The organism is Pseudomonas syringae KCTC 12500 (genome assembly GCF_000507185.2).
Taxonomy (GTDB): domain Bacteria; phylum Pseudomonadota; class Gammaproteobacteria; order Pseudomonadales; family Pseudomonadaceae; genus Aquipseudomonas; species Aquipseudomonas syringae.
The window spans coordinates 3,966,459-4,024,129 of record NZ_AYTM02000002.1 but is presented as its reverse complement, the minus strand read 5'-3'; the positions used below and the strand labels follow the sequence as shown (position 1 = coordinate 4,024,129).

Below are 57,671 nucleotides of genomic sequence, written 5' to 3'. Positions count from 1 at the left end.
GACAGGCGATGACGCACGGTCTCTTCGACGTCGTCCTTGCGCTGCAGCAGCGGCTCACCAGTCACATCATCGATACCTTCAACCTTCGGTGGATTGAAGATGGTGTGGTAAATGCGCCCGGAACCTTCGTGAACCCGGCGGCCGGACATGCGCTTGACGATTTCTTCGTCATCGACGGCGATTTCCAGTACATGGTCGATTTCCAGACCGGCTTTCAACAGGGCTTCGGCCTGTGGAATGGTGCGCGGGAAACCATCGAACAGCACGCCGTTCGCACAGTCCGGTTCAGCCAGACGGTCCTTGATCAGGCCGATGATCAGGTCATCGGAAACCAGACCGCCCGAGTCCATAACGCTTTTGGCCTTAAGGCCCAGCTCGGTTTCAGCCTTGACTGCAGCGCGCAGCATGTCGCCTGTCGAAACCTGCGGGATGCCGAACTTTTCAGTGATGAATTTTGCCTGAGTACCTTTACCGGCCCCGGGAGCTCCCAGCAGAATCACGCGCATCGTCATGCTCCTCAAATTTTTTATAGTGAAATCATCGGATTCGCCTCGGGGGCCAATCTAAAAAATGAATCAGGCCAATAGGCCGAAAGGCTGATCAAGATACACAGCAGACCGAGGCCGCACAAGCCGCCGAAAGTCGCAGTAACCGCAGGTGTACCGCCTTGTCAGCCTTGATTTCAGAGTGATATGACCTGTATCAAGGTTTACCGCAGGCCAGCCTGCAAATCCCGCGCTGGCCATCGCCGGACCAAAAAGGCCCGACGATGGCATCGGCCTGATCCATCAGCCCGTGTTGCGCAGACCGGCAGCAATCCCCGCTACAGACACCAGCAGCGCCAGTTCCAGAGGACTGTCCAGACTGGCTTCACGATTACGCGAACGCGACAACAGCTCTGCCTGGAGCAAATGCAACGGGTCAAGGTAGGTGTTGCGCAGGCTGATGAATTCCAGTGTTTCGGGACTGTGGGCCAGCAGTTGCGTCTGCCCGGTCAGCCCCAGAACCACATTGCACGCCTGCGACAATAGGTCGCGTAAATGTGCGCCCAAATGTTGCAGCTCGGCGCTGACCAGACGTTCGTCATAGAGTCGGGCGATGTCCGCATCGGCTTTGGCGAGGACCATTTCCAGCATGTCGATGCGCGTTCTGAAGAACGGCCACTGCTCACGCATCTGCGCCAGTACCTCGCCTTCGCCGCGCTCCAGTGCCTTGCTCAGTGCAGCCTCCCAGCCCAGCCAGGCGGGCAGCATCAGACGGGTCTGCGTCCAGGCGAAGATCCACGGAATGGCACGAAGACTCTCTACACCGCCCTCGCGGCGCTTGGCCGGACGGCTGCCAAGTGGCAAACGCCCCAGTTCCTGCTCGGGTGTCGCCTGACGGAAATACTCGACGAATTCCGGGTTCTCGCGCACCACCGCGCGATAGGCGCTGACCCCATCGCCGGCCATCTGGTCCATCATCGTCCGCCACGCCGGTTGTGGGGGTGGCGGCGGCAACAGGGTCGCTTCCAGCACGGCGGCCAGATAGAGATTGAGGTTCTGCTCGGCGATGTCCGGCAGACCGAATTTGAAACGAATCATTTCCCCTTGCTCGGTGGTCCGGAAGCGTCCGGCCACAGAACCCGGTGGCTGCGACAGGATCGCCGCGTGCGCCGGACCGCCGCCACGACCGACTGTACCGCCGCGGCCGTGAAACAGCAGCAATTCGACCTGCTGCTCGCGACAGATCTCCACCAGCCTTTCCTGGGCGCGGTACTGAGCCCAGGCTGCCGCCGTCGTGCCGGCATCCTTGGCCGAGTCGGAATAGCCGATCATTACTTCTTGTGGCCCGTGCAGACGCGAGCGATAGCCCGGCAGCCCAAGCAGCGTCTCGATCACCGGTCCGGCGTTATCCAGGTCGGCCAGGGTCTCGAACAGCGGTACCACACGCATGGGCCGCTGCAGCCCGGATTCTTTGAGCAGCAGTTGCACGGCCAGCACATCCGAAGCCGAGCCGGCCATCGAGATCACATAAGACCCCAGCGACGCCGCCGGAGCGGCCGCCACCTCCCGGCAGGTTGCCAGCACCTCTGCGGTATCGGCTGCCGGCTTGAAGTAGCTCGGCAGCAGCGGCCTGCGGTTATTCAATTCACGCAACAGAAAGTCGATACGGGTCTGCTCATCCCACTCTTCGTAGCGACCCAGCCCCAGGTAGTCAGTGATCTCGGTCATCGCTGCGCAGTGACGGCTGGAATCCTGGCGAACATCCAGACGCACCAGGAACAGACCGAATGTGACGGCCCGACGCAGGCAATCCAGAAGCGGCCCGTCGGCGATCACACCCATGCCGCATTCGTGCAGCGACTGGAAGCACAGCATCAACGGGTCGAGCAGTTCACGGTTGTCTTGCAGCACCGCTTCCGGCGCAGGCAGGGTTTCGCTCAGCGAGGCATTGGCCCAGTTGCGCGTCGCACGCAGGCGCTCGCGCAGGCGTTTGAGTTCCGCCCGATAAGGTTCGGCGCTGTCACCCACGCTGGCACGCAGAGCATCGCTGGCCTGCTGCATCGACAGTTCTGCGGCGAGATTGTCCACGTCACGCAAATACAGGTCAGCCGCCATCCAGCGCGCCAGCAACAGCACTTCGCGGGTGACCGCAGCCGTGACATTCGGGTTGCCGTCACGATCACCACCCATCCAGGAAGCAAAACGGATCGGCGCGGCTTCCAGGGGCAGATGCAGGCCGGTGGCTGCATGCAGCGCATGGTCAGCCTTGCGCAGGTAGTTTGGAATGGCGTGCCAGAGCGAGTGTTCAATGACCGCGAAACCCCATTTGGCTTCATCGACCGGGGTGGGTCGGATGCGCCGGATCTCTTCGGTGTGCCAGGCCTCGGCAATCAGCCGCTGCAGGCGCGAAGTAATCTGTGTGCGCTCGATACTGTTGAGATCGCGATGATCCAGTGCGGCGAGCTGCGCAGCGATGGCATCGTATTTCTGAATCAGCGTACGACGTGCTACCTCGGTCGGGTGCGCAGTCAGCACCAGCTCGATTTCCAGCTTGCTCAGCTGGCGTGCCAGAGCGTCCGGTGAATGACCTTCGACTTTGAGACGATCAAGCAGCTCGGGCAGTACTCGCGATTCGAATGGCAGCGGCTGTTTATCGTCGCGGCGGTGCATGAGCTGATACTGCTCGGCAATATTGGCCAGGTTGAGAAACTGGTTGAAGGCACGCGCAACCGGCAGCAGCTCGTCATCACCCAGCCCGTCGACGCTGGAACTGAGCTGTTCAGCCCCTTCCGCCGAACCACGTCTGCCCGCTTTGGCACCTTTGCGAATACGCTCGATCTTGTCGAGAAATTCAGCGCCTCGCTGCTCACGAATCGTATTCCCCAACAGCTCACCCAACAGGTGAACGTCTTCGCGCAGACGCGCATCGATATCGGCCATCGTTCCTCTCCCGTTTTTTATCTGGGCTCAGTTGCGTACCCGCTCGGCAGCACGGGCGTACGTGAATTCAAATCCGCTGTGCCAACAGTGCACCAAAAGCCTGCAATTGGACAAATGCTTCAGCAAAAACCTGAACGCCATCAGGGTCATTAATTGTGGCTCCACACCCTTCATATGATGGCCAACATATTGACATTCATCTGAAGGCTTCTGAAAATTCCTGACCGGCCAGTAGATATTTATCTGAACTATTCAAAAACCGTGAAGGTCGGAACAATTAACCATTACAGGAAAGCCCGAAAGGCAGTAGGCGGCTGTAGAACCTGATGCCCGGACTTGATGCAACGACTGTCATGGATAACCACGTTGGAGTCAGACATTGGAGTTGATCAACATGAACACCTTAACTGCCAAAACCAAATTCAAAGGCCTGCGCGGCCTCAAGTTAGCTGCGCTGGCACTCGGTAGCACCTTTATCCTGGCCGGTTGTGCCGGTAACCCGCCTTCCGAGCAGTACGCGGTTTCGCAATCGGCCGTCAACAGCGCTGTCAGCGCTGGCGGTACCGAGTTCGCGGCGGTGGAAATGAAGTCGGCTCAGGACAAGCTCAAAGCTGCTGATCTGGCCATGCAGGATCATAAATACGAAGAAGCACGCCGACTGTCTGAACAGGCCGAGTGGGACGCTCGTGTAGCAGAACGTAAATCTCAGGCCGCCAAAGCTGCCAAGGCCGTGCAGGACGCTCGTCAAGGCGTCAACGAACTCCGTGAAGAAGGCCTGCGTCAGGTGCAGTGATTGCCCCGCACACCCTTCCGTTTTCATGAATTCGTAACTGATTAAAGGACGACCTTATTATGCGCAAACAATTGATGATCCCTGCTCTGCTGGCCATGAGCGTTGCCCTGGCAGCCTGTGCAACCAAGCCAAACCCTAACCTGGAACAGGCTCGCAGCAACTTCACCGCGCTGCAGACCAACCCTCAGGCCACCCAAGTCGCCGCCCTTGAAACCAAGGACGCCAGCGAATGGCTGACCAAGGCAGAACAAGCCTTCCGCAACGATGACGACGTACAGAAAGTCGACCAACTGTCGTACCTGACCAACCAGCGTATCGAGCTGGCCAAGCAGACCATCGCCCTGCGGACTTCTGAAGCAGCGCTGCAAAACGCTTCTGCCGACCGTGCAAAAGCACGCCTGGAAGCACGTGACGCACAGATCGCCGCATTGAAAAACAGCCTGAACGCCAAGCAGACCGAACGCGGTACGCTGGTAACTTTCGGTGACGTGCTGTTCGACTACAACAAGGCCGAACTGAAGCCAACCGCCCAGGGCGACATTGGCAAGCTGGCTGGTTTCCTGCAGGAAAACCCGGACCGTAAAGTGATTGTCGAAGGCTACACCGACAGCACTGGTTCGGCTTCCTACAACCAGTCGTTGTCCGAGCGTCGCGCCAACTCGGTGCGTATGGCTCTGGTACGCATGGGTGTAGACCCAGCGCGTATTGTGACCATGGGTTATGGCAAGGAATACCCGGTTGCTGACAACTCCAGCAACTCGGGCCGCGCTATGAACCGTCGTGTGGAAGTCACCATCTCCAACGACAACCAGCCTGTTGCACCACGCTCTTCGATGAAATAAGCGACTGAGCTGCTGCACCGAAGCCCCGCCTGCGCATACAGGCGGGGCTTTTTCATGGGCGAGGGTTTTTGCGGCTGTCTTATTGCCGAGGCGTTTGCTGGCCGAGGCAACGCACTGCCTGCCTGCGATCATCGATCAATACGCCCGACAGGCCTTTCCGCGACGTATCGAACAACACCAGTACGCCATCAACGCATTGCGCGACCTCGGCGGCTGGCGTGGCAGCGACCTTGTAATCCTCGCCGGGGACGGTTTTGAGCAGGGTGAATTCACCGAGCAGCAGTGCATCCTCGGGCTTTGCGAAGTGCAGGTAGCCGTAAAACCACAGACAGCCCACCGTGCCGATGACGGCACCCACCGCGCTGAGGATCATGCCGTTGAGGTTACGCTCGCGGCTCATGGCGCTGGCGGTGTTGCAGGGGTCGGGTAGTTGGGCACTTCCGCGAGGCGGCGCAGGCCGTTGAAATGCGTCGGGTCATCCAGATAGCGCAGCATCACCTGACGCCAGAGAGGGTCTGCGAACGTCTTTACGTGTTCGCCGCGGGTCAATTGCAATACGCGCGGTGGCGGCGCAGCCTTATACAGCTCGATGCCGTTGGCGAGCGGCACCAGCGTGTCGTCCATGCTGTGAAAGATCAGCATCGGTGTGCCAGCCAGTTTTGGCAGGCCGTTGACCGCGCTGTCGGCCTCCGGGATCAGCCAGGACAAGGGCGTTTTCAATGGCCAGATCAGCCACGACTTGCTCAGCGAGTTTCGCGCAACACTGCGGTAGCTGGCCGGCACGCTGTCCAGCACCAGCGCCTTGAGCCGCGAGCGCTCCTGCGGGTGTTCGGACAGGTAATGCACCGCCAGCGCCCCACCAATGCTTTGCCCCAGCACCACAAGCGGTTTGCCTTGCACTTGCGGTGCAGTGTTCAGCCAGTCGAAAGCGGCCTGAACGTCCTCGTAGACCGCTGGCAGGCTTGGCTCGCCCTGCGACTCGCCATAGCCCCGATAATCCAGCATCAACACTTGATAACCCTGCTCGGGCAACCACCAGACGCCACCCAGATGCCAGGACAGGTTGCCACCGTTACCGTGCAGATGCAGCACCGTACCCTTCACCGGCACGCCTTCCTTGGCGGGCAGCCACCAGCCATGCAGGCGCGTACCGTCGGCAGCGGTGAGGTTCACGTCCTGATACTGCAGGCGCGCCTTGTCGGGTGTGAACGGAACACCTTGCTCGGGATAGAACAACATCGAACTGCAACCGTTGAGCGCAAGGACCAGCGTGAAGATGCCGAGCAGTTTCAAATGAGGTCTCCTTGTTGTTTTCATCGCCACATCACTGCCGAGCTGGCGCGAGACTCAGATTCTCGTTCCCATGTTCCGCGAGCATTGGCCGATAGGCATAGTCATGAGCTTTCGGAGAATGTACCTCTCCTTCGCGAACAAGTTCGCTCCTACGGCCTTCGGCCAGAGTCAAAAACAGGCTGGCGTACAGCGAAGATCGCTGCCTACAAAATATTCGAGTAATCCGCTTCGATACGGTCCAGGCTCAGGTGGTTGAGGAAGTTGGAGAAGCACATCCAGGCTGACAGGGCGTTCATGTCACGGAACTGCTCGGGCAAGTACTTGGGTGCGACCACCAGCCCTTCGTCCACCAGTTGGCGCAGGGTACGCATATCTTCCAGCGTGGTCTTGCCGCAGAACAGCAGCGGCACCTGTTCGAGCTTGCCCTTGCGCACGGCGAGCTGAATGTAGTTGTAGACCATGATGAAGCCCTTCAGGTAGGACAGGTCCTTGGTGAACGGCAGGCCATTGGGCACCGAACCGCGGAAGACGCGACTGGCATTGCCGTAGCTCTCCGACATGCCAAAGCCCTGCTCCTGGTAAAACTCGAACACCTGCAGAAAATCGGCGCCCTGCTCGGCCATGTGAATGGCGCGTGTGCGATTGGTCAGCTTGCGCAGGCGGCTCGGATAGGATGCAAAGGCGATGACTTCCATGAGAATCGCCAGACCTTCCTGCGTCACCGTCGAGGATGGCGGGCCTTTGGACAGGAACGTACAGATCGGCTGGTTTTGCCCGTTCAGCGTGGTGCCCACGTGCACCAGTCCTTCATGAACTTCCAGCGCGCGTACATCGCGTTCGTTGAACATCGCGTCGGTGCGGATCTTGATGTAGTCGGCACCGGCAGCCGCATCGGCGACGATCCCGTCGGATTCGAAAACCCGGATGGTCTCCTCGGCCTCACCGAACACGCGGTTCAAACGCGATTGCAGCAGCGAAACAGCGTCCTTGGCGGTGAGCGTTTTCGGCTCGTCCTTCAGGTCACCGCGCCCGGCAATGTTGTTCAGGTAATCCGAGAGCATCAAGCCGAGATCGGCCAGCGTCGGATCACCCGCATGAAAAGCGTCGGATGCCGCGCCGTACAATTCCTGAGAAATCAGCCCGAAGTCAGACGTACCGCGTGCCTCAAGCATACGCACCACCATGCGGTACTCACGGCACATGCGGCGCATGATCTGCCCGACCGGGTTGAACTGCCCCAGTTGACGCGTGACGTCCCGCTCGATGTTCTGAAACTCTTGCTTCAAGGCGGAAGAGTCGAAACCCAGCGGACGGTTTTCGTAATAGGCGCGGTCCACGGCAGGCAGCGCCTTGCCCTTGGCGGCCAGAAACTCCTTGCGGACGTTCTCATCCCATTTAACTGCATCCAGAATGCGAATCGGCGTCTGTGCAACGACGATCCGATCCGATAAAGCACGAATAGTCTGTTGATACTCGTCCACCGGTACTCCTTGGCTGGCTGTCACGCTACTGCTTGGCGGCGCGGAACAACACGCCACCGCTGGAAAATATCGAAACTGGCAGGATCGTCAAACCGTCTGAACAGCCGATCCGGGGCACTCGCGCAGCAGTATAGTCACCCTCGAAGCGGCTGCGGGGTCCCCAGGACCAGACGCATCTGCCGGGTCAAGATACAGAGCATTTCTTCGTCGGCCTGACGCTGCGGCCCATGCAGCAGGCCTTGATACTCAATGCGACGGATAAGCCCCGTCAACACCTGAGCATCCTGATAGGGCTGCAGGGAACCGAGCACCTGGAAAAACTGACAACTGCCTTGCAGCAAAATTTCCTGGTGGGCCATGACCAATGGCGTCAGGCGCGGGTTGATCAGTGCTTCGTGGTAGAACGCCTGCTCGGCGATCAGATAGTCACGCCGGGTCAGAAGTTGATGGCGGATGTGCTCCATCACCATACGCGCGATATCGTCCGCCAGACGAAAACGGTCGGTCGGACTACCGGAACTGCGGCTCATCATTTCGCGCAGAATGCCTTCGGTGTTCTGCCACAGCCGCGCCAGATAGTCAGCGCTGCGCTGTACATACTGGGCGAAGGCATCGGTCAGCAGATCATCAATGTCCTTGAAGTAATAGGTGGTTGCCGACAGCGGCACACTGGCTTCAGCGGCCACTGCGCGATGGCGCACGGCGCGTACGCCGTCACGCACCACGATACGCATGGCGGCATCGAGAATGACCTGCCTGCGCTGCTCACTGCCCTCGCGCGCAGCCTTGCGGCCCTGATACTTGACACTTTTGGCCACCGCGCTCGCTACTCCGGCGGCCCCTTCTCTGGCAATCGTCACGACAGCTTCCTTATAAGTCGCTCTGAAATGAGTCGATCTGAAAAACACCTAAAAAAAAGCCGCCCATTGAAGGCGGCTGTTTTAACATTGATTACGCTTGCGGGCGCATATGCGGGAAGAGAATCACGTCGCGGATCGACGGCGAGTCGGTGAGCAGCATCACCAACCGGTCGATACCGATCCCCTCGCCTGCCGTCGGCGGCATGCCGTACTCCAGCGCACGGACGAAGTCGGCGTCGTAGTGCATGGCTTCGTCGTCACCGGCATCCTTGTCGGCCACCTGCGCCTGGAAGCGTTCGGCCTGATCTTCGGCGTCGTTGAGCTCGGAGTAGGCGTTGGCAATTTCGCGACCGCCGATGAACAGCTCGAAACGGTCGGTGACGTTCGGGTTTTCGTCATTGCGACGCGCCAGCGGCGACACTTCGAACGGGTACTGGGTAATGAAGTGCGGCTGTTCCAGCTTGTGCTCGACCAGCTCTTCGAAAATCATCACCTGCAATTTGCCCAGGCCTTCGAAGCCCAGCACCTTGGCACCGGCCTTTTTCGCAATGGCGCGCGCCTTGTCGATGTCCTGCAGGTCGGCAGCGGTCAGCTCGGGGTTGTACTTGAGGATCGAGTCGAACACCGACAGGCGCACGAACGGTTCGCCAAAGTGGAACACCTTGTCGCCATAAGGCACGTCGGTGGTGCCCAGCACCAGTTGCGCCAGTTCGCGGAACAGTTCCTCGGTGAGGTCCATATTGTCTTCGTAATCGGCGTAGGCCTGGTAGAACTCGAGCATGGTGAACTCGGGGTTGTGCCGGGTCGAAACACCTTCGTTACGGAAGTTGCGATTGATCTCGAAGACCTTCTCGAAACCACCGACCACCAGACGCTTGAGGTACAGCTCCGGGGCGATACGCAGGAACATTTCCATGTCCAGCGCGTTGTGGTGGGTTTCGAACGGCTTGGCCGCCGCGCCGCCGGGAATGGTCTGCAGCATCGGCGTTTCGACTTCGAGGAAGTCGCGCTTCATCAGGAAGCTGCGGATGTGGGCGATGACCTGCGAGCGCACGCGGAAGGTCTCGCGCACTTCCTCGTTGACGATCAGGTCGACGTAACGCTGACGGTAGCGCTGTTCGGTGTCGGTCAGGCCGTGGTGCTTGTCGGGCAGCGGACGCAATGACTTGGTCAGCAGACGAACGCTGGTCATCTCGACGTACAGGTCGCCCTTGCCGGAGCGTGCCAGCGTACCTTCGGCAGCGATGATGTCGCCCAGGTCCCAGGTTTTCACCTCGGCCAGGGTTTCTTCAGGCAGGGTCTTGCGGTTGACGTAGACCTGGATGCGCCCGGTCATGTCCTGGATCACCATGAACGAGCCACGGTTCAGCATGATGCGACCGGCAACCTTGACCGGAATCGCTGCCTCTGCCAGTTCTTCCTTGGTCTTGTCGACGTACTGTTTCTGCAGGTCGTTGCAGTAGCTGTCGCGGCGGAAGTCGTTGGGGAAGGCCTGACCCTTGGCACGGCCTGCAGCAAGCTTTTCCTTGCGCAAGGCGATCAGGGTGTTTTCTTCCTGTTGCAGGGCTTGCGGGTCGAGTTGTTGGTCGCTCATGTCTTTAAATATTCCATCACAGGTTCGCCCTCGCCTTGCGACGAGGGACTTGAGGTGTCGGCTGACGGTTTACAGCCCTTGCTTGAGGCTCGCGATCAGGTATTCGTCGATATCGCCATCAAGCACCTTGTCGCAGTCGCTGCGTTCGATGTTGGTCCGCAGGTCCTTGATACGCGAGGCGTCCAGTACGTAGGAACGAATCTGGTGACCCCAGCCGATATCGGACTTGGTGTCTTCGAGCGCCTGGGACGCCGCGTTACGCTTCTGCACTTCCTGCTCATACAAACGGGCCCGCAGCATTTTCATGGCGGTGTCCTTGTTCGCATGCTGGGAACGCTCGTTCTGGCAGCTGACCACGGTATTGGTCGGAACGTGGGTGATACGCACCGCCGAGTCAGTGGTGTTTACGTGCTGACCACCGGCCCCGGAGGAACGGTAAGTGTCGATACGCAGGTCCGCCGGGTTGATGTCGATTTCGATGTTGTCATCGATTTCCGGCGAAACGAATACAGCCGAGAACGAGGTGTGGCGACGGTTGCCGGAGTCGAACGGGCTCTTACGCACCAGACGGTGAACGCCGATCTCGGTACGCAGCCAGCCAAAGGCGTATTCGCCCTTGATGTGCACGGTAGCGCCCTTGATACCGGCGACTTCACCGGCGGACAGTTCCATGATGGTGGCGTCGAAACCGCGCTTGTCAGCCCAGCGCAGGTACATGCGCAACAGGATATTGGCCCAGTCCTGCGCTTCGGTACCGCCGGAGCCGGCCTGGATGTCCAGGTAAGCATTGTTGGGGTCCATGTCGCCGCTGAACATGCGGCGGAACTCGAGCTTTTCCAGCGATTCGCGCAGGCGCTCGACTTCGGCTGCGACGTCATCGACGGCAGCCTGGTCTTCTTCTTCGGCAGACATCAGCAACAGGTCTTTGGCATCGGTCAGCCCCGAGGACATTTCGTCCAGGGTTTCTACGATCTGCGCCAGCAGGGAGCGCTCGCGCCCCAGTTCCTGGGCGTAGGCCGGGTTGTTCCAGACGTTTGGATCTTCGAGCTCGCGGTTGACTTCGGTCAGACGATCATGTTTGTGATCGTAGTCAAAGATACCCCCGAATGGTTTCGGAGCGCTCGGACAAATCCTTGATGCTGTTTAGGATCGGGTTGATTTCCATGGTAGGCAGCACTCGCAGGCGAAATTTTCAAAGCCGACGAGTATACCCCAGGCCGGGCCACGAAAGCAGCCCGTCGGGCAGGCGTTGTGAAGCCTATTTTATCGGCCGCTGCCGGCGTCAGCCAGCCGCGACCTGGTTGCGTCCGTTGTTCTTGGCCTGATAAAGCCCTTTGTCGGCATCCAGAATAAGCTGACGGCTTTGCATCCCGACCTGTGGCGTCATGGTTGCTACACCGATACTCACCGTCAGGCTGGAGCCGGGCACTGGCGCAATGTGCGGGATGTTCATGCCCGCCACGCTTTGGCGCAGCTTCTCTGCCAGCAGACGTGCGCCGCCGGGCGAGGTATTGGGCAGGACCATGGCGAATTCTTCACCGCCGTAGCGTGCTGGCAAATCAGATGGACGACTGCAACTGTTACGGATGGCCTTGGCGACTTGACGCAGGGCCTCGTCGCCCTCCAGGTGGCCGAAGTTATCGTTGTAGGGTTTGAAGTAGTCGACATCGATCATCAGCATCGACAACTGGGATTGCTCGCGAATTGCCCGGCGCCACTCCAGCTCCAGATACTCATCGAAATGACGACGGTTCGACAGCCCTGTGAGGCCATCGGAATTCATCAGGCGCTGCAACACCAGGTTGGTATCGAGCAATTGTTGCTGGCTGACGCGCAGGGCCCGATAGGCCTCGTCGCGCTGCAACAGGGTCATGTACGAGCGCGAGTGATAGCGAATACGCGCAATCAGCTCGATGTTGTCCGGCAGCTTGACCAGATAGTCGTTGGCACCCGCCGTAAACGCCGCGCTCTTGATCAGCGGGTCTTCCTTGGTGGACAGCACGATGATCGGGATATCGCGGGTCAACGGGTTACTGCGGTACTCACGAACCAGCGTCAACCCGTCGAGGCCCGGCATCACCAGGTCCTGCAGAATCACCGTCGGCTTAAGCTGCACGGCCTGGGCAATTGCCTGATGCGGGTCGGCACAAAAATGAAAGTCGATAGACTCATGGCCGGCCAGTCCGCGCCGTACAGCTTCACCAATCATGGCCTGATCATCCACCAGAAGCACCATTGCGCTGTTTTCATCCGGTGTCTTGAGCTCATCCGTTTGCAGGTCATTCATGATCTTTCTCCTGATCGCCGACTGCCGCCAAGTTCAGCACTGCAGTCATTGAGTAAATACCTCGATCAAGCGAGGTGCTATGGCGGGCAACGGACAGATTTCCACGGCAGCATCAATGGCTGCGGCAGCCTTGGGCATGCCATACACAGCAGAACTGGCCTGATCCTGAGCGATGGTCAGAAACCCCCGCTCTCGCATGGCCTTGAGTCCCTGTGCACCGTCGCGCCCCATCCCGGTCAGCAGAACGCCGACCGCCTCGCCATTCCAATAACGGGTAACGCTCTCGAAAAACACATCAATCGAGGGCCTGTAAACTTCATTCACCGGCTCCGCCGTGTACGCCAGCGTGCCGTCCTTGAGCAATCGAATATGATGATTGGTGCCCGCCAGCAACACCACACCCGGCTGTGGCGTTTCACCCTCCCTTGCCAGACGCACCGGCAGGCCGGAGGCGGAGCTCAACCAGTCGGCCATACCGGCGGCGAAGACCTGATCGACATGCTGCACAAGGACGATCGCCGCCGGGAAGCTCACCGGAAGCCCCTTGAGCAGAATCTCCAGCGCCGCAGGCCCGCCCGCCGAGGAGCCGATCGCCACGAGCCGGTCACGTCTGGACGGCGCGGCCCGCGGTGCAGCCGCGCCCCGTTCAAAGCCGACACGCTGGCCGATCAGCCAGTCGATATTGAGGATCTTGCGCAGCAGGGGCGCCGCCGCCTCTTTTGGATTGGGACCGCCAATGGCCGGCGTGTCCACCACATCCAGCGCGCCGTGCCCCATCGCTTCGAACACGCGGCGCATGTTCTGCTCGCGGTCGACGGTCACGATGACGATAGCGCAGGGTGTTTCGGCCATGATCCGGCGCGTGGCTTCCACACCATCCATCACCGGCATGATCAGGTCCATCAGGATCAGATCCGGGGTCTGCTCGACGCAACGCTGCACGGCGTCGGCACCATTGGACGCCACCCAGATGATCTGATGTGCGGGCTCGAAAGCCAGCGCACGGCGCAGGGCTTCGATGGCCATGGGCATATCGTTGACGATGGCAATCTTCATCCTTGCGCGTCTCCTATCAATTCGACGACAGCGTCGAGCAAGGCATCATCGTGAAAACTGGCCTTGGCCAGGTAATAATCGGCGCCGGCGTCCAGACCGCGACGCCGGTCTTCTTCGCGGTCCTTGTAGGACACGACCATGACCGGCAAGGACTGCAAGCGGGTATCGCGGCGCAACAGGGTCACCAGCTCGATACCGTCCATACGCGGCATGTCGATGTCGGTAATCAGCAGGTCGAAGTCCTCGGCGCGCAGGGCGTTCCAGCCGTCCATTCCGTCCACGGCCACCGACACCTGGTAGCCGCGACTGAGCAGCAGCTTGCGTTCCAGCTCGCGCACGGTCAACGAATCATCGACCACCAGCACGCGCTTGCGTGATACCTGGTCTACCTGGCGATTGCGTCGATCAATGCGTTCCAGGCGGCCGGTATTCAGCAGTTTTTCCACCGAGCGCAGCATGTCTTCGACATCGATGATCAGCACCACCGAACCGTCGTCGAGCAAAGCCCCTGCCGACACGTCCTGCACCTTGCCCAGGCGCGTATCGAGCGGCATCACCACCAGCGTACGCTCACCAATGAAGCGTTCGACGGCGACGCCATAAACCGCATCGCGCTCGCGAATCACCACGACCTTGAGCGTCTCTCCGGCCTTCTGCGCAGGCGGCCGGTTCAGCAATTGACTGGCCGAGACCAGGCCTACATGGCGCTCTTCATCCCAGAAATGCTGACGCCCTTCCAACTGCAGAATGTCGTCAGGCTGCAGGTCGCGCATACGTTCGATATGAGCCAGCGGAAAGGCGTAGGCTTCACCACCCACTTCCACGACCAGACTGCGCACCACTGAAAGCGTCAGCGGCATTTCAATTCTGAAGCGACTGCCCTCGCCCGCCCATTGCTGCAGCTCGACGCTGCCGTGCATCTGGCGAACCATATGCTGCACGGCATCGAGGCCGACACCACGGCCGGAAATCTGCGTGACCTTGTCGCGCATGCTGAAGCCCGGCAGGAACAGAAAACTCAGCAGTTCTTCCTCGCTCAACTGCGCAGCGGTCTCGGCAGGCGAAAGCTTGCGGTCGACGATACTCTGGCGCACACGTTCAAGGTCCACGCCGCCACCGTCATCGCTCAACTCAACGACCAGCAAGCCGGCCTGATGCGAGGCCTGCAGACGAATCAGACCTTCAGGGTCCTTGCCGGACGCCACGCGCTGCTCGGGCGATTCGATGCCATGGTCCACGGCGTTGCGCAATAAATGGGTCAGTGGTGCATCGAGCTTTTCCAGCACATCGCGATCGACCTGCGTCTTCTCGCCTTCGATCTGCAAGCGGACCTGTTTGCCCAGCTCACGCCCGAGGTCGCGGACCATGCGCGCCTGGCCGTTCAGCACATCGGCGAAAGGCCGCATGCGGCAGGCCAGTGCCGTGTCGTATAACAGTTGCGCACGTTGTGCCGACTGCCAGCCGAATTCATCCAGCTCGGCAGTGTGCCGGGCCAACACCTGCTGCGCCTGGGACAAGAGATTGCGTGCGTCTTCCAGGGCTTTTTGCACATCGGCCGAAGGACCTTCCTCGCCAAAACTGGCACCCAGCACTTCCAGCGCACGGTCGCTGCTGCTTTGCAGACGCTTGAGCCGCTGCATACCGGCCAGCAGCGGTTTGAGGCGCTGAGTCTCGACCAGCGATTTGCTGGACATGTCCAGCAAACCGTTGAGGCGCTCGGCAGTGACTCGCAACACGCGCTCGCCACCTTCGGCCACACGCCGTTCACGCAATGGCGTGAACGGCGCTTCAGGTTCCGGCATGACGGCTGGATGAGCGGGCGCAGGCGATGCTGCGACCAAGGGCTCGGGCACAGCCGCACCGCTGGAAGTCTCAAGCTGAAGCATCGCGCTGGCGAGCAAAGCGTCCGAGGCCGGGTCTGGCAGCGGCGTGCTCACCGTGCGTGCTGCGCCAGCGCCGGAAGTCAGCAACGTATTGAGCCTTTCGACATAACTGTCGATATCAGGCTGACCAATACTGTCGCTGCCTGGCGTGGCGATACGCATCAACAGATCGGTCCCCGACAGCAGCGCGTCGATGTGCTCGGCCTGAAGCAGCAGACGGCCTTCCTGGGCGCTGACCAGGCAGTCTTCCATGACATGCGCGACGCTCACGCCGAAATCGACGCCGACAATACGCGCTGCGCCCTTGAGCGAATGAGCGGCCCGCATGCAGGCTTCCAGCTGATCCGCCTGGGTCGGGTTACGTTCGAGTGCCAGCAGGCCCGCACTCAGTACCTGGGTCTGCGCGTCGGCTTCCAGCGTGAACAGTTCGAACAGCGAGGCGTCACGCATTTGATCTGGCGTCATGTGAGGCTCCGATACACCGCCGACAACAACTCATCTTCGTCCAGCCAGCGCAGGCTGCGGCTCTTCCATTGCAGAACGCCACGAGTGAAACGGGCATTGGCGTGCGAGCCGGACGCCGAAGCGGCTTCCAGCTCGCGCTCGTCAATGGCGTGAATGCCGTCCACCTCGTCGACCGGCACCACCACGGGGCCGCCTTCGGCGCTTAAGATCAGCATGCGCGGCACAACACGCGTAGACGGGGTGCTCACCGCTGTGCTGTCCAGCCCGAGCAGCTCGACCAGTGAGATGCACGCTACCAGAGCGCCGCGTACATTGGCGACACCCAGCAACGCACGCGAGCGCTGGTGTGGCAGTGAATGGATGGTCTGGCTGGGGGCGACTTCCGAGAGGCAGCGCGACGCCAGCCCCAGCCACTCTTCGCCAAGACGGAATACCAGAATCGAGCGGGTCTCGAGGTCGCGCAGCAACACCGAGCCCTGAAAATGTTCATGCGACTCCTGGGCCAGCGAATAGCGGTCCAGCAGTCGGGTGGCGGCGGCAGAATAAACCGCGCAGTTGCGGCAGTGGATGTGCTCTGCAAGCAGCGGGCAGGAGCGATCGCCATGAATGCCGATGCGGTTCCAGCAATCATCGATATCCTGGGCCTGATCATGGGTCAGACTGGAAAAACCGGACACGCCCGTCATCAGTGGTTTCCTTGTTTATTCGCGCCACGCGCAGCGCGGTCCTGCAAGCGGCGCGCGCCGGCAGTGTCACCCTGGGCCGCCAGCAATGCCGCCAGTTGGGCCAGCGACTCGGAGTGCTGCGGTTGCAGATACAGCGCCTTGCGATAGAAGCCCTGCGCCTGTGGCACACGGCCCTCCACTTCACTGAGCAGACCCAGCCAGTAAAACACCTGCGCGACCGGCTCATGCTGTTGCAGGTAACGCTCGCATGCAGCCCGCGCTTCGGCAGTTTTGCCTTCGTTGGCCAGCCCCGCAATCTTGTCGAGCACTGCCGACACCTCGCTATTGGCCTGCGCAGCGACTGGTTTTGCAATAGGCGCAAATGCAGCTGATGTGCGCGGCGCAGGTCGTGGCGCGACCGCTCTGGCAGGCGCCTCGACGACAGGACGCGGGGCAACGGGTGCAGCGACCTGTTTTGGCGCCGGGGCCGGCACCGCCGCATCGACGGGCGCGTGCCGAAAAGCGAATGACTGGGCGATCCCCGTCGAGCGCATGCCGATAGCGGCCAGCAGATTGCCCTCTGCCGGACCGATAAACAGCAGGCCGTCTTCACGGGTCAGTTGTTTGAGCACCTTGAACACATGTTGCTGGGTCTGTCGATCGAAATAGATCACCAGATTGCGGCAAAAAACGATGTCATAGGCCACGTGCGAGGCGAGTTTTGGGTCCAGCAGGTTGCCCGGCTGAAAACTCACACAGGCGCGCACACTGTCAGCGATTTCAAAGCCGTCAGCGACCGGATTGAAATACCGCTCGCGATAACTGATGTCGCTGCCACGGAAGGAGTTTTTCCCGTAAACGCCGTGCTCGGCCTTGGCAATCGAAACAGGGCTGATATCGATGGCATCGACCTTGAATTGCCTGGCGTCGACCCCGGCGTCGAATAACGCCATGGCGATGGAATATGGCTCCTCACCGGTCGAGCACGGCAGGCTGAGAATGCGCAAGGGGCGCGCACCGGCAAGACTGGCGATACGCTCACGGGCCAGCATGCCCAGGCTGAGAAACGATTCGGGATAACGAAAGAACCAGGTCTCGGGAACGATCACCGCCTCGATCAGCGCCTGCTGCTCCTGCGGCGACGAGACCAGCAGATGCCAGTAGGCATCGCTGTCAGCGCAGTGGGCAGCCGCCGCCCGCTGACGCAGGGCGCGCTCGATGATCGCCTCGCCGACGGACGTCACATCCAGGCCGATACGCTCCTTGAGAAAGCTGAAGAAGCGCGAATCATCCACCTTCATTGCGCGTCCTCAAGCAATTCGAGGTCAATCGGCGGCACCGGGTACAACAACTCGCGGACCGGCTCGCTCAACAGCTCGTGGACATGAATCCACTGCAACAGGCCCTGCTCATCCTCACGCACCGGCCCCAAGTAAGGTGACAGGCGATTGTCCAGCCCGTACGCCTTGAACTGCGCAACAGGGCAGCGCAGCGTCTCGGTGGCCTGTTCCAGAATCAGCCCCAGCAACTGCGCCGGGTGCGCGTCGTCGTAGCGATAATGCACCAGCACCATGCGCGTACTGGTCCGCGAGCGGGCCGGTTGACCGGAATTCAGCGCACTGATGTCGATCACCGGGACGATCTCGCCGCGATGGGCAAAGATTCCCGCCACCCAGTGTGGTGCCTGGGCAATCGCCTTGAGTTTTACCCGCGGCAGAATTTCAGCGATCTCGGTCGCGTCCAGTGCATAGCGGTCTTCGCCGATGCAAAACAGCAGAAATAGCTTGCTGGCGGTCAGTGGCGTGCCATTGCGCCTCGGCGATTGATCGCTCATTGATCCTTCAGACCTTGAAACGCGAAACGCCACTGCGCAGCCCGACCGCGACCTGACTCAACTCGTCGATGGCGAAACTGGCTTGACGCAGTGAGTCGACGGTCTGGCTACTGGCATCCGCCAGTTGCACCAGCGCCTGGTTGATCTGTTCGGCGCCGGTGGCCTGGGCCTGCATGCCTTCGTTGACCATCAGCACACGGGGTGCCAACGCCTGAACCTGATGGATGATCTGCGACAATTGCTCGCCGACCTGAGTGACCTCGAACATGCCGCGGCGCACCTCTTCGGAAAACTTGTCCATACCCATCACGCCAGCAGACACCGCCGACTGGATTTCCCGCACCATCTGCTCGATGTCATACGTGGCAACGGCAGTCTGATCGGCGAGGCGACGCACCTCGGTGGCCACCACTGCGAACCCGCGACCGTATTCACCGGCCTTTTCGGCCTCGATGGCGGCATTGAGCGACAGCAGGTTGGTCTGGTCGGCGACCTTGACGATGGTGACGACGACCTGATTGATGTTACCGGCCTTCTCGTTGAGAATCGCCAGCTTGGCGTTGACCAGATTGGCAGCGCCCATCACCTGATGCATGGTGTCTTCCATGCGTGCCAGGCCCTGCTGGCCGGAACCGGCAAGAACCGACGCCTGGTCTGCCGCCGAAGTGACTTCGGTCATGGTCCGCACCAGGTCCCGCGAAGTGGCGGCGATTTCCCGCGACGTAGCGCCGATCTCGGTGGTGGTTGCAGCGGTTTCGGTGGCGGTGGCCTGCTGCTGACGTGACGTTGCAGCGATCTCGGTGACCGAGGTAGTGACCTGTACCGAGGAGCGCTGCGCCTGCGCAACCAGCGCGGTGAGCTCAGTGACCATGTCGTTGAAACCGGTCTCGACCGCATTGAACTCGTCCTTGCGCGACAGGCTCAGACGGGTGCTCAAATCCCCCTTGCGCATGACGTCCAGGATACTCACGATCAATTGCATTGGAGCCATGATCGAACGCATCAGTAACAGACCGCAGGCCGCAGCCGCCAGCACAGCAACCAACAGCGACAGGATCATGCTGATCTTGGCCGCCAGCACGGCGTTGACAATGTTGGTGGTGGCCTGATCAGCCAGCTGTTTGTTGGCCACGATAAGCTCATTGAGCTGCTTGCGGCCGGCGAGCCAGACCGGGTTGACATCGCCATAGAACTCGGCACGCGCGCCTGCGTAGTCGCCGCGATCGTACTTGGCGTGAACCTCGGCGAGCATGCGCGAATAAGCTTCGCGGCGCTTTTCGAAAAGCGCGAAGCTGTCTCTGTCTGAATCATCGAAAATGGACTTCTTGTAGCCGTCCATCTGGGCCTGCAGGTTTTCGTCAAAGCCCTGAAACTGGTCTCGTTCCTGCTTGGTCAGCGGCCGCCCCTGCCCTTCGGCAATCAGCTCCAGCGTGCGGATGTAACTCTCGCCCCAGGCACTGCGCACCAAGGTGCTGTAGTAGACACCGGGCAACGCATCGAGACGTACATCTTCCTCGCTGGACTCGATGGACAACAACCGTGAATAAGATACAACCACCATCAGTAGCATGATTGCGATGATGACGGCGAAACTCGCCAGAATCCGTTGGCGCAAGGTCCAGTTCTTCACAGTCAGCCCTCAAGAGTTCAACGACGGCGTCGGGCCGTGTTCAAGAAGCGGACCGACGGACGGTCCAAACGGCGTGAGTATAGCCCAGCCGTCAAACGTTACATGGGTAATACAAAATGAAGTCACGGCCGCTATCGAACGCCGCTATTTCACCCTTCTTCATGTCTTGTCGGCCATCGCGACCACTACTTGAGCAATGGCCTTCAGAAACAGCGAGAGTACATAGATAGTTAGCACTTGCACGGCAAGTCGCGGCCGTAAGCTTTGTCGCCTGTTCATTCACGACAAGGCACTTAAATGCTGGATCTATCTCTGACGGGCAAGGCTCCTGAGCCCCCGCATCTGCAACTGATAAAAGACAAATCCCCCGAGTGGCTGCTTCACGCAGCGCCGGCAACCCATGCAACCTTGCGCAAAGCCCTTCGGCGCCCGTTGCGATGGCTGGCAGGCGCACGCAAGTCCAGCCCTGATCAGCTCGCCGAGCTGCAGCGCCTGTATGCCGAGCATCGCAAGTACGAACAACAGGTTCGTCCGACGCTGGACAGTCTGTCGACGCTGGAGAACTTCGCAAGGCCCCTGCTGACAGCTGCCATCAAGGATCGCTTCGGGCTGGAAGTGGACGTCGCCAACACCTGGCTGTTCCACGCCAGCCGTGCACGGGTCGACCAATCATTCAATACGGCATCCAGAGACCCGATAACGCAGGCAAACATTGCCCTGAGGGCGTCGACCCAGAGCCTGCTAAAGGCCGCGTTGCAGAATTTCGAAGCCTGGGAAACAGCTCCGGGCGCAATGGACTCCAGCACCGGGATCAAGGCCCAGGTGTTCTCTTCGTTCGACATCATCGGCCAACAGATCAGCGGCACGTCCTTGCCGATCCCCCCGACCGGCTTTGCGGCGCTGTGCCGTGAGCTGGATCTGGGCGGCCAATATCAGGCGCATATCCAGGCCGCCTTCAGCAGGCCTTCGACACCCGACGAAACGGCAGACGCTGCGGCATCGAGACTGCGCCAGAGCTTCATGCAACTGGAAGCATCGTCGATCCGGCTACAGTTGCAGATTGCGTCATTGCAACAGCTGATCAGCCGGGGTTTGCAAGGCGCCTTACTGGAGCTTCTCGATGGCAAACAGCATGTCCGACTCGATAACCGGCCGGTCAGTTGCAGCGTACTGTGCCTGGGCGATATCGAACTAACCGGTATTCTGGTGATTGGCAAAGACCGGGAGATGGCCACGCAGACAGAACGGATTGTGGTGTATATCCCGGATGATCCCGTTGCGCCGCTGAAGGAGTACGACTCGGTCGAAGTGTTTATAAACGCATTGCGCGACCGGATGTTCATTAACGGCTACCTGAACTTCTTCATGCGCTTCATACCTGCGCGCCATCGAAGTGCCTTGTTTGAAAAGTTGTCCGAGCGCCTGCACCCCAAAGTCAAGAAAGGCGGCATTTTCGAGCGTCAGTGGCTGGAGCGTGAGGCGGATAGAAACGCCCGACTCGACCTGAGAGAAACCGTGCTGCAAGGTCCGCTGCTGGACAACCTGTACGAGCGCAAACGCGCAGCCTTGCGCGACGACGCACTGTTTCATGGTGTGCCTAATGCGGCACAGGACCAGAAGACCTTCGATGAGCGCGTGCAGTACTTCATGGACACCGCCTTCAATGTTCTGAATATTGCAGGCTTCGTGGTTCCGGTATTGGGCGAGGTGATGATGGCGGTCACCGCTATCCAGCTGGCTCACGAAGTGTATGAGGGCGTGGAGAGCTGGGCCAGGGACGAGAAGCAGCAGGCGTTCGCCTACCTGTTCGATGTGGTCGAGAACGTTGCGCTGATATCGGCGCTTGGCGCTGCGGCGACGAGCGCAGCAGGCATCCCGGCGGTACAGGCGCCCGAATTCGTGAACAGCCTCAAGCCCGTGGATTTGCCGGGCGGCATGACCCGCCTGTGGAAGCCTGATCTGACCCCCTTTGCCCATGACATCGTCCTGCCCAAGGGTCTGCAGCCCGACGCTACAGGCCTGTACACATGGCAGGGTAAACAATGGTTGCCACTTGAAGGACGCACCTATTCGGTCAGCTCTGCCGCCAACGGCGACGGTTACCTGATCGAGCATCCGACCCGCGCGGACAGCTACCGGCCCGCCTTGCGACACAACGGCGCCGGAGCATGGCTGCATGAGCTCGATCAGCCGCTGGCGATGGAAGGACTGAACCTGTTTCGACGGCTGGGCTATTCCAGCGATACGTTTTCCGACAGCACCGCCAGGCGCATCGTCAATGTCAGCAACACGCCTGAATCGGTGATGCGCGAGGCACTGACCGATCAGCGTCGCCCTCCCGCATTGCTTGAGGACACTGCGCGCCGGTTCCAACTGGACCAGGAGATCGAGCACGGCATAGAGCAACTGGAAGCCAACGATGTAAACGCGGCGGCACCGCTTCAACTTGAACTGCTGAGCCAGGACCGTGGCTGGCCTGGCAATCGCGCGCTGGTGCTGGTGGATGCCGAGGGCCAAAAGCTCCAGACATTCGCCCCGGCGTACCAGCCGGTCGCGGCTGACACCCTCGACATCACTGTACATGCCGATCAGCCGGATGCCCTGCGTCAGGTGCTGGAAAAGCTCAGCAACAACGAAATCCGCACCCTGCTCAATGAAGAGTTCGGCGCAGGTCAGCTTGGCATGTCACCGCGACTGATCACGCTACGGGCGCAATTGGCGGCACGCGCCCGCGCCACCAGAGGCTGGCTGTTCGAGTCCCGTTACCGCGCATTGAACGTCGCCGAGGCGGACGGAGCGCAAACCTTGCAGAAGGCATTTCCCGGCCTGCCACCTTTGGTCGCTCAGGAGCTGGCCAGCCACGCCTCGTCGGCAGAGCGACTGCAACTGACGACGGAACGCCGTGTGCCACTGCCCATTGCCGAAGAGGCCAGCGCCTATTTACAACAAGTGAGGCTGGCGCGGGCCTATGAGGGGCTTTATCTGACCTCGGTCTCCAGCGCCAACAGCGACTGTCTAGCGTTGCACAGCCTTGAAGCCCTGCCGCAATGGCCTGCACAGGTCAGGCTTGAGGTCCATAACCGGTATTTCGGTGGCCGTTTGATCGACAGCATTGGTCCGACGGATGCGCCGGTACGCAAAGTGCTGATCAAGGACGGCAATCGCTACGAAACCCGTGACGCCGACGACCGGCACCTGCACGGGCTCGACGATCTTTACTCGTCCGTGCTGCACGCCCTGCCCGATGCCGAGCGCAACCAATTGGGCTTTGCCCACCCCGGCCAGGGTCAGGCGCTGGCAGCGCTGATCCAGGAAAACCCCCTGCCCCGCCGGCACCTCGCGCCATTGCTGAACATGCAGGCGATCAAGCCAGGCACGAAATCTCCCATGCGCCTGGCCGACGGTCGCCTTGGCTATCCGTTAAGCGGCGGCGCCAGGGTCGACTGGCACATGACCGACGAGAGCCTGCTGGACAAGATCCGCATGCTTGAACTGGAAGACGCCTTTCCCGACGACATTCTCAACCGCCTGCGCCACACCGGCTGGGACAACAGAACCATTGATGCGCGCCTCAACGACCTGCTGGGCGAGCAAATGCTGTTGCGCGCAAGTCTCGATGCCTGGGCTTATGAATCCGTGGCAATGCCCGCTATGAGTCAGACTCATATAGACAGTCGCAGGCGTCTCAACGACGCGATCTGGAGCCACTGGCGCCTCAACAATCTCCCCGAGATAGGACGCACGCTTGAGCCGCTGCGCCTGCAGCAGGTCTCGTTGAGTGACTTTCCGCGACATCTGCCGGATTTCTTCTTCAGCCGCGTTACCGCGCTGCGTCTGGAAAACATAGCGGTCGAGCCGGATGCAATTGACCTGGCGCCTGCCGGCATGAACCTGCCCCGGCAACTGAACAACAGCGCCGAACTGGGAGTCTTCCTGCAACGCTTCCCGCATACCCGGGCACTGAACCTGGTCAGTGAGCCATCTGCCGGGCTCGCCCCCGAGACCTCGGTCTTTTTCAACCTGCCTCAACAAGTGTCCCGTGTGCTGCCACAACTGACCGAACTGGGGTTGATCAACCAGGGGATTTTTCTGGATCAGGCGCAGATGAATCATTTACGCAACATGCCCGGCCTGAGGATGCTGGACCTCAGTGGCAATCGACTGATAAGCGTATTGCCCATGGACCTGAGCTGGCTGCACCTCGATCGGCTGGTGCTGGAGCGGGTCGGCATGCACCGCTGGCCGTCCTGGTTGACCGACATGATCCCCAACAACATCCGCGAACTGTCGGTGGCCCACAACAACCTGACGGAACTGCCCGGGTGGATCCTCGACAATCCCCCCAGCGCAGAGCATCGAACCGTGATTGACTTGCGCGGCAACGCCTTGTCCCGACACACCGCAATACACGCACGTATCAACGAAGCGGTCGCTGGCAGTTCCTTCAGTTTTGTCATGGACACTCCGCTTGCCGTGAGGGCCGCTGTGAACAGGCAATTGACACAAGGCGCCGAACTATTTGCCGCCGTTGATCAGTGGACGCATGCCTCCAGCTCAATGGCCGCACCAAGCGAGCAGCTCATCGAATCGCGCCGTCAGATCGGCAGGATCCTGATCAATCACTGGCGAACCTTCAGCCTGGGACAAATCCACAGCCCCCTGCGCCTTGCAGACATTGCGTTGACCGACTTTCCGCGCCAACTGCCAGATTTCTTTTATCGCCAGGTACGCTATCTGCATCTGAGCAGAGTCACCGGCACGGCCGCTGATCTTGATCAACTGTTGCGCCGCATGACTGACCTGACCTCGCTGGAATTGAACGGGCATGTCGCGCCCCTGCTGCAACTGCCACCGGCACTGCTCGAGCTTCGATCACTTCGTTCGCTATCGCTGATGGATCAGGGAATGCTGGTCGATCAACAGCACATCGATTTCTTCGGCCGGATTGCCACGCTTGAGCGGCTGGAACTGGATGGCAACCGGATAGGCGCCATCAACAACCTGAACAGCCTCGGTGGCACAGCGCTCAACTGGCTGTCACTGAACAATGCAGGGCTGGTCGAATGGCCAACCTGGGTGGAGAGCATGGTGCCGGCGCAAATCAGGACACTGTTGCTGGAGGGCAATCTGATCAGCGAATTGCCAGAGCACATACTCGCCAATCCCGGCAGCGAGTTTGCGCACACGGAAATAAGCCTGCTGAGCAATCCGCTTTCCGACGACACCATGCGGCGGGCGCATTTGTCAGAGCGTTATGGACGCTCATTCACTTTCGACATGGACCTGCCGCCCGAACTCAGCGCAATGGACTGGACGGAACACCATGATTCGGACTCATCGATATCAGATTACGAGTCATCAGAGGACAGCCGGGCAGCGACTCCGGAACCCGTCACGGTAGAGCCCTGGCTGGACGACAGCAACCCGTTGAGCACCGGACGGCGCGAGATTTGGGAGCAACTGGAAGCGAGAGAGCACACCCGCCACCTGCTCGACCTGATCGATTCGCTGCGTCACAGCGCCGATTATCGCAACATCGCCAGCCGTGCAGCGCTGCGCGAACGCGTCTGGCGAGTACTGGCGACCGTGAGTGAGGACCCTCAACTGGCACTGACCCTCAACGCCATCGCCGAGGAACCGCTCAGGCTGTTTCATCACAACGACACTTGCTCGGACGGCATCCTTCTGGAATTTAACCAGATGGAGGTGCTGGTGTTCATCCGCCAGTCGTTGCAGGACGTCGTAACGGAGCAGCGTGGAGCCCTGTTGTATCGACTGACCGTGCGGCTGTATCGCCTGTCGGAGCTGGATGTCGCAGCCCGCGAACAGGCCGGAAACCGTGATGAAGCCGAGGTACGTCTGGCGTATCGCACGCACTGGGCCAGCACGCTGGACTTGCCCGTGCCGCCGGAAGGCATGATGTACCCGGCCCACGCCGCCATCAGGCCGGGGGAGTTCGAGACGGCACTGCTTCGCGTGCAAATCGGTGAACGCGGCGAGCCCTTCCTGCGCTTTGCCGGGCAGCAGGATTACTGGATCAACTACCTGCGCGAAACCCACTCTGGACGCTTCGAAGCACTCGAACGTAACTACAGGACTGAACTGCATCGACTCACCGACGAGTTCGAGCAACGCAATATCAGCCTTGACGACCCGGAATACGAAGGACGGATTCTAGAATTCGAAGCCACATTCAAAGAGCAGCAGACAGCGCTGATCAGGGAGCTGACCAACGCCGAAGGAATGGAACATCATTGATTGATCGAGTTGCCTGGCACGCAAGGCGTGCCGGGCAGCCGGCGGCCGGAGCGCCAGTTTACTGAGCGTTCCGCACCTGGCCCTCAAGCTCGGTCTTGAGGCCGGGTTCAAGTTTCAACTCACGCGCCAACTCATCAAGGTAGGCGCGTTCCATGAAGTGCTCTTCATCCACCAGCATCACACTGGCAATGTACATCTCCGCGGCCATTTCCGGCGTGGTCGCGGCCCGGGCCACCTCGGCCGGGTCCAGCGGCTTGTTCAACTCGGCATGAAGCCACTGCTGAAGCGTCTGATCGTTGTTCAGCTTGGTGAACTCTCCCTCGATCAGTTCGCGCTCGCGCTCATCGACATGGCCATCGGCCTTTGCGGCGGCGACCAGTGCGCGCAGGATCGCCTGGCTGTGCTGCTCGGCTTCAGCCTCGGGCAGCCGGTCGATGGTTTGCGGTTCGCGCTGAGCGGTGAGTCCCTGACTGGCCTGCCAGTTGTTGTACGCCTTGTAAGCCAGTACCCCCAGCGCCGCCAGACCTCCGTAGGTCAAGACCTTGCCGCCCATCCCGCGTGAGCGTTTGCCGCGCAGAAGGCTCATGGCACCTGCGGCCAGCGCACCACCACCGGCGCCAGATAGCAGGCTGCCCAGTCCATTCTGGGAAACGCCCTGCCCTTTACCACCGCCAAGCAGGCTGCCGAGACCATTGATCAATGAATCGCTGCCCGACGATTGCTTGCCGGATTTGCCTTTGTTCTTGTCCTGCAACATGCTTTGTCCGGACTTGAGCAATTGATCGAGTAAACCACGCGTATTCACAGGAAGCCTCCTACAAGGTTTGTCAGATAGTTCATTGACCCACAAGTTGAAGAGAAGTCACTGCCTGGCTATTACCGGTTTGCTTCCGGATGTTACGGCTAAAAGCACTACCCGTTCGTCAATCTGCCCCGCGCGACAGCGAAATGCTTGAAACCCGCACCTGTAGCAAAGAGTCAATAATGTACAAGCTGCAGGTAAAAGCAGGCATACAGACCCTTTTCTGAATTGACCCAATACACACGTACATTCATATGAATGCCATTGCACTTCGATTCAGATTTTCAGGAGTTTGTCTGACGTGACATCGCCCACTGGTTTCCCGACCGCCAACGGCAAAGCCGCCGGGATTATTCGATCCAGGGACTGGAGCCAGACACCACTCGGACCGATCGAACACTGGCCGGTATCGCTGAAAAACACCCTGAATCTGATCCTTAATTCCCCGGAGTCGATGTACCTGCTCTGGGGGCCGGAGCTGGTGTTTTTCCACAACGACGCCTATACCCCGATCCTCGGGCCGCGCAAGAACAACGCCATCGGTGCGCTGATCCCGGATCTGTGGGCAGACGTATGGGATCAGGTCGCGCCGCTGGTGATCGATGCGTTCGCCGGCAAGCCCTGCAGCTACACGGATATGCCGCTGAGCATGGCGCGCTACGGCGAGATCGAACAGACATGGTGGTCATTCTCGTTTTCACCGGTAATCGATGAGCACGGCGTGGTGGTTGGCATGTTCTGCATCACCAACGAAACCACCGCGCATGTCCTCAATCAGCAAGCGCTGCAGGAAAGCGAGCGCAAACGCCTGAAACTGATCGATGACCTGGTCAACCTGGAACGACAGCAGACCGCCAGACTTGAACAACGCACACTGGAGCTGGACACGTTTTGGGAGATTTCTCCTGACCCGCTGGCGATACTCGATTTCAACGGTATTTTTCTGCGCGTAAACCCGGCCTGGACAGCGCTGCTGGGCCACCCGGAACACGACCTGCTGGGCACGTCAATCATGACCCTGCTGCATCCGGATGATGTCAGCAGCACCCAGAACGCCTTGAAACACACCATCAACCACGTACTGCCGCTGTTTGAAAATCGTTACCAGCATGTCGACGGCAGCTACCACTGGTTCGGCTGGACCGCTGCGCCTGGCAATGGAATCATTTTTGCACTGGGCAAGCACCTGACCCACGAGAAGGACCGCATCAAGGCCCTGCGTATTGCCGAGGAGGCCTTGATTCAATCGCAGAAAATGGAAGCGGTCGGGCAATTGACCGGCGGGCTGGCTCATGACTTCAACAACCTGCTGATGGGCATCACCGGCAACATGGAGCTGCTGCTGTCGAGGATCAGACAGGAGCGCTTCACGGAACTGGATCGCTACATCAACGCAGCCCTGGAAGGCTCGAGACGCGCGGCATCCCTGACACACCGACTGCTGGCATTCTCGCGCCGTCAGACACTGGCGCCCAAGGCTACGGATATCGACCTGCTGGTCGCGGGCATGGACGAGCTGATCCGGCGCACTGTGGGCCCGGCGATCGACATGCAGGTCAATGCCTCGCACGGGCTGTGGGCGACCCTGGTTGATCCGCATCAACTGGAAAACTCGCTGCTCAACCTGTGCATCAACGCCAAGGACGCCATGCCCGATGGTGGAAAACTGCTGATCCAGACGGGCAACCGTCACCTGACTGCCGCCACTGCGACCAGGTATCAGTTGCCCGCAGGCCGCTATGTGGAACTCTCCGTCAGCGACACCGGCACGGGCATGAGCAACGACGTCATGGCGCGGGCCTTCGACCCGTTCTTTACCACCAAACCGTTAGGCATGGGCACCGGGCTGGGGCTGTCGATGATTTACGGGTTTGCACGGCAGTCAGGCGGCGGCGTGCACATTGCCTCGAAGCTGGGTGAGGGTTCGAAGGTCTGCGTTCTGCTGCCGATGCACGAAGGTGAAGCTGAAACGGTGGCCTTCGATGACAGCCCGTTGCAAGTCCCCGCCTCGAGCACCGGCGACGAAACCATTCTGGTTGTCGATGACGAACCCGCGGTGCGCTTGCTCATTGCAGAGTTGCTTGAAGACCTAGGTTATATCGTTTTGCAGGCTGAACGAGGCGCCGATGCGCTGACCATACTGCAGTCCAAAGCGGCCATCGACCTGCTGATTACCGACGTCGGTCTGCCGGGCGGCATGAACGGTCGTCAGGTCGCAGACGCGGCTCGTGACGTCCGGCCCGACCTGAAAATCCTGTTCGTGACCGGTTATGCTGAAAACGCTGTATTGGCGCATGACACGCTCGAGCCGGGCATGCATGTGCTGCCCAAGCCGTTTGCGATTGCCGAACTGATCAGCCGCGTCACCGAGCTGCTGGAAGGCGAGTAACAAAAATGAGCGCCGTGCGGCGCTCATTTGTCGGTATTGCCAGCAGCGAAGCGATTGGCGATCAGTCGCGCAAGTCAGACTCATGAATCGGCTGATCACGGTGCGTCGCACGTTGATACTGCGCAGGCCAGGTTGCCAGGCGGCCACCCAGGTCTTCATCGGCGCGCAGAGGCCAGTACGGATCACGCAGTAGCTCACGCGCCAGCAGGATGATATCGGCCTGCCCGGTACGCAGAATGTGCTCTGCCTGCGCCGGATCGGTAATCATGCCCACCGTGCCTGTCGCGATGTCGGACTCCTTGCGAACCCGCTCGGCGAAGCGCGTCTGGTAGCCCGGACCGACCGGAATTTCCGCGTTGGCTGACGTACCGCCCGACGATACATCGATCAGATCGGTCCCGATGGCTTTCAATCGACGCGCCAGCTCGACCGTTTCATCGGCGTTCCAGCCGTCTTCCACCCAGTCGGTGGCGGACACACGAACGAACACCGGCAGCTCTGCAGGCCACACCGCGCGTACGGCTTCGGTGACTTGCAGCGTAAAGCGAATGCGGTTCTCGAATGAACCGCCATACTCGTCGGTACGCTGGTTGCTCAGAGGCGACAGGAACTGATGCAGCAAATAACCATGGGCGGCGTGAATTTCCACCACTTTGAAGCCCGCCTCCAAGGCACGCCGTGCGGAATCGACAAACGCCTTGATCAACTCCTGAATCTGCGTTTCGCTCAGTTGCACAGGGGTGGTGTGCTGCGGATCGAAAGCAATTGCCGAAGGTCCGACCGGGGTCCAGCCGCCTTCATTCAGGGAAATACTGCCGTGCTTGCCAAGCCACGGGCGCCAGGTGCTGGCCTTGCGGCCGGCGTGCGCCAGCTGGACGCCTGCAACCGCACCCTGAGCGTTGATAAAACGGGTGATGCGTTGCAGCGGTTCGATCTGTTCGTCGTTCCACAGCCCGAGGTCTTCGGGAGTGATGCGCCCGTCCGGCGTCACCGCCATCGCTTCGGTGATGACCAGGCCGGCGCCGCCAACGGCACGGCTTCCCAGGTGAACCAGGTGCCAGTCATTGGCCAGGCCGTCGACACTGGAATACTGGCACATCGGCGACACTGCGATGCGATTGCGAAGGGTCAATTGGCGCAGGGTATAGGGTTCAAGCAGCAGGCTCATGGCAACCTCTCGTAATGAAAATTCAGGTGTCCAGGTTCCGTTCATTCAAAGAACAGGTTTGGCAGACTGTGTAGTGTCGACAACCCGGTAGCGAGAGGGGTTCCTGCTATCGTCAGCGTGGCGCGATATGCACCACCATCAGTTGCACGGTTTCGTTGCCGCGAAACTCGTTGAGGTCGAGTTTGTAGGCCAGCTCGACCCAGCGAATATTAGGGTTGGGCCAAATATCCCGGTCGACGCCAAACGCAATGCCATCGAGTTTGACGCTGCCGCACTCGGTCTTGAGCACCATCTTCAAGTGACGCTCGCCCACCACTCGCTGCTCGACCAGCTGAAACACGCCGTGGAACAAGGGCTCGGGGAAGTGCTGCCCCCAGGGACCGGCATTGCGCAGCGCGCGGGCCAGTTCCAGATGAAATTCCTCGACGGCCAGCGAGCCGTCGGACAGCAGACGCCCGGTCAGGTCCTGCTCGTCGAGCTGACGACGTACCTCCCGGTCGAATGCTTCGGCAAACGCCGGAAAGTTCTCTTCAGGCAGCGAGAGGCCTGCCGCCATGGCGTGACCACCGAACTTGCTGATCAGATGCGGATGACTGGCCGCCACGGCGTCCAGCGCATCGCGAATGTGAAACCCCGGTACCGAACGGGCCGAACCTTTGAGCACGCCCTCCCCGGCGCTGGCGAACGCGATGGTGGGACGGTGGTAACGTTCCTTGAGCCGCGAAGCAAGGATGCCAATGACACCCTGATGCCACTCGGCGTCGAACAGGCAGAGGCCGAACGGCATCGACTCCAGCGGCAGGTCCTTGAGCTGGGCGAGCGCCTCACGCTGCATGCCCTGCTCGATGGATTTGCGATCCTGGTTCAACTCGTCCAGTTGCACGGCCATTTCCCGCGCCAGGGTCGGGTCGTCGCAGAGCAGGCACTCAATCCCCAGGCTCATGTCATCCAGGCGCCCCGCCGCGTTCAGGCGTGGCCCGAGAATGAACCCCAGGTCGGTGGAGGTGATGCGCGAAGGTTCACGCCGGGCCACTTCCAGAATGGCGCGCAGCCCGGGTCGGGCACGCCCGGCACGAATGCGCATCAGCCCCTGATGGACCAGAATGCGGTTGTTGGCATCCAGCGGCACCACATCGGCCACGCTGCCCAGCGCAACCAGGTCCAGAAGCTCGCCCAGATTGGGCTGGGCACGCTGATTGCTCTCGAACCAGCCGGTCTCGCGCAGACGCGCTCGCAAGGCCATCAGCACGTAGAAAATGACCCCGACACCGGCCAGCGATTTGCTGGGAAAGGTACAGCCTGGCTGGTTCGGGTTGACGATGGCGTCGGCAGCCGGAAGCTCGTGGCCAGGCAAATGGTGATCGGTCACCAGTACTTGCAAGCCGGCCGCCTTGGCCGCCGCCACGCCCTCGACGCTCGAAATACCGTTATCCACGGTGATCAAAAGCTGAGGTTCGCGTTGCAACGCCACTTCGACGATTTCCGGCGTCAGGCCGTAGCCATATTCGAACCGGTTGGGCACCAGATAATCCACATGCGCCGCGCCCAGCAGACGCAGGCCCAGGACACCCACCGTGCTGGCAGTCGCGCCATCGGCGTCGAAATCGCCGACGATCAACATACGCTGGCCCTCGCGCAGCGCAGTCACCAGCAGGTCTACTGCCGCATCGATCCCCTTGAGTTGCTGATAGGGGATCAGCCGCGCCAGGCTTTTGTCCAGTTCGGCCTCGCAGGCCACACCTCGTGCTGCGTACAGACGTGTGAGCAGGGGCGGCAGGTCGCCAAGGAACGGCAAGGTGTCGGGCAATAGACGAGGTTCGATGCGCATGCGGGTCAGCTGATTCTCTTTGCAGTGTCGATGAATGTGATTTCGATCGGAACCGGCGGCTGTCAGCCGCGCTCGCCCGCAAGCCATTGCAACTGGACTTCATGCTGGCCGCGGTCGTCAGTGACGAACACCGTCCCTTCACTGATCATCACATCCCACTTGATGACCCGCGGCATATCCTTGGCCAGCACTTCCAGCACTTCCTGCGGGACGGCGGCGATATTGACGTTTTTCAGGTTCTTGATCGCCGGGATGACCTTGCCTTCCCAGACGCGCAGGCTGCCGTAGGCCAGCAGGCTGGTGCGTTCGGTACGGCGCGAGCACCAGGTCAGTCGGTCGGCGTCCGGCTGGCCCACTTCGATCCAGTGCAGAACCCGGTCATCCAGGCTTTTTTCCCACAGAGCGGGCTCGTCGACATCAGACAGGCCGCGACCGAACGACAACTGTTCGTTGTACCAGAAGGCATAGGCCAGCAGACGCACGGTCATGCGCTCTTCGGTTTCCGAAGGATGGCGGGCGATGGTCTGCTTGACGCTCTCGTACACGCCGCGATCGAGGTCGGTGAGGTTGAGTTCGAATTTGTAGGTCGTGGACGGCTGGGCCATGAACGGGCTTCTAGAGTCTGGAGGGAAGACGGCAAGTCTACCCGATGCCGGGCCTGTGAACGAACTTGCTCGCGCAAGGATGTGTTTGCCCCCCATTTGCAGGACGAACAAAAATCGATAGTTTGAAACAAATTTCTGATACATATCTGTGCTAATGACGATATGCGGCGAGCACCCGGACTCCCAACCGGGGCACCTGAATGTGACGCCACTGGCGCAGCGCCATTCAAAGAGCTGCCAACCCTACCTCAGACTGTTGAACCCTTTTCGAGGATGACACCCGCGAATGCCCCTTCCTGCCTCGTACTGTACAACGGCTCGATTGATGCTCGCCCTGTCGCTGGCTGCCATGCCGTGTATCAGCCAGGCCAGGGAGACGCTGACCTGGCTGATGCGCGACATCCCTCCTTCGACGATTTTTTCCGGTTCCATGCGCGGGCAAGGAGCAATTGATCAGCTGATGCCCTTGCTGACCGCGCAAATGCCCGAATACGATCATGTGCTGATGCGGGTCAACCGCGCCAGGGCTCTGCAAATGCTGAGCGACGACACGTCTCTCAGTTGTGATCCCACCATGCTGTGGACGGCAGAAAGAGCCAGAACCCTGCTTTTTTCCATACCGATCGGCGCCATCCTCAGCAGCGGTCTGATTGTGCGCAAGGAGGAAATGTCGAAGTTCGAGCCCTACGTCGAGGACGGAAAAATCGACGTCGCGGCCTTGATGGCCAGCCGGACGATCAAATTGGGCATCGTTGCCGAACGCAGCTATGGAGAGATGATCGACCACACGTTGCACGACGTCGATGAGGGCACCCTCGTCCCGCACTACGGTAACGATGCCGTCGGCAGCCTGCTGCAAATGGAGCGTCTGGAGCGTCTGCAAGCCTTTATCAGCTTCTGGCCGGAGGCGCGCTATCATGCCATGCAACAAGGCATAAGGCCGGAGGAACTGGCCTTCTTGCCGATCAAGGGCAATCCTGCATACCAGTTCGTCTACGTCAGCTGCAGCAGCTCGCCCGAGGGCGAGCAGGCCATCGCACTGGTCAACCGCGTGATGCGCGTGCTGCGCGAAACCAGCCTGATGGGCTTTTATGCGCAGTGGCTGGAACCTGCGCAACGGGCCGGCTACCTGGAGGACGTCAAGGCACTGCTGGACAAGGAATGACCAGACAAAAGAAACCCCGGGCAGAGGGGGACCTGCTCGGGGTAAACATGACCATTGTGGTCAGTACGTCAGCCCTTGATCACCGGAGCACAATGATCAAACCTGACGTAATGGATAGGAGTGCAGCGAACCCGTCAGGTTCCGGTATCGGAGACGTCGGTTAAGCAACTGTTAAGCAAATGATGGAGTGCCGGCAAACGTGCGGCTGATTGCAGCATTGCGCATGGCGGCAATGACGCAGGGTTCGATTCGACCCTCCGCAACCATCAGATCGCGGCGCAGACCGTCTACCACGTCGGTGAGCTGACGCTTGTCGCTCAGTTGATCAGCGCCAAATGCGCGTTCGATCACACTGGTGCCCGATTTGTCTTTCAGAGTCACCAGACGTTCGCCCCGAGAGCCGGCCGGGCCAATACTGGCCTGATAGGGAGCCAGCGCTTCGCTTAGCAGTAAGCTGATATTTTCCATCCGGATCACCACTCAACAGTTTGAATGCAAAGGTGCTAATCAATGACCATCGGCGACAGCAGAAAGTTCTTTCTATCGCCGAATCGCAGCACCTGTCTGTCATTTCGAGCATGCCTGTTGAATGTGACAAGGAAAAAACCGGACGCCAATGACAACAGAAAGCGAGCTTGTAGGAAGAATCCAACATAATTCCGCTACGCGTCCTACAAGGTGCCTATGCTCTTGATCACTGCGCTAAACACCTCCAGCGCGTGCAATACCCGTATAGCCTTTTCACGGAGCCACCTCTTGAGCGAGTCCGCTGATCGCCCGCTGCGGGTCATCGTGGCTGATGACCACCCGATTTTTCTCATCGGCCTGCGGGTCGTCCTGGAGCAGGACAATCTGGCCAGCGTCGTCGCCGAGGCCTGCAATCCGGACGAACTGCTCCAGGCACTCGAACGCCACGCATGCGATGTGCTGGTGACCGACTTCATGATGCCCGTCGAACGGCAGAACGATGGCCTGCGTCTGCTGCAGCGCATCCGCCGGGACTTTCCGACGCTGCCGGTGATCGTTGTCACGACCCTGAGCAATGCCGGACTGTTTCAGTCCATGCTCGACCTGGATGTCCGAGGTCTGTTGAGCAAGGCCAGCCTTGCCGGAGAGCTGCCTGCTGCCATCAAGGGGGTCAGGCGCGGTGAGCTTTTTGTCGCCGATTCGGTACGCAGCGTGCTGAGCGAAGCCCGTCAGCATGGCCCCGATGCGCTACTGCCGGCAGATCGCTTGTCGCCAAGGGAGCTGGAAGTGTTACGCCTGCTCTCGGCGGGCCATACGGTTGGCCGGATCGCTGCGCAACTCAATCGCAGCAAACAGACCGTCAGCGCTCAGAAAGTCGCCGCCATGCGTAAGCTCGGACTGGCCAATGACGCAGCCCTGTTCATTTATTTGCAGGAAAGCGGAATGTCCTGAAGCGGGTCGTCTCTGCAAACGGCGTGCAGGTGGCCGCTGTCACGCTCGGCGACCCAGCGCATGAACGCCGAGGCCGACATCGGGCGAGCGATGAAATACCCTTGAATGGCGGGATCGCCCAACGCCAGCAGACTGTGGACGTCTTCAATCGTCTCGACACCTTCAACCACGACCGACATCGACAGCCTCTGCGCCATCAGCAAGGCACCGGCCACCACCGCCGATTTACGCGCGTCGTCGGCCATGCCGCGCACGAACTCGGTCGGTATTTTCAGCTCGCTGAAAGGTAATTGCAGAAGACGGTCGATATTCGAGGCGCCCATACCAAAGTCATCGATAGACAACTTGCAGCCCTGCATGCATAACCTCAGCAGGCCTTCGAGCTGCCAGGTTTCCGGGCGCGCGGCGTCCTGCTCGAGAATTTCCAGGGTCAGCGCGGTGGCCGGCACGCCATGACGGGCAAGCGCTTGCGTGATCTGCTCGGCGAAATCCAGCTGTTGCAGCACTTGTGGGTCAATGTTGACGGCAACCGACAGCGCCTCACCCTGCTCGCGCATGGCCTGCGCAGAAAACTGCAGCGCCTGATCCAGCACCCGCCAGGTCAACGCAACGGTGAGTCCTTCAGCCTCGATGGCCTCGATAAATCGCCCGGGTGCCAGCAGGCCGTACACCGGATGCTGCCAGCGAACCAACGCTTCGGCGCCCAGCAACTCGCCCTGCAGACTGACCTTGGGTTGAAAATAGGTGATCCATTGTTCGGCGATGGACGCCACGTCTATCGCTCCGCTGCCGGTCGGGTCAAACAATTCGATGGCGCAAAGAGCGCTGAACGTGCTGCCCGACACTGCTTGCTCTATACAGTCTGAGCGGCCGGGTCCATACGCCTCGAGCAGCTCGTACAACGCCCCCGCGGAGGCCGGTTTCTGCATATAGCCCAGAACGTTCAGGCCTTGGGCGAGCGCCAGTTGCGCCACCCCTTCCAACACGCAGGCGGCAGAACAGCTGACAATGATCAGCGCGCGCGCCAGGCCGTTCTCAGCCATGAAGCGGATCAGCTCCAGACCATCAGGCCCTTCCATCTGCAAGTCACAGATCGCGATGTCGACAGGGCCGCGGCTTTGCAGGGAAAGCCTGGCGACCTCGACGCTGTCGGCCGCCAGCACATCGAACACCTGATTGGCGTTGAGCATCTGATGCAGAGCCATCAGCTGGAAAGGATGGTCTTCGAGAATGAGAACCTTGAGTGAGTGCACGATCACGCCTGCGGAGTCAGAGCCATCGGCCCGGGATAACGCCAACTGTAGCTCGTCCCGGACACCCGCCCCATAGGACATGTCCTAAACCCGCCACACTGTGTCGCTGGATTCAATTGCCTGACCCTGCGGTCTCGGGCACGGCCACCAGTTGCAATTCGATATCCGCGCGCAGACCGGTCATGGCCACTTCCAGTGCCTGCCAGCGTTCGGCCAGGCTGGCCGTGCTCTGCAGCCGAACACTGTCGTCCAGCGCGGCACAGGCCTTGGCAAGCGGCACTGCGTCAACCAGACTCGCAGCGCCCTTGAGCCGATGCAGACAGGCGCTCAGGGTCTTCCAGTCATTGGCCGACACCGCGGGCTCCAGCAACGCGTGCTCATGCCTGAGGTTCTTCCATAATTCGCTCAGCAACCGTTGCATCTGTTGCGGGTTGGCCTGAGTCATGGTTTGTAGCGTGCCGATGTCGAACGTCGGTTCACGTACCCGATCCGCCAACTCATGGGCCAGACGCGCCAGTGACAGCGGCTTGATCAGCAGGCCATCCATGCCTGCCTGCTCGCAACGTGCAGCCTCGTCACTCATTGCGTTGGCGGTACAGCCGATCACCGGGCAGCGCTGACGTTGCTCTTTCTCTTCGATCTGGCGAATGGCCTGGGTCAATGCATAGCCGCTGATACCCGGCATATTGCAGTCGGTGATGACCGCATCGAACACACCTTCGCACCAGCTCGACAACGCCGCCTTGCCGTCTTCGACAGCCGTTACCTGATGGCCAAGAAACTCCAGCTGCCGGGTCAACACCAGACGATTGGCGGACATGTCATCAACCACCAACAGATGAAGGCTACGCGTGTCGACAAGCACATCCGTCACATCGTCCGCGGGCAAAACCGGCTCGCTCACCCTGGTCAACGGCAGATCGATGGTGACCAGGGTCCCCTTGCCCGGCTCGCTGTGCAGGCTGATGTCGCCCTTCATCAGTTCCACCAGTTGCCGGGTAATACTCAACCCCAGCCCGCTGCCTCCGTAGTGTGCGGCCGTGTCATCGCTTGCCTGGGTGAAAGGTTGAAATACCTGCTGCTGACGCTGCGGATCGATACCTTCGCCGCTGTCCTGAATACCAATGCGCACACGCGTGGACTCAGGCGAGTCATGGGTCACGTCGAGCGTCACGACTACCGCACCTTGCCGGGTGAACTTCAAGGCGTTGCCCAGCACGTTATGCAGCACCTGACGCAATCTAAAGGGATCCAGCCAGTAGTCGCCGCGCGCCTGCCCGGAGAATTCCAGGCGCAGTTCCACGCCCTTTTCCCCAGCCTGCGCGGAAAAAAGCTCAATCACGCCGTCGAAAAGTCCTTGCAGGGACGTCACAGCCAGTGACAACTGCATGCCGCCCGCTTCGATTCTGGCCAGGTCAAGACTTTCGCCAATCAGCGCGACCAGTTCCGTAGCCGAGCGGTGAGCCACTTGCAGGCCCTGCGATGGAATCTTGCCCAGGCGCAAGGCTTGTTCGCATTCCAGTTCCAGCAAACCAATGATTGCCCCCATCGGCGTGCGAATTTCATGGCTCATGCTGGCCAGAAAAGCACTTTTTGCCTCATTGGCCTGATCGGCCAGGCGCATGGCTTCCTGAAGCTGCTGTTCCAGTTGCTTGCGCTCTGTGATATCGATCCAGCCGCCGAGCAGCCCCTGCAACTGTCCATCGGCAGCGAAGAAAGGCACCGTCCATTGCCAGACGTCCATACGTTTGCCCGGCAGTTCGATGGTGCGATCAGAAAAGACCGGCTGATGATTCTCCAGCAGAGTGAGGTAATCGGTATGCATCTGCTCGGCCAACGCACGCGGGATCAGATTGACATCCGTGAGGCGTCGGCCATTCATCTGTTCGAAACTGATGCCCAGGCTCTGCTCGTAGCTACGGTTACAGGAAATCAGGCGCCCTTTGAGATCGCGCACATAAATCGGATTAGGGATACCGTCGAGCAGAGCGTGTTTAAAGGCCAGTTGATCATTGAGCTGCCTTTGCACCCTTTGGCGCTGGCGAATCTGTACCTTGAGGCGACTGCTCCAGGTCAGCGACACCAGCCCGATCAGCAAAGCCAGAGACACGACCCAGAACACCCACGGCGGTATGCGCCCCCAGAGCGACGGCTGAGGCAGCGCCGAGCCCAGCCACTTCAGACGGATCGAGCGCAACTCGGCCACCGGAAACTCCTCCAGCGCCTTGTTCAGAATCCCCAGCAGTTCGGGCTGAGTCTTGATCACTGAAAATCTGTCGGGCGACCACTGGCCTTCGACACTTCTGGCAACTTTCAGTTGTCCGGACGGAAACAGGTAAGCCCCCACTTCATTCTGAATGGTCGCGTCGGCGGCACCACTTTCCACCAGCGCACGGGCCTGATCGTAGGTGTCCACCAGGCGCAGCTGGATCAAGGGGTGCTCGCGCCTGATCAGGTCCTCGAGCGCATGCCTGGCCGGCAGTGCCAGTACTTTCCCGGTCAGACTGTCGAGCGATATGTGCGACGAGCGGTCGGAGCGCACTACGAACATCCAGCTATTGCCGCCGAACGAATAGGTAAAATCCAGGAACCGTCGGCGCTCGGTATTTTCCGCGAGCGTCGTGTTCATGTCGGCCTGACCGGCGCGCAGCATGTCGATACTCAACTGCGTGGAGGGCAGTTCCTGATGGACGAACTGCAAGCCGGTCATGCGCGAGATACGTGACAGCACATCTGCGTTCAACCCCACCCAGTGGCCGTTCTTGTCTTTGTAGATATACGGTGGGTGCTGCACGGTCGCGATGGTCACACTCGGATGCTTGAGCAGCCAGCGTCGCTCGGCACTGGTGAGGCGAATGCGTTGTCCTTCAACGTCAGCGCCCAGCCCCATAGTCCAGCGGCCGAGCACTTCACGACTGGTCGAGGGTGCAATGCTGTCCAGGGCGCGATTGATGAAGGTCAGCAAGCGCTGCTCGTCACCCCGCACCGCAAAGGAAAACCCCACCGGGGGCAAACGACTTTCGAATTTGATCTGCAAACCGAGGTAGGGCCGCAGGGCGGTGTAGGCACGGACTATGACTTCGTTGCCGATGAAAACGTCCACTTCACCCTGACTCAAGGCTTCCAGAGCACTGTAGAGGTTAGGCGCAATAATGATCTGGCTGTCGGGATAAACGCGGTGCAGCACCTCCGAATCGGCATAGCCATCAAGCAGCACGACCTTCTTGCCAGCCAGGTTCGACGGCGGGCTCAGATCGTTACCGCGGCCAACGACTACCGATCGATCGGGCATGTATTCGGTTGAGAAGGACAGCCCCTTCACACCCCGCTCGAAACCATTGGCACTGGTCAGCAGGTCTATCTTGCCGCCGCGAAGCGCTTCGATAGCCTCGTCACGCTTGGCGTACCCGGTGACCTGCACCGGGAGGTTCAACTGGTCGCTGACCAGCCCCAGGTAATCGGCACTGATGCCCTGATAACGGTTGCGATCACTGGTGATATCGATCGGCTCGTAGTCTGCGATAGCAATGCCGACCCGAAGTACCTTGCGCTGGTCGAGCCAGGCACGGTCCTGATCTTTGAGCGCCAGATCCGCGGAAACCACAAAAGGGGCTGTCAGTGAAAACGGCAAGCTTTGCGCCGCATTGGCTGCTCCGGCAAAAATCAGCGCCAGCAATACCCATACCTTGCGCCATGCGCTGCATCCCGATGTACTGCCTGCCTCCCTGACTACGCTCTGCATACTTGCCTGCTTCACTACGAATGACTCAACTCTATGGTTCGAAAAACCAGCGAAGTTTGGCACGTAGAAACAGAAAGGCCCGCCAGATGGCGGGCCTAAAGTTGTTACACGACGCTTCTGTCAGAGCGGTTTACCGCGATTACCATGCTGGCTGACAAACGCCTGTATGGCTTTCAGGTCATTTGGCAGAACCGTACAGCGCTCGTCCCGCTCGAACAAATCAGACAAATGTGCAGGCAGTTCAAGCGCTTTTCCTACACCGGCTTTCTCCACCGCCTCCGGAAACTTGACCGGATGCGCCGTGCCCAGAATCACCATCGGCGTGTCCAGACTGCGGCGGCATTCGCGCGCAGCCTTCACCCCGATAGCGGTATGCGGGTCGAGCAACTCGCCGGTGCTGGCGAACACTTCGGCGATGGTCGTGCAGGTGTCTTCATCACTGACCGCCAGCGAATCGAACAGTTTGCGGGTCTCGGTCCAGCGCTCTTCTTCGACGCTGAAACCGCCGCCCTGGCGGAACGTGCTCATCAACTCGGCAATGGCAGCGCCGTTACGACCGTGCATGTCGAACAGCAGGCGCTCGAAGTTGGACGACACCATGATGTCCATGGAAGGCGACAGCGTGGCGTGCAGCGTTTCCTTGACGTACTGATTGCCGCTCATGAAGCGGTGCAGGATGTCGTTGCGGTTGGTGGCGACGATCAACTGGTTGATCGGCAGCCCCATGTTGCGCGCCAGATAACCGGCAAAGATATCGCCGAAGTTACCGGTCGGTACCGAGAACGATACCGAACGCGCAGGTCCGCCCAGTTGCAGCGACGCGTGGAAGTAGTAAACGATCTGGGCCATGATCCGCGCCCAGTTGATCGAGTTGACTGCGACCAGCGGTGTGCCCTTCAGGAAGCTCTGGTCAGCGAAGCTGGCCTTGACCATTTCCTGGCAGTCGTCGAAGTTGCCTTCGACTGCAATGTTATGAATGTTGTCGCCGAAGATGGTGGTCATCTGCCGACGTTGTACATCCGATACCCGGTTGTTCGGGTGCAGGATGAAAATGTCGACGTTATCGCAGCGACGGCAGCCTTCGATTGCCGCAGAACCGGTGTCGCCCGAGGTCGCGCCGATGATCACGACACGCTGGCCACGCTTGGCCAGAATGTAGTCGAGCAGGCGGCCAAGCAGTTGCAGTGCGAAGTCCTTGAAGGCCAGTGTCGGACCATGGAACAGTTCGAGCACCCACTCGTTGCCATGCAGCTGGCGCAGCGGCGCAACAGCACTGTGGGCAAACACGCCATAGGTCTCTTCGAGAATCTTTTTGAAGTCGGCATCCGGGATGCTGCCAGCCACGAAGGGGCGCATCACCCGGAAGGCGAGTTCGTGATAAGGCAGACCTGCCCACGAAGCGATCTCTTCCTGTGTGAAGCGCGGCAGGTTTTCCGGCACGTAGAGGCCGCCATCGCTGGCCAGACCAGTCAACAGCACGTCTTCGAAATTCAGGGCCGGCGCCTGGCCGCGAGTACTGATATAGCGCATGGGATCAAACCTTTGGTCTGTGCTGAAAGCCAGGGTTCCAAGGCTGCAAGGTCGAAACGACCGGCTTGCAGCCTGGAGCTGAGAGCTTGCAGTTGATGTTAATTAAGGTGCTCGACGCGGATACGAACCACCGGGCCAACCACGTCCTGCAGGGCTTCCAGGGCTTGAATGGCGTCATTGATACGCTGCTCCACTACCCGGTGTGTCAACAGGATCATCGGCACCAGGCCATCGTGTTCTTCGACATCCTTTTGCATGATCGATTCGATGTTGATACCACGCTCGGACAGGATGCTCGCGACCTGAGCCAGCACGCCCGGGTGATCCTTGGCTTGAATGCGCAGGTAATAGGCGCTCTCGCAGGCTTCGATCGGCAGGATCGGGTGGGCGGACAATGAATCTGGCTGGAAGGCCAGATGAGGCACGCGATTTTCGGGGTCAGAGGTCATCGCACGGACCACATCGACCAGATCGGCCACCACTGAAGATGCAGTGGGCTCCATGCCGGCACCTGCACCGTAGAACAGCGTCGAGCCAGACGCATCGCCATTGACCATCACAGCGTTCATGACGCCGTTGACGTTGGCGATCAGGCGATCGGCCGGGATCAACGTCGGGTGTACGCGCAGTTCGATGCCTTGAGACGTGCTGCGTGCAACGCCCAGGTGCTTGATGCGATAGCCCAGCGCTTCGGCATAGTTGACGTCTGCAGTCGTCAGCTTGGTGATGCCTTCGGTGTAGGCCTTGTCGAACTGCAGCGGAATGCCGAAGGCAATGGAGGCAAGGATGGTCAGCTTGTGTGCCGCATCGATTCCTTCGACGTCGAAGGTCGGATCGGCTTCGGCGTACCCCAACGCCTGAGCCTCGGCCAGAACATCGGCAAAGGTACGGCCCTTCTCGCGCATTTCGGTGAGGATAAAGTTGCCAGTGCCGTTGATGATGCCGGCAACCCAGTTGATGCGGTTTGCCGACAGGCCTTCGCGGATGGCCTTGATGACCGGAATACCACCGGCAACAGCTGCTTCAAAAGCGACGATAACGCCCTTCTCACGCGCCTTGGCGAAGATTTCATTGCCATGCACAGCGATCAGCGCCTTGTTGGCGGTTACCACGTGCTTGCCGTTTTCGATGGCCTTGAGCACCAGGTCGCGGGCAACGGTATAGCCGCCGATCAGTTCCACGACGATGTCGATTTCAGGGTTGGTCGCAATGGCAAACACATCGCTGGTGGTCGGCGTACCGGTAATCTGGCAATTGGGGTTTGGTGTACGAACCGCAATTTGCGCAACTTCGATTCCACGCCCGGCACGGCGGGCAATCTCCTCGGCGTTACGCTGAAGTACGTTGAAAGTACCGCCACCGACAGTACCCAGCCCACATATGCCTACTTTGACCGGTTTCACTGATGAACTCCCCGAAAAACAGCCGAACCTGAATCGGCTGTGGAAAAACGGCCGCATGGCGCCATGCGGCTGAAATTTTGACGACACTCCGGCTGCTTGCGCCCTGTCTGCACAAGGCGCGTCTGAAAACACCGGCTTATTTGGCGCCCAGTGCCAGCTTGGCAACCTGCGCCGCAGGCTGATAGCCCGGAATCACCTGACCGTCGGCCAGGACAATCGCAGGCGTGCCGTTGACGCCGATCGACTGGCCGAGCTCATATTGCTTGCTGACCGGATTGTCGCATTTGGCGGCCTTGATGTCCTTGCCATCGACCATACGGTCCATCGCGCCTTTGCGGTCCTTGGAGCACCAGACGGCCTGCAACTGCTCGTCACCCGGAGAGCCAAGCCCCTGACGCGGGAAGGCCAGGTAACGGACTTCGACACCCATCTTGTTCAACTGAGCGACTTCCTGATGCAGCTTGTGGCAATACGGACAGGTGGTGTCGGTGAATACCGTGATGTGAGACTTGGTCTCGCCCACCGCCGGATAGATCACCATCTCGGAAGCAGGAATGGCATTGATGGTCTTGGAAATGGCCAGACGCTCGGTCTTCTCGGTCAGGTTGACCGGCTTGCCGTTCTGCACCTGAAACAGGTAACCCTGCACCACGAACTGACCGTCGGCGCTGGCGTACAGGACGCGGCCGCCCTTGAGCTTCACTTCATAGAGGCCATTGAGCGGGCTCGGCGAAATACTCTCGACCGGCAGCTGCAATTCCAGCGAGTCGAGCGTCTTGCGGATGGCCTGATCGGGGGCTGCATCCGCCAGGGCAGACATACTGAAGGTGCCGGCCAGCATCAAAGCGGCGGCAGCGAAAATCTGTGGCAAACGCATGAAAACTCCTATGACGGCGGACAGGCTGGCAACTGTCGAAAAAAGGCGTGCCAGCCTTGATAGGCGAAACCGGCAAAGCCTACCACATAAGGCTCGCGGGGCCGACAGGCCGTCATGATTCGGGAGATTTCCCGGATGGATTGCAGACTTTTCCTGTGCAGATCGGAATGGGGCGGTCACAGCCCCCACCCCTGGCAACCCCTTACCCGCGCCTTGCGCTTTGACCGAGCCGTCTGCGTTGTAACGCTCAATGATTTTCAGCTTCAATACCGCATCGGTGCCGTCGCAATCAGTCATCCAGGCGAACCACGCCTTGTCTGGAAAATCTTCACGTTTGTAAGTCTGCATGAAGTTCTTGCTTCGCCACGATTTCAAATAAACCTCTTGAGCATCCGTGCGGTCAATCGAGAACTTACTGCCTCTGCAATCTGCTATCCCGGCCAGATAAGCATATCCAGATTCTTCTGATTTATGGACCCAACCGCCTTCGCTAACGGCTAAATAAATAGGCGGCTCTTGCTCGGGAGCCTGGGAGGCCGTTATTTGGTTTTCAGGCGGCGGTGTTCCGTCTTTGTAAACCGTTTCCTCATATAAGAGCTCCACACCTTGCCCTTCCTCCACCAATGATTCATTTTTTGAAAGCGTTGACGACACTTTATCCGGCGCCGCAAACCCTTTGAAAAACATAACGTAGTCGCCCTCATCATTGGGCTCAAAGTAAATCCTGATCGATTGTGTGAGCCTTGAATTGGCACAGAGCTCATCCACCTCTTCCAGCGCACCTCCTGCAGCAATTTTTGAAAACCCCAGCTTGGTACCGTCCTTCAGGTCAAGCGTCGCCAGAAATGAACGCTCTTTTTTTTCGTCAGACATGTCAATCATCCTTGATAGTGAGTTTCAGAAACCTCACCTGAATGATAGGTGCCAGCGGACACTGAGCGCATACATCAGTAGAACGATTGGTAATAATCATTCTTAAAACACCGCCTGACTCTCGAATCTATCAACAGAGCACTAACCCCGAGGATGATGCTTGGCATGCAATTCCTGCAACCGCGCGCGCGCCACATGGGTGTAGATCTGCGTCGTCGAGAGATCACTGTGCCCGAGCAACATCTGCACCACGCGCAAGTCAGCGCCGTGATTGAGCAGATGGGTGGCGAAGGCATGGCGAAGGGTGTGCGGTGACAGAGATTTGCCGATACCCGCAACAGTCGCCTGATGCTTGATACGGTGCCAGAAGGTCTGGCGGGTCATCTGGTCGCCGCGGGTGCTCGGGAACAGCACGTCGCTGGGCTTTCCGCCCAGCAACTCGTCGCGGGCACCGCGCAGGTAACGCTCGACCCAGACGATGGACTCTTCGCCCATGGGCACCAGTCGCTCCTTGCTGCCTTTGCCCATCACGCGCAGCACGCCCTGACGCAGATTGACCTGCTCCAGGGTCAGGCTGATCAGTTCGGTCACGCGCAGACCGCAGGCATACAGCACCTCAAGCATGGCGCGGTCACGTTCGCCGATGGGTTCGCTCAGGTCGGGAGCAGCAAGCAATGCTTCGACATCGGCTTCGGAAAGCGATTTTGGCAACGGTTTGCCCAACTGAGGCATGTCGATCTGCAAGGTAGGATCGACGGAAATCAGCTTTTCGCGCAGCAGATAGCGGTAGAAGCCACGTGCGCCGGACAGGAAACGCGCCGTGGAGCGAGGCTTGTAGGCATTCTCAACGCGCCAGGCAAGATGATCGAGGATGACTTCGCGCCCTGCACTGATCAGGTCAACGTTGCGCTCCTGCAGCCAGCCGTTGAACAGCGCCAGATCACTGCGGTAAGAATCCCGGGTATTGTCGGACAGCCCCTTCTCAAGCCAGAGCGCGTCCAGAAACCGGTCAATCAGCGGGTGGTCGATGGCAGCCATGTTCACTCAGTGCATGTGTCGGTAGACAAGGGATGAATCATCAAACAACAGACAGCAAAAAGGCAGCCCTGAGGCTGCCTTTTTTATGCATCGAAAAACTGTATCAGGACAGTTTTTCCTTGATGCGCGCTGCTTTACCGGACAGGTCACGCAGGTAGTACAGTTTGGCCTTGCGAACGTCACCGCGACGTTTCACAGCCATGCTGTCGATTTGCGGGCTGTAAGTCTGGAAAGTACGCTCAACGCCAACACCGTTGGAGATTTTACGAACAGTGAAAGCACTGTTCACGCCACGGTTACGCTTGGCAATTACAACGCCTTCGAATGCTTGCAGACGAGCGCGGTCGCCTTCCTTCACTTTAACCTGGACGACGATGGTGTCGCCTGGTGCAAAGGTAGGGATCTCTTTGGTCATCTGCTCTGCTTCGAGGGCAAGAATGATTTTGTTAGTCATGCTGGTGCTCCTAAGGTAATCCGTCTGGATCGACCATCGATACGTTAACTATCGTCCCGCTCGCGGATGTATTCCGCCAGCAGCTTCTTCTCTTCTCCAGAAAGCGAGCGGCTTTCCAGAAGATCAGCGCGTCGTTCATAGGTCCGCCCAAGGGACTGCTGTAAACGCCAACGCCGGATGTGCGCGTGATTGCCACTTAGCAACACGTCGGGAACACGCTGATCCGCATACACCTCAGGTCGGGTGTAATGCGGGCAATCCAGCAGACCGTCCGTGAAGGAATCTTCCTCCGCGGAGTCCACATGCCCTAAAGCTCCAGGCAGCAGCCGCGTAACCGCGTCAATCAGGACCATCGCCGGCAGCTCGCCACCGGAAAGAACATAGTCACCAATCGACCACTCTTCATCGACATGAGCATCAATAAAACGCTCGTCAATGCCTTCATAACGACCGGCGATGAGGATAATCGCTTCCTCCTGCGCCAGTTCGCGTACCGCAGACTGATTCAGCTGGCGGCCTTGTGGCGACAGGTAAATCACCTTCGCCGCATCCCCTGCCGCTTGCCTGGCCTGAACCAGAGCATCTTCAAGGGGCTTGATCTTCATCACCATGCCCGGACCACCGCCAAATGGGCGATCATCCACAGTGTGATGGCGATCAGTGGTGTAATCCCGCGGATTCCAACAAGTGAGCTGCAACAGCCCTTGTTTCACCGCACGGCTGGTAATGCCGTATTCGCTGATGGCGGAAAACATCTCGGGAAACAGACTGATGACTTCTATGCGCAGGCTGGCCATGGCATTCAGAAGTCCGCGTCCCAATCCACCTTCATCTCGCCAGCAGCCATATCGATTGCCAACACGCATTGCTCTGTATAGGGCAACAGGCGTTCACGATCATCCAGGCTACCCGCGCAGGGCTTTACAACCATTACATCGTTCGAACCGGTTTCGAGCAGGTGATCGATTTTCCCGAGCAATTGCCCGAGTTGGTCGATGACCTTCAGGCCTTCAAGCTGGTACCAGTAGTACTCGCCATCGTCCAGATCAGGGAACAGGTTACGCGGCACGCAGATTTCGTAACCGGACAGAAGACGTGCTTCTTCACGATCATCGAGACCCTTGAGCTTTGTGACCAGAAACTTGCTTTGCAAGCGTCCGCTGACCAGCTCCACCTGTTTATCAACGCTGCCTTCGCGCCGAAGCGTCCAGGTTTTGTAGTCCAACAGGTTTCCAATCGGATCAGTAAAGGAATAAACCTTCACTTCGCCGCGAACGCCATGAACCGAGTAAATCTTGCCAATGACGATCAGATCGTCGGCAGATGCAGGCGTCGCGCTCATAAGACTCAGGCCGCGGCCTTGGTCTTGTTGTGCTCTTTGAGCAGCTGGGCAACGCGCTCGGAAGTTTGTGCACCCACGCTCAACCAGTAGTTGACGCGTTCTTCGTTAACGGACAAACGGATTTCCTGACCACGGGCAACCGGGTTGAAGAAACCAACCTGTTCCTTGTGGGAACCGTCACGAGCGTTGCGGCTGTCGGTTACGGTCAGGTGGTAAAACGGGCGCTTTTTGGAGCCGCCAAGGGCAAGACGGATGGTTAGCATTGAACATCGTTCCTGTAGTCGGTGCTGCAAATCTAAGATGCACAGCGGGCATAGGTGCCCGAAAGGCCGCATATTCTAAGGAATATCCCGACTTTTGCAAATGTCTTTTTCCGGCGCCTATCGGCATGCCTTCCAGATTTGCGAGGGAGCTGTCGGTATGACAGCCGGCAAAAGCCCGCATAGTGCGGGCTGACTGGGGGTCACCCCCCAGATGGGACGCGTGCAAAGCCTCTTGCACGCGACGCAATTACATTTTTGGCATGCCGCCGCCGGGGAACATTCCACCCATGCCGCGCATCATTTTGGCCATTCCGCCCTTAGCGGAGAATTTCTTCATCATCTTCTGCATCTGCTTGTGCTGCTTGATCAGACGCCCGATGTCCTGAACCTGAGTGCCCGAACCCATCGCAATGCGGCGCTTGCGCGAACCACTGACCAGATCCGGATCACGGCGCTCGGCAGGGGTCATCGAGTTGATGATGGCTTCCATCTGCTTGAACTGTTTTTCCGCTGCGCCCTGGGCGTTGCCCATCTGCGACAGGTTGACGCCGCCGATGCTCGGCAGTTTGTCCATCAGGCCGCCAAGACCACCCATGTTCTTCATCTGCTGCAACTGGTCGCGGAAGTCTTCGAGGTCGAAGCCCTTGCCCTTCTTGAGCTTTTTCGCCAGCTTGTCGGCCTTGTCCTTGTCGAGGGTCTGTTCGGCCTGCTCGATAAGGCTGAGCACATCGCCCATGCCGAGGATGCGCGACGCGATGCGGTCCGGGTGAAACGGCTCCAGCGCCTCGCTCTTCTCGCCCATACCGATGAACTTGATCGGTTTGCCGGTAATGGCACGCACCGACAGCGCCGCACCACCGCGCGCATCACCGTCGACCTTGGTGAGGATCACGCCGGTCAGCGGCAGTGCGTCACCGAAGGCCTTGGCGGTGTTGGCCGCATCCTGGCCGGTCATGGCATCGACCACGAACAGCGTCTCGGCCGGTTTGACCGCCGCGTGCAGCGCCTGGATCTCGCCCATCATCTCGACATCGACGTGCAAACGACCGGCAGTGTCGACGATGACCACGTCAATGAACTTGAGCCTGGCTTCTTTAATGGCCGCCTGGGCGATGTCCACCGGCTTCTGGCTGATGTCGGAGGCGAAGAACGTCACGCCGATGTCGTTGGCCAGGGTTTCGAGCTGCTTGATGGCCGCGGGACGATAAACGTCGACCGACACCACCATCACGGTTTTCTTCTTGCGCTCTTTAAGGAAGCGCGCCAGCTTGCCGGCAGTGGTGGTCTTGCCCGCGCCCTGCAAACCCGCCATCAGGATGACGGCAGGCGGCGTGACGTTGAGCACCAGGTCTTCGTTGGCCGCACCCATCAGGCTTTCAAGTTCGGCCTGGACGATCTTCACGAACGCCTGACCCGGGGTCAGGCTGCGCGACACCTCAGTGCCGACGGCGCGTTCCTTGACGTTGTTGACGAAGTCTTTGACCACCGGCAAGGCGACGTCGGCTTCGAGCAACGCCATACGCACTTCGCGCAAGGTATCTTTGATGTTGTCCTCGTTCAGCTTGGCCTTGCCAGTAACATGGCGCAGCGTCTGCGAGAGGCGGTCAGTCAGATTTTCAAACATGCGCGATCCTTTCAGGCTCTCGTCGAACCCCGGTTGATGCGGCCCGGCCCGTAATGCAGAAATGGCGCTCGGCGAGCCTGCGGCTTGAGCAGGTCGCAGATTATAGCGAAGACTCCGTCGCACGGACACCACGCAGACTGCTTCTGTGGTCTTTCGTGATTTACCGGTTCTATGCCAAACTCAGCGTCTTTCAGGCCCGTCCATCAGGATCTATGTCCCCTTTGCCACCCAGCCTGCTTCCCAGCCTCGCCGCCGCCATCATCTATGCCGCTGCGACCGTCTATCAGAGCCTGCGTCTGAGCCAGGCCGTCAAGCCCGACAAGCGGCTGCTTTGCGTGCTCGGTACGCTGGCGGTCATCGCACATGCCATTGGTCTGTTTTCCCAACTGATGCACTCGGTCGGCCTTGGCCTGGACTTTTTCAACTCCGCCAGCCTTATCGCGGCTTCGGTGATCGTCGTCACCCTGATCGCCACGTCGCGCATCCCGGTGGAAAACCTGCTGGTGCTGTTGTTCCCGCTGGGCATGGTTACTGTACTGCTCGCCCAGTTCGCCCCTAGCGGCACCGTGCAGCCGATTATGGAAGAGCCCGGCATACTCAGCCACATCCTGCTGTCGCTGCTGGCTTACGGGATGTTTACCATTGCTGCATTCCAGGCACTGCTGCTGCTGTTGCAGGACTATCGCCTCAAGCACAAGCACCCTTCCGGGCTGATCAAGAACTTCCCGCCGTTGCAAACCATGGAAAGCCTGCTGTTCGGCTTCCTGTGGGCTGGCTGGTCGTTGCTCTCGCTGTCGCTGATTTCCGGCTGGCTGTTCGTCGAAAACCTGTTTGCCCAGCATCTGGTGCACAAGACCCTGCTGGCCTGCCTGGCCTGGATCGTGTTCAGTGTGCTGCTATGGGGCCGTAACCGCCTTGGATGGCGTGGGCACAAGGCTATTCGCTGGACCCTGGGCGGCTTCTGCCTGCTGATGCTCGCCTATTTCGGCAGCAAGCTGGTACGCGAATTCATCCTGCACATCTGACGGGCCCTGATCATGGATAATCTGCCCCTGGGCCCGTTGCTCGGTGTCCTCGCCCTACTGCTGCTGTGGGCCGGCCTGCTGACCGCGGTCGAGGCCGCTCATCATCAGGTCAAGGCGATGCGCGCCGCCAGCCGCCCGGAAAAGTCGGCGCCGCTCCCCGAGCTGGCGTTCAACCTGAACAGTCTGATTCTGGGCAATACCCTGATCAGGGTACTGATCACCGTCATCGCGACGCTTATCGCCGCCAATTACTGGTTCTACAACGGTCCGACCGTGGCCTGGCTCGGTACTGTGAGCATCATGCTGGTGTTCGCCGAATACATGCCCCGCCGCCTGGCGAACCGCCACCCTGTCTCGACGCTGCTGCTGGGCAACAGCGTACTGCGCATTCCGATGAAGATCGTCTGGCCGCTGGCCTACGTGTTCAATGTTCTGGCCAAGACACTGCTGCGCCCCTTCCTGTCACGTGCTGTACAGCAGCAGGATCAGGCCTTCGAAGACGATACGCAAAACACTCCACGCAACGATGCTGCTCAGGAATATTCGCCACGCGCCAGCGTGCTCTCAGGGATTCGTGCGCTGGACAGCATTACGGTCAATGACATCCTGATCCCGCGCAACGAAGTGGACGGCGTCAACCTTGATGACCCCATGGAAATGATCATCGAACGCCTGATCATTTCACGGCACACGCGCCTGCCGGTTTATCACAACGACATCAATCAGGTGCAAGGCGTCATCAATACCCGTGACATCAGCCACCTGCTGCCCAAGGGCACCTTGACCAAGGAGCAGTTGCTGGCGGTCTGCTACGAGCCTTATTTCGTGCCGGAAAGCACCCCGTTGCAGTTGCAGTTGCTGAATTTTCACAAACAGCAACGGCGTCTCGGCGTGGTGGTCGATGAATACGGCGAAGTGCTGGGCATCGTCACCCTCGAGGATATTCTCGAAGAGATTGTCGGCGAGTTCGAAAGCGAGCAGCGACTGGATAACCCGCACGTCAAACAACAGGACGACGGGCGTCTGGAAGTCGAAGGCGCAGCGTCCATCCGCGATTTGAACAAGAGCCTTAGCTGGCACCTGCCCTCAGACGGTCCGAAAACTGTCAACGGACTGGTTACCGAAGCACTCGAGACCATCCCGGACGCTCCGGTGTGCTTGAAGATAGGGCCTTACCGACTGGAAATCCTCGAGACCGAGGACAACCGAGTCAAGCGTGTCGCCATGTGGCAGAACACACTGGTCCGCACCTTCAAATAGCTAAATAGCTGTCTGCCTTCAAATAGATTCCTGCACCGCCCTTGCCTCTCGACCCATTCGGGTTACTCTGCTCGACGCTGTAACCACAATCACAATAAATGCACGCTTGCCGGAGTACGGTCGTTGCCGACCGGCGAGTCGACTGTCAGGAAATCCGCATGACCAGCACCCTGCTCTCTCGCGAAGACCAAGACGCGCCCGCAAAGCCGGTGAATTCGACGACCCGCGTCGCTACGGCCAGCTTCATCGGCACAGCCATCGAGTTCTACGACTTTTACGTTTATGCCACCGCCGCCGCTCTGGTGATCGGTCCGGTATTTTTCCCACAGACCTCGGGCACAGCCCAGATGCTGTCGTCATTTCTGACCTTCGGCATCGCCTTTCTCGCTCGCCCCCTGGGGTCGGCGCTGTTCGGTCACTTCGGCGACCGGATCGGACGCAAGTCGACGCTGGTGGCCTCGCTGCTGTTGATGGGTATCTGCACCACGCTGATCGGCGTATTGCCCGGTTACGCGACGATCGGGGCATGGGCGCCGATTCTGTTATGTGTGCTGCGTTTCGGTCAGGGACTTGGCCTGGGTGGCGAATGGGGTGGCGCGGCGCTGCTGGCGACCGAGAATGCCCCGAAAGGCAAGCGCGCCTGGTTCGGCATGTTTCCGCAACTGGGCCCTTCGATCGGCTTCCTCGCAGCCAACGGCCTGTTTCTGGCGCTGGCCATGACCCTGGATGACGAGCAGTTCCGTTCGTGGGGCTGGCGGATTCCATTTCTGCTCAGTGCCGTACTGGTCATGGTCGGGCTTTACGTGCGCCTGAAGCTGGAAGAAACACCCGTGTTCGCCAAGGCCATGGCTCGTCACCAACGGGTCAGCCTGCCAATCGTGGAGACCTTCAGCCAGCACTGGAAACCCATGCTGCTCGGTGCAGCGTCGATGGTGGTCTGCTACGCGCTGTTTTATATCTCAACGGTGTTTTCGTTGAGCTACGGCGTGGCCACGCTGGGCTATACCCGTGAGACATTCCTGGGGCTGCTGTGCTTTGCGGTGCTGTTCATGGCGGCGGCAACACCACTGGCCGCACTGGCGAGTGATCGCTTCGGGCGCAAGCCAGTGTTGATTGCGGGTGGTGTGCTGGCGATCCTGTCAGGTTTCACCATGGAGCCGCTGTTGACCCACGGCAGCACCTGGGCTGTGGCGCTGTTTCTGTGCATCGAACTGTTTCTGATGGGCATCACGTTCGCGCCGATGGGCGCGCTGCTACCGGAGCTGTTCCCGACACAGGTCCGCTACACCGGGGCATCGGCGGCCTACAACCTGGGTGGAATCGTCGGAGCGTCGGTCGCCCCCTTTTTCGCCCAGAAACTGGTGGCGATGGGTGGCCTGAGCTGGGTGGGCGGGTATGTGTCTGCAGCAGCGCTGATCAGCGTGCTGGCGGTGTTGAGCCTGAAAGAGACGAGAGATAGAGAGCTTTGAGCTGCAAGCTGCAAGCTGCAAGAAGAAGCGTGGTGCTCTTTCTTGCAGCTTGAGCCTTGAGGCCTTACCGCTGCGCCCCTACAGTTCTACGTTTACCGCCTGCGATGCCCTGGTCGCTTTGGCACGGGCCTCTTCGATGGACTCGTCACGCGCCAGGGCAACGCCCATGCGCCGCTGACCGTTGACTTCCGGCTTGCCGAACAGACGCAATGCGGTATCAGGCTCGGCCAGTGCAGCGCCGAGGTTGGCGAAAGCGGTTTGCGTGGACTGGCCCTCGACCAGAATGACTGCCGAAGCCGACGGGCCGAACTGGCGGATCAACGGAATCGGCAGGCCAAGAATCGCGCGCGCGTGCAGAGCAAACTGCGACAGGTCCTGAGAAATCAGTGTCACCAGACCGGTGTCGTGCGGGCGCGGCGAGACTTCGCTGAACCACACCTGATCGCCCTTGATAAACAGTTCGACGCCAAACATCCCGCGCCCACCCAATGCCTCGGTCACCGCCTTGGCAACCCGCTCGGACTCTGCCAGTGCAACCGGGCTCATGGCCTGCGGCTGCCAGGATTCCTGATAGTCGCCCTTTTCCTGACGATGCCCAACCGGCGCGCAGAACGTGGTGCCACCGATGTGACGCACGGTCAGCAGGGTGATTTCGTAATCGAAGTCGATGAAGCCTTCGACGATGACGCGACCCTTGCCAGCCCGACCGCCCTCTTGCGCGTAATCCCAGGCTTTCTGTACGTCATCGGTGCTCTTGAGCAGGCTCTGCCCTTTGCCCGAAGAACTCATGACCGGCTTGACCACACACGGGAAACCGAGGTCTTCGACCGCCTTGCTGTACGCCTCGAAGGTGTCGGCAAAGTGGTAAGGCGAGGTCGGCAGCTTCAGCTCTTCGGCTGCCAGACGACGAATGCCTTCGCGGTTCATGGTCAGCTGCGCGGCACGTGCGGTCGGGATCACGGTGAAACCTTCGGCCTCAAGCTCGACCAGCGTCGAGGTGGCGATGGCTTCGATTTCCGGAACGATGAAATGCGGCTTCTCGGCCTCGATGACCGCGCGCAGTGCCGCACCGTCGAGCATGTTGATCACATGGCTGCGATGAGCGACCTGCATGGCCGGCGCGTTCTCGTAACGGTCAACAGCGATCACTTCAACGCCAAGGCGCTGCAGCTCGATCACGACTTCCTTGCCCAGTTCGCCGCTGCCGCAGAACAATACGCGCGTCGCGGTGGGCGACAGTGGAGTTCCGATTTGAGTCATCTCAGGTCCTCGTGAAGCAGATGTCGAGGGCTGCCCGCCGTATGCAAGCAACCGCTGTGAAGAAAGGCGCGCAATTTACCACGAAGCCCCGACAAATGGGCGCTCAGCCTGGACAGGCACTGTTGCGCGCCCGCCAGGCCATGATCATCCAGACAATGGTAACGCCGGCGAACTTCGATGCCAGCGCGGTGAGCACGACCGGCGCCGTCAGGGCGTCGATCATGCCGAAGAAGATAAAGGTATCCAGTGGAATGCTGAGCGCCGAGCTGATCCACAACCGATCACGTAACGGGCGTCTGGTAATGCTGAACACCAGCCAGTCAATGCACTCGGAAACCGCAAACGCCGTGGCGCTGGCCAGGGCGATGGTGGGGTCGCTGGTGACATATGACAGAACCAGCGCCACCAGCATGGCAATGATCGCGCCGTGGCCAAAGCGAATCTGCACCATGTCCCGCAACATGAACACCAACCCGCCCCAGGCAGACCAGATCATGTCCAGATGCGGCGCACTGGAAAAGGCGAAGTTGATCAGCACGACACTGCTGATGTAGGCGATCAGGAAAAGCATGGAGGGTTTGGGCCTGTGCAAGCGAGCGGCAATGATAGCAAACGCGGACAAGAGCCGCGCCCAAGCGAAAACGAAAGCATTATTTCTGACGCAGGAAATGCATCGACTGCACCGCCCTCTTCGCGAACAAGTTCGCTTGTATGGTAAGACTTGAAGGGAGGAGGAGGGACTTAGTTCGCTTCTGACTGTTCGCGCAGTACAGACCCGTAGGAGATTTCACCCCTCCTCCTTTCACCCAAGCGCCGATAAAGAATGCTTAAGGCTCACAACCTACGATAGAAACAAGCCTGCGCCTCTGGGTGGCCCCTTCAAGTCTGTAAACCTTATCCCCGAGGAGGCGTTATGGCAATGCGGGTTACTCTGCAAAAACCGATCATCGGTGTAGATGTCGCCAAGAATGAGCTGGTGATCTACCACGATCAATATGATCGACTTGAGGCAATCCCCAATACCAAAGTCGCCATCACCCAATGGCTGAAGGCCTTGGCGAGCAGCTGCGCCATCGCCATCGAAGCCACTAACGTCTATCACGTCCTGTTCGCGGATGCGGCCCACGAAGCAGGCTGTGACATTTATATGGTGGATGGCTATCAGCTCAGTCATTACCGTAAAGGCGTCAACATACGCGCCAAAACCGATGCCCAAGATGCTCGTTTGTTGGCCCGATACCTGAAAAACGAGCTTGATGAGTTGCGGCCCTGGATACCTGCGAGCCCGCTTTATCGGCAGCTTCTGAGCCTGTTCCGACGTCGTGCAGCCTTGGTTCAGGCTCGTACTGGCCTGGTACAAAGCTGGACCAACGAGCCTTTTCTGAGAACAGCGTTCGCCAATCAGGTCAACTCGATGAAACGATTTGAGGCGCTCGTTGAAAAGAAGATTCGCGATGTACTGCAGGAAGCCGGGCTGATGAGGCAGGTCAACCGCTGTATGAAAGTAGAGGGGATCGGCTTTCTGACTGCAGCTCGTTTGGTCACTTCTTTTCAGCGAGGCGAGTTCAGCGGAGCGAACGCCTTTATCGCGTTTCTTGGGCTGGACCTGAGAGTATCCAAATCAGGGCAAAGTGATGGACCTCGTCGATTGACCAAACGCGGCGATCCAGAAGCCCGACGGTTGCTGCACAACGCGGCTATGTCCGGGAGCCGTACGCCGGCCTGGAAGCCTTTTTATGAAGAGCAGAGAAAGCGTGGCTTTAGTACAACTCAAGCGCTGGTCATGCTCTCCCGAAAGTTGGCTCGAGTAGTCTTCGCTCTGTTAAAGAACCAGAGCGAATATCAAACAAAAGTGGCTTGAGGGCTTTCCCAAAACCATAGAATCTCCTACAAAAGCTCGCGGATAACCTGTAGGAGCGAACTTGTTCGCGAAAGCGCTATTCCTGACGCAGGAAATGCATCGACTGCACCACCCTCTTCGCGAACAAGTTCGCCTCTACAAAAGCTCGCGGATAACCTGTAGGAGCGAACTTGTTCGCGAAAGCGCTATTCCTGACGCAGGAAATGCATCGACTGCACCACTCTCTTCGCGAACAAGTTCGCTACAAAAGCTCGCGGATAACCTGCAGGAGCGAACTTGTTCGCGAAAGCGCTATTTCTGACGCAGGAAATGCATCGACTGCACCGCCCTCTTCGCGAACAAGTTCGCTCCTACAAAAGCTCGCGGATAACCTGCAGGAGCGAACTTGTTCGCGAAAGCGCTATTCCTGACGCAGGAAATGCATCGACTGCACCGCCCTCTTCGCGAACAAGTTCGCTCCTACAAAAGCTCGCGGATAACCTGCAGGAGCGAACTTGTTCGCGAAAGCGCTATTTCTGACGCAGGAAATGCATCGACTGCACCGCCCTCTTCGCGAACAAGTTCGCTCCTACAAAAGCTCACGGATAACCTGCAGGAGCGAACTTGTTCGCAAAAGCGCCATTCCTGACGCAGGAAATGCATCGACTGCACCGAC

At 59.5% G+C, this 57,671-nt stretch carries 43 protein-coding genes and 2 pseudogenes (1 of these 45 only partly in view); 10 read left to right on the top strand and 35 right to left on the bottom strand.

Annotated elements, in window-relative coordinates:
* A protein-coding gene (gene adk, locus V476_RS18305; RefSeq protein ID WP_003314266.1) for an adenylate kinase crosses the window boundary here: on the bottom strand, positions 1-506 show its 5' portion. It extends 142 nt beyond the left edge of the window; only the first 506 of its 648 coding nucleotides appear in the window; the start codon lies at positions 504-506; its stop codon lies beyond the left edge, outside the window.
* 282 nt (positions 507-788) lie between these two features.
* Positions 789-3,425: a phosphoenolpyruvate carboxylase gene (gene ppc, locus V476_RS18300; protein ID WP_003422016.1), complete on the bottom strand. Its 2,637-nt coding sequence runs from the start codon at positions 3,423-3,425 to the stop codon at positions 789-791.
* A gap of 379 nt (positions 3,426-3,804) precedes the next feature.
* Between ppc and V476_RS18295 the strand changes: the two genes are divergently transcribed.
* Together V476_RS18295 and lptF are read left to right on the top strand one after the other, a co-directional pair.
* On the top strand, positions 3,805-4,218 hold the full coding sequence (locus tag V476_RS18295; protein ID WP_003314262.1) for a DUF4398 domain-containing protein: 414 nt from the start codon (positions 3,805-3,807) through the stop codon (positions 4,216-4,218).
* Between the two features lie 59 nt (positions 4,219-4,277).
* Positions 4,278-5,060, top strand: coding sequence for a lipotoxin F family OmpA-related lipoprotein LptF (lptF, locus tag V476_RS18290; protein WP_003314261.1), 783 nt, complete (start codon positions 4,278-4,280; stop codon positions 5,058-5,060).
* Positions 5,061-5,139: 79 nt separating this feature from the next.
* Here the strand turns inward: lptF and V476_RS18285 are convergent, their stop codons facing one another.
* From V476_RS18285 to V476_RS18225, 13 genes are all read right to left on the bottom strand, one after another.
* Entirely contained in the window at positions 5,140-5,460 is a 321-nt protein-coding gene (locus V476_RS18285; RefSeq protein WP_003314260.1) for a PA3694 family proteiin, read from the bottom strand.
* Positions 5,457-6,353, bottom strand: coding sequence for an alpha/beta hydrolase (locus V476_RS18280; protein ID WP_024960272.1), 897 nt, complete (start codon positions 6,351-6,353; stop codon positions 5,457-5,459). Before V476_RS18280 ends, V476_RS18285 begins: the two co-directional genes overlap by 4 nt.
* Positions 6,354-6,556: 203 nt before the next feature.
* Positions 6,557-7,834 (bottom strand): flavohemoglobin expression-modulating QEGLA motif protein, encoded by a 1,278-nt coding sequence (locus V476_RS18275; RefSeq protein ID WP_003339622.1) that lies wholly within the window; start codon positions 7,832-7,834, stop codon positions 6,557-6,559.
* Between the two features lie 134 nt (positions 7,835-7,968).
* Positions 7,969-8,694 carry a TetR/AcrR family transcriptional regulator gene (locus tag V476_RS18270; RefSeq protein ID WP_004418716.1) on the bottom strand — a complete coding sequence of 242 codons (726 nt, stop codon included), beginning with the start codon at positions 8,692-8,694 and terminating at the stop codon, positions 7,969-7,971.
* A gap of 91 nt (positions 8,695-8,785) precedes the next feature.
* Positions 8,786-10,288, bottom strand: a complete 1,503-nt coding sequence (gene lysS, locus V476_RS18265; RefSeq protein WP_003415497.1) for a lysine--tRNA ligase — start codon at positions 10,286-10,288, stop codon at positions 8,786-8,788.
* Between the two features lie 69 nt (positions 10,289-10,357).
* Positions 10,358-11,453, bottom strand: a protein-coding gene (gene prfB, locus V476_RS18260) for a peptide chain release factor 2 (protein ID WP_096114110.1) whose coding sequence is annotated in 2 segments (ribosomal slippage) — positions 10,358-11,380 and positions 11,382-11,453 — 1,095 coding nt in all. Because the reading frame shifts where the segments join, the coding sequence is not laid out codon by codon here.
* A 117-nt stretch (positions 11,454-11,570) separates the two neighbouring features.
* Complete coding sequence (locus tag V476_RS18255; RefSeq protein WP_003314254.1) at positions 11,571-12,575, bottom strand: response regulator; 1,005 nt, start codon at positions 12,573-12,575, stop codon at positions 11,571-11,573.
* A gap of 45 nt (positions 12,576-12,620) precedes the next feature.
* The gene (cheB, locus tag V476_RS18250) at positions 12,621-13,631 is read right to left on the bottom strand and encodes a chemotaxis response regulator protein-glutamate methylesterase (protein WP_024960273.1); all 1,011 of its coding nucleotides are present in this window, start codon (positions 13,629-13,631) and stop codon (positions 12,621-12,623) included.
* On the bottom strand, positions 13,628-15,979 hold the full coding sequence (locus tag V476_RS18245) for a hybrid sensor histidine kinase/response regulator (RefSeq protein WP_003391158.1): 2,352 nt from the start codon (positions 15,977-15,979) through the stop codon (positions 13,628-13,630). The genes cheB and V476_RS18245 overlap by 4 nt, the downstream gene beginning before the upstream one ends.
* A complete protein-coding gene (locus V476_RS18240) occupies positions 15,976-16,665 on the bottom strand; it encodes a chemotaxis protein CheW (protein ID WP_004418728.1) in 690 nt (229 codons plus the stop codon). Before V476_RS18240 ends, V476_RS18245 begins: the two co-directional genes overlap by 4 nt.
* Positions 16,665-17,945 carry a CheR family methyltransferase gene (locus tag V476_RS18235; RefSeq protein WP_024683839.1) on the bottom strand — a complete coding sequence of 427 codons (1,281 nt, stop codon included), beginning with the start codon at positions 17,943-17,945 and terminating at the stop codon, positions 16,665-16,667. The genes V476_RS18240 and V476_RS18235 overlap by 1 nt, the downstream gene beginning before the upstream one ends.
* Positions 17,942-18,478, bottom strand: coding sequence for a chemotaxis protein CheW (locus V476_RS18230; protein ID WP_003314250.1), 537 nt, complete (start codon positions 18,476-18,478; stop codon positions 17,942-17,944). The genes V476_RS18235 and V476_RS18230 overlap by 4 nt, the downstream gene beginning before the upstream one ends.
* A gap of 7 nt (positions 18,479-18,485) precedes the next feature.
* A complete protein-coding gene (locus V476_RS18225; protein WP_024960274.1) occupies positions 18,486-20,108 on the bottom strand; it encodes a methyl-accepting chemotaxis protein in 1,623 nt (540 codons plus the stop codon).
* Between the two features lie 297 nt (positions 20,109-20,405).
* Between V476_RS18225 and V476_RS18220 the strand changes: the two genes are divergently transcribed.
* Positions 20,406-26,366, top strand: coding sequence for an NEL domain-containing protein (locus tag V476_RS18220; protein ID WP_024960275.1), 5,961 nt, complete (start codon positions 20,406-20,408; stop codon positions 26,364-26,366).
* A gap of 58 nt (positions 26,367-26,424) precedes the next feature.
* Here the strand turns inward: V476_RS18220 and V476_RS18215 are convergent, their stop codons facing one another.
* On the bottom strand, positions 26,425-27,171 hold the full coding sequence (locus V476_RS18215; protein ID WP_024650229.1) for a tellurite resistance TerB family protein: 747 nt from the start codon (positions 27,169-27,171) through the stop codon (positions 26,425-26,427).
* Between the two features lie 298 nt (positions 27,172-27,469).
* Between V476_RS18215 and V476_RS18210 the strand changes: the two genes are divergently transcribed.
* Positions 27,470-29,557, top strand: a complete 2,088-nt coding sequence (locus V476_RS18210; RefSeq protein ID WP_024960276.1) for a response regulator — start codon at positions 27,470-27,472, stop codon at positions 29,555-29,557.
* Positions 29,558-29,618: 61 nt separating this feature from the next.
* Here the strand turns inward: V476_RS18210 and V476_RS18205 are convergent, their stop codons facing one another.
* The 3 genes from V476_RS18205 to V476_RS18195 all read right to left on the bottom strand — a co-directional run bounded on the left by V476_RS18205 (position 29,619) and on the right by V476_RS18195 (position 33,158).
* Positions 29,619-30,725, bottom strand: coding sequence for an NADH:flavin oxidoreductase/NADH oxidase (locus V476_RS18205; RefSeq protein ID WP_003391177.1), 1,107 nt, complete (start codon positions 30,723-30,725; stop codon positions 29,619-29,621).
* Positions 30,726-30,837: 112 nt separating this feature from the next.
* The gene (recJ, locus tag V476_RS18200) at positions 30,838-32,553 is read right to left on the bottom strand and encodes a single-stranded-DNA-specific exonuclease RecJ (RefSeq protein ID WP_024960277.1); all 1,716 of its coding nucleotides are present in this window, start codon (positions 32,551-32,553) and stop codon (positions 30,838-30,840) included.
* 62 nt (positions 32,554-32,615) lie between these two features.
* Positions 32,616-33,158 carry a YaeQ family protein gene (locus V476_RS18195; protein WP_003314240.1) on the bottom strand — a complete coding sequence of 181 codons (543 nt, stop codon included), beginning with the start codon at positions 33,156-33,158 and terminating at the stop codon, positions 32,616-32,618.
* Positions 33,159-33,483: 325 nt separating this feature from the next.
* On the opposite strand from V476_RS18195, the gene V476_RS18190 reads away from it, so the two are divergent.
* Complete coding sequence (locus V476_RS18190; protein WP_032629282.1) at positions 33,484-34,323, top strand: TIGR02285 family protein; 840 nt, start codon at positions 33,484-33,486, stop codon at positions 34,321-34,323.
* A 171-nt stretch (positions 34,324-34,494) separates the two neighbouring features.
* On the opposite strand, the gene V476_RS18185 is transcribed toward V476_RS18190, so the two are convergent.
* Positions 34,495-34,791 carry a DUF3509 domain-containing protein gene (locus tag V476_RS18185; RefSeq protein WP_024960279.1) on the bottom strand — a complete coding sequence of 99 codons (297 nt, stop codon included), beginning with the start codon at positions 34,789-34,791 and terminating at the stop codon, positions 34,495-34,497.
* Positions 34,792-35,079: 288 nt separating this feature from the next.
* Between V476_RS18185 and V476_RS18180 the strand changes: the two genes are divergently transcribed.
* Positions 35,080-35,742 (top strand): response regulator, encoded by a 663-nt coding sequence (locus tag V476_RS18180; protein WP_003421986.1) that lies wholly within the window; start codon positions 35,080-35,082, stop codon positions 35,740-35,742.
* On the opposite strand, the gene V476_RS18175 is transcribed toward V476_RS18180, so the two are convergent.
* The 13 genes and pseudogenes from V476_RS18175 to ffh all read right to left on the bottom strand — a co-directional run bounded on the left by V476_RS18175 (position 35,715) and on the right by ffh (position 50,141).
* Entirely contained in the window at positions 35,715-36,995 is a 1,281-nt protein-coding gene (locus V476_RS18175; protein WP_444547614.1) for an EAL domain-containing response regulator, read from the bottom strand. The two genes, V476_RS18180 and V476_RS18175, sit on opposite strands and share 28 nt — an antisense overlap.
* 112 nt (positions 36,996-37,107) lie before the next feature.
* Entirely contained in the window at positions 37,108-40,737 is a 3,630-nt protein-coding gene (locus V476_RS18170) for an ATP-binding protein (protein WP_050428339.1), read from the bottom strand.
* 120 nt (positions 40,738-40,857) lie between these two features.
* Positions 40,858-42,267, bottom strand: coding sequence for a threonine synthase (thrC, locus tag V476_RS18165; protein ID WP_003314231.1), 1,410 nt, complete (start codon positions 42,265-42,267; stop codon positions 40,858-40,860).
* 98 nt (positions 42,268-42,365) lie between these two features.
* The gene (locus tag V476_RS18160) at positions 42,366-43,670 is read right to left on the bottom strand and encodes a homoserine dehydrogenase (RefSeq protein ID WP_003339661.1); all 1,305 of its coding nucleotides are present in this window, start codon (positions 43,668-43,670) and stop codon (positions 42,366-42,368) included.
* 136 nt (positions 43,671-43,806) lie between these two features.
* Positions 43,807-44,547 (bottom strand): bifunctional protein-disulfide isomerase/oxidoreductase DsbC, encoded by a 741-nt coding sequence (gene dsbC / locus V476_RS18155; RefSeq protein WP_003421979.1) that lies wholly within the window; start codon positions 44,545-44,547, stop codon positions 43,807-43,809.
* A 219-nt stretch (positions 44,548-44,766) separates the two neighbouring features.
* Positions 44,767-45,060: pseudogene (locus V476_RS29400) on the bottom strand (hypothetical protein); the annotation flags it as partial.
* 131 nt (positions 45,061-45,191) lie between these two features.
* Positions 45,192-45,420: pseudogene (locus V476_RS29395) on the bottom strand (hypothetical protein); the annotation flags it as partial.
* Positions 45,421-45,561: 141 nt separating this feature from the next.
* Entirely contained in the window at positions 45,562-46,458 is an 897-nt protein-coding gene (xerD, locus tag V476_RS18150) for a site-specific tyrosine recombinase XerD (RefSeq protein WP_003391200.1), read from the bottom strand.
* Between the two features lie 103 nt (positions 46,459-46,561).
* A complete protein-coding gene (gene rplS, locus V476_RS18145; protein ID WP_002552524.1) occupies positions 46,562-46,912 on the bottom strand; it encodes a 50S ribosomal protein L19 in 351 nt (116 codons plus the stop codon).
* Positions 46,913-46,956: 44 nt separating this feature from the next.
* Complete coding sequence (gene trmD / locus V476_RS18140; RefSeq protein ID WP_002552523.1) at positions 46,957-47,709, bottom strand: tRNA (guanosine(37)-N1)-methyltransferase TrmD; 753 nt, start codon at positions 47,707-47,709, stop codon at positions 46,957-46,959.
* Positions 47,710-47,714: 5 nt separating this feature from the next.
* Positions 47,715-48,254, bottom strand: a complete 540-nt coding sequence (rimM, locus tag V476_RS18135) for a ribosome maturation factor RimM (protein ID WP_003314225.1) — start codon at positions 48,252-48,254, stop codon at positions 47,715-47,717.
* A gap of 5 nt (positions 48,255-48,259) precedes the next feature.
* Positions 48,260-48,517, bottom strand: coding sequence for a 30S ribosomal protein S16 (rpsP, locus tag V476_RS18130; protein WP_002552521.1), 258 nt, complete (start codon positions 48,515-48,517; stop codon positions 48,260-48,262).
* Positions 48,518-48,764: 247 nt separating this feature from the next.
* Positions 48,765-50,141 (bottom strand): signal recognition particle protein, encoded by a 1,377-nt coding sequence (gene ffh, locus V476_RS18125; RefSeq protein WP_004406399.1) that lies wholly within the window; start codon positions 50,139-50,141, stop codon positions 48,765-48,767.
* Between the two features lie 212 nt (positions 50,142-50,353).
* Between ffh and V476_RS18120 the strand changes: the two genes are divergently transcribed.
* The 3 genes from V476_RS18120 to V476_RS18110 all read left to right on the top strand — a co-directional run bounded on the left by V476_RS18120 (position 50,354) and on the right by V476_RS18110 (position 53,895).
* Positions 50,354-51,166, top strand: a complete 813-nt coding sequence (locus V476_RS18120; protein ID WP_024960282.1) for a cytochrome C assembly family protein — start codon at positions 50,354-50,356, stop codon at positions 51,164-51,166.
* A 12-nt stretch (positions 51,167-51,178) separates the two neighbouring features.
* A complete protein-coding gene (locus V476_RS18115) occupies positions 51,179-52,426 on the top strand; it encodes a CNNM domain-containing protein (RefSeq protein WP_024960283.1) in 1,248 nt (415 codons plus the stop codon).
* A gap of 158 nt (positions 52,427-52,584) precedes the next feature.
* On the top strand, positions 52,585-53,895 hold the full coding sequence (locus V476_RS18110) for an MFS transporter (protein ID WP_024960284.1): 1,311 nt from the start codon (positions 52,585-52,587) through the stop codon (positions 53,893-53,895).
* 78 nt (positions 53,896-53,973) lie between these two features.
* On the opposite strand, the gene purT is transcribed toward V476_RS18110, so the two are convergent.
* Both purT and V476_RS18100 read right to left on the bottom strand, forming a co-directional pair.
* The gene (gene purT / locus V476_RS18105) at positions 53,974-55,155 is read right to left on the bottom strand and encodes a formate-dependent phosphoribosylglycinamide formyltransferase (protein WP_003314218.1); all 1,182 of its coding nucleotides are present in this window, start codon (positions 55,153-55,155) and stop codon (positions 53,974-53,976) included.
* A gap of 103 nt (positions 55,156-55,258) precedes the next feature.
* The gene (locus V476_RS18100) at positions 55,259-55,726 is read right to left on the bottom strand and encodes a preQ0 transporter (RefSeq protein WP_024960285.1); all 468 of its coding nucleotides are present in this window, start codon (positions 55,724-55,726) and stop codon (positions 55,259-55,261) included.
* Positions 55,727-56,068: 342 nt separating this feature from the next.
* Here V476_RS18100 and V476_RS18095 point away from each other — a divergent pair, with 342 nt between their 5' ends.
* Complete coding sequence (locus V476_RS18095; RefSeq protein ID WP_024961480.1) at positions 56,069-57,016, top strand: IS110 family RNA-guided transposase; 948 nt, start codon at positions 56,069-56,071, stop codon at positions 57,014-57,016.
* Positions 57,017-57,671 lie beyond the last annotated feature (655 nt).

What these genes read in the sequence shown, in the direction of transcription:
- ppc (WP_003422016.1), bottom strand. Translation starts at nt 3,425, where the DNA reads ATGGCCGATATCGATGCGCGTCTGCGCGAAGACGTTCACCTGTTGGGT.
- lptF (WP_003314261.1), top strand. Translation starts at nt 4,278, where the DNA reads ATGCGCAAACAATTGATGATCCCTGCTCTGCTGGCCATGAGCGTTGCC.
- V476_RS18285 (WP_003314260.1), bottom strand. Translation starts at nt 5,460, where the DNA reads ATGAGCCGCGAGCGTAACCTCAACGGCATGATCCTCAGCGCGGTGGGT.
- lysS (WP_003415497.1), bottom strand. Translation starts at nt 10,288, where the DNA reads ATGAGCGACCAACAACTCGACCCGCAAGCCCTGCAACAGGAAGAAAAC.
- V476_RS18255 (WP_003314254.1), bottom strand. Translation starts at nt 12,575, where the DNA reads ATGAATGACCTGCAAACGGATGAGCTCAAGACACCGGATGAAAACAGC.
- cheB (WP_024960273.1), bottom strand. Translation starts at nt 13,631, where the DNA reads ATGAAGATTGCCATCGTCAACGATATGCCCATGGCCATCGAAGCCCTG.
- V476_RS18245 (WP_003391158.1), bottom strand. Translation starts at nt 15,979, where the DNA reads ATGACGCCAGATCAAATGCGTGACGCCTCGCTGTTCGAACTGTTCACG.
- V476_RS18240 (WP_004418728.1), bottom strand. Translation starts at nt 16,665, where the DNA reads ATGACGGGCGTGTCCGGTTTTTCCAGTCTGACCCATGATCAGGCCCAG.
- V476_RS18235 (WP_024683839.1), bottom strand. Translation starts at nt 17,945, where the DNA reads ATGAAGGTGGATGATTCGCGCTTCTTCAGCTTTCTCAAGGAGCGTATC.
- V476_RS18230 (WP_003314250.1), bottom strand. Translation starts at nt 18,478, where the DNA reads ATGAGCGATCAATCGCCGAGGCGCAATGGCACGCCACTGACCGCCAGC.
- V476_RS18220 (WP_024960275.1), top strand. Translation starts at nt 20,406, where the DNA reads ATGCTGGATCTATCTCTGACGGGCAAGGCTCCTGAGCCCCCGCATCTG.
- V476_RS18205 (WP_003391177.1), bottom strand. Translation starts at nt 30,725, where the DNA reads ATGAGCCTGCTGCTTGAACCCTATACCCTGCGCCAATTGACCCTTCGC.
- recJ (WP_024960277.1), bottom strand. Translation starts at nt 32,553, where the DNA reads ATGCGCATCGAACCTCGTCTATTGCCCGACACCTTGCCGTTCCTTGGC.
- V476_RS18195 (WP_003314240.1), bottom strand. Translation starts at nt 33,158, where the DNA reads ATGGCCCAGCCGTCCACGACCTACAAATTCGAACTCAACCTCACCGAC.
- V476_RS18190 (WP_032629282.1), top strand. Translation starts at nt 33,484, where the DNA reads ATGCTCGCCCTGTCGCTGGCTGCCATGCCGTGTATCAGCCAGGCCAGG.
- V476_RS18185 (WP_024960279.1), bottom strand. Translation starts at nt 34,791, where the DNA reads ATGGAAAATATCAGCTTACTGCTAAGCGAAGCGCTGGCTCCCTATCAG.
- V476_RS18170 (WP_050428339.1), bottom strand. Translation starts at nt 40,737, where the DNA reads ATGCAGAGCGTAGTCAGGGAGGCAGGCAGTACATCGGGATGCAGCGCA.
- thrC (WP_003314231.1), bottom strand. Translation starts at nt 42,267, where the DNA reads ATGCGCTATATCAGTACTCGCGGCCAGGCGCCGGCCCTGAATTTCGAA.
- dsbC (WP_003421979.1), bottom strand. Translation starts at nt 44,547, where the DNA reads ATGCGTTTGCCACAGATTTTCGCTGCCGCCGCTTTGATGCTGGCCGGC.
- xerD (WP_003391200.1), bottom strand. Translation starts at nt 46,458, where the DNA reads ATGGCTGCCATCGACCACCCGCTGATTGACCGGTTTCTGGACGCGCTC.
- rplS (WP_002552524.1), bottom strand. Translation starts at nt 46,912, where the DNA reads ATGACTAACAAAATCATTCTTGCCCTCGAAGCAGAGCAGATGACCAAA.
- trmD (WP_002552523.1), bottom strand. Translation starts at nt 47,709, where the DNA reads ATGGCCAGCCTGCGCATAGAAGTCATCAGTCTGTTTCCCGAGATGTTT.
- rimM (WP_003314225.1), bottom strand. Translation starts at nt 48,254, where the DNA reads ATGAGCGCGACGCCTGCATCTGCCGACGATCTGATCGTCATTGGCAAG.
- rpsP (WP_002552521.1), bottom strand. Translation starts at nt 48,517, where the DNA reads ATGCTAACCATCCGTCTTGCCCTTGGCGGCTCCAAAAAGCGCCCGTTT.
- ffh (WP_004406399.1), bottom strand. Translation starts at nt 50,141, where the DNA reads ATGTTTGAAAATCTGACTGACCGCCTCTCGCAGACGCTGCGCCATGTT.
- V476_RS18120 (WP_024960282.1), top strand. Translation starts at nt 50,354, where the DNA reads ATGTCCCCTTTGCCACCCAGCCTGCTTCCCAGCCTCGCCGCCGCCATC.
- V476_RS18115 (WP_024960283.1), top strand. Translation starts at nt 51,179, where the DNA reads ATGGATAATCTGCCCCTGGGCCCGTTGCTCGGTGTCCTCGCCCTACTG.
- V476_RS18110 (WP_024960284.1), top strand. Translation starts at nt 52,585, where the DNA reads ATGACCAGCACCCTGCTCTCTCGCGAAGACCAAGACGCGCCCGCAAAG.
- purT (WP_003314218.1), bottom strand. Translation starts at nt 55,155, where the DNA reads ATGACTCAAATCGGAACTCCACTGTCGCCCACCGCGACGCGCGTATTG.
- V476_RS18100 (WP_024960285.1), bottom strand. Translation starts at nt 55,726, where the DNA reads ATGCTTTTCCTGATCGCCTACATCAGCAGTGTCGTGCTGATCAACTTC.
- V476_RS18095 (WP_024961480.1), top strand. Translation starts at nt 56,069, where the DNA reads ATGGCAATGCGGGTTACTCTGCAAAAACCGATCATCGGTGTAGATGTC.